The 57,119-nt window shown below is 73.0% G+C and carries 52 protein-coding genes (1 of these 52 cut by a window edge); 28 read left to right on the plus strand and 24 right to left on the minus strand.

Going from position 1 to position 57,119, the window contains the following annotated elements; translation table 11 throughout:
• Positions 1-17 precede the first annotated feature (17 nt).
• From Sru02f_RS27500 to Sru02f_RS27560, 13 genes are all read left to right on the plus strand, one after another.
• Positions 18-1,331 carry a hypothetical protein gene (locus tag Sru02f_RS27500; protein ID WP_109029677.1) on the plus strand — a complete coding sequence of 438 codons (1,314 nt, stop codon included), beginning with the start codon at positions 18-20 and terminating at the stop codon, positions 1,329-1,331.
• Positions 1,332-1,408: 77 nt separating this feature from the next.
• Positions 1,409-1,981, plus strand: a complete 573-nt coding sequence (locus Sru02f_RS27505) for a GNAT family N-acetyltransferase (protein ID WP_109029678.1) — start codon at positions 1,409-1,411, stop codon at positions 1,979-1,981.
• A 149-nt stretch (positions 1,982-2,130) separates the two neighbouring features.
• On the plus strand, positions 2,131-2,214 hold the full coding sequence (locus tag Sru02f_RS27510; protein ID WP_309475039.1) for a putative leader peptide: 84 nt from the start codon (positions 2,131-2,133) through the stop codon (positions 2,212-2,214).
• Positions 2,215-2,364: 150 nt separating this feature from the next.
• On the plus strand, positions 2,365-4,062 hold the full coding sequence (locus Sru02f_RS27515) for a nitrite/sulfite reductase (protein WP_109029679.1): 1,698 nt from the start codon (positions 2,365-2,367) through the stop codon (positions 4,060-4,062).
• Entirely contained in the window at positions 4,059-4,238 is a 180-nt protein-coding gene (locus tag Sru02f_RS27520) for a hypothetical protein (RefSeq protein WP_109029680.1), read from the plus strand. Before Sru02f_RS27515 ends, Sru02f_RS27520 begins: the two co-directional genes overlap by 4 nt.
• Positions 4,235-4,945, plus strand: coding sequence for a phosphoadenylyl-sulfate reductase (locus Sru02f_RS27525; protein ID WP_109029681.1), 711 nt, complete (start codon positions 4,235-4,237; stop codon positions 4,943-4,945). The genes Sru02f_RS27520 and Sru02f_RS27525 overlap by 4 nt, the downstream gene beginning before the upstream one ends.
• Position 4,946: 1 nt before the next feature.
• The gene (cysC, locus tag Sru02f_RS27530) at positions 4,947-5,573 is read left to right on the plus strand and encodes an adenylyl-sulfate kinase (RefSeq protein ID WP_203696570.1); all 627 of its coding nucleotides are present in this window, start codon (positions 4,947-4,949) and stop codon (positions 5,571-5,573) included.
• On the plus strand, positions 5,570-6,508 hold the full coding sequence (gene cysD / locus Sru02f_RS27535) for a sulfate adenylyltransferase subunit CysD (RefSeq protein ID WP_109029683.1): 939 nt from the start codon (positions 5,570-5,572) through the stop codon (positions 6,506-6,508). The genes cysC and cysD overlap by 4 nt, the downstream gene beginning before the upstream one ends.
• A gap of 2 nt (positions 6,509-6,510) precedes the next feature.
• Positions 6,511-7,866, plus strand: a complete 1,356-nt coding sequence (locus tag Sru02f_RS27540) for a sulfate adenylyltransferase subunit 1 (RefSeq protein ID WP_109029684.1) — start codon at positions 6,511-6,513, stop codon at positions 7,864-7,866.
• A 233-nt stretch (positions 7,867-8,099) separates the two neighbouring features.
• Positions 8,100-9,203: an aliphatic sulfonate ABC transporter substrate-binding protein gene (locus Sru02f_RS27545; RefSeq protein ID WP_109029686.1), complete on the plus strand. Its 1,104-nt coding sequence runs from the start codon at positions 8,100-8,102 to the stop codon at positions 9,201-9,203.
• 33 nt (positions 9,204-9,236) lie between these two features.
• Positions 9,237-10,031 (plus strand): ABC transporter ATP-binding protein, encoded by a 795-nt coding sequence (locus tag Sru02f_RS27550; RefSeq protein WP_109029687.1) that lies wholly within the window; start codon positions 9,237-9,239, stop codon positions 10,029-10,031.
• On the plus strand, positions 10,018-10,929 hold the full coding sequence (locus tag Sru02f_RS27555) for an ABC transporter permease (RefSeq protein ID WP_109029688.1): 912 nt from the start codon (positions 10,018-10,020) through the stop codon (positions 10,927-10,929). Before Sru02f_RS27550 ends, Sru02f_RS27555 begins: the two co-directional genes overlap by 14 nt.
• A gap of 8 nt (positions 10,930-10,937) precedes the next feature.
• On the plus strand, positions 10,938-11,684 hold the full coding sequence (locus Sru02f_RS27560) for a sirohydrochlorin chelatase (protein WP_109029689.1): 747 nt from the start codon (positions 10,938-10,940) through the stop codon (positions 11,682-11,684).
• Positions 11,685-11,697: 13 nt separating this feature from the next.
• On the opposite strand, the gene Sru02f_RS27565 is transcribed toward Sru02f_RS27560, so the two are convergent.
• On the minus strand, positions 11,698-12,246 hold the full coding sequence (locus Sru02f_RS27565; protein WP_109029690.1) for a DUF1697 domain-containing protein: 549 nt from the start codon (positions 12,244-12,246) through the stop codon (positions 11,698-11,700).
• A gap of 374 nt (positions 12,247-12,620) precedes the next feature.
• Between Sru02f_RS27565 and Sru02f_RS27570 the strand changes: the two genes are divergently transcribed.
• On the plus strand, positions 12,621-14,891 hold the full coding sequence (locus Sru02f_RS27570) for an MMPL family transporter (RefSeq protein WP_109029691.1): 2,271 nt from the start codon (positions 12,621-12,623) through the stop codon (positions 14,889-14,891).
• Positions 14,892-14,970: 79 nt separating this feature from the next.
• Here the strand turns inward: Sru02f_RS27570 and Sru02f_RS27575 are convergent, their stop codons facing one another.
• The 5 genes from Sru02f_RS27575 to Sru02f_RS27595 form a co-directional block, all read right to left on the minus strand.
• Positions 14,971-16,227, minus strand: a complete 1,257-nt coding sequence (locus Sru02f_RS27575) for a glycosyltransferase (protein WP_109029692.1) — start codon at positions 16,225-16,227, stop codon at positions 14,971-14,973.
• The gene (gene erm(O), locus Sru02f_RS27580) at positions 16,224-17,006 is read right to left on the minus strand and encodes a 23S rRNA (adenine(2058)-N(6))-methyltransferase Erm(O) (RefSeq protein WP_109029693.1); all 783 of its coding nucleotides are present in this window, start codon (positions 17,004-17,006) and stop codon (positions 16,224-16,226) included. The genes Sru02f_RS27575 and erm(O) overlap by 4 nt, the downstream gene beginning before the upstream one ends.
• A gap of 343 nt (positions 17,007-17,349) precedes the next feature.
• Entirely contained in the window at positions 17,350-18,642 is a 1,293-nt protein-coding gene (locus Sru02f_RS27585; RefSeq protein ID WP_109029694.1) for an ABC transporter substrate-binding protein, read from the minus strand.
• Entirely contained in the window at positions 18,642-19,475 is an 834-nt protein-coding gene (locus tag Sru02f_RS27590; RefSeq protein ID WP_109029695.1) for a carbohydrate ABC transporter permease, read from the minus strand. The genes Sru02f_RS27585 and Sru02f_RS27590 overlap by 1 nt, the downstream gene beginning before the upstream one ends.
• The gene (locus Sru02f_RS27595; protein WP_109029696.1) at positions 19,472-20,419 is read right to left on the minus strand and encodes a carbohydrate ABC transporter permease; all 948 of its coding nucleotides are present in this window, start codon (positions 20,417-20,419) and stop codon (positions 19,472-19,474) included. Before Sru02f_RS27595 ends, Sru02f_RS27590 begins: the two co-directional genes overlap by 4 nt.
• A 161-nt stretch (positions 20,420-20,580) precedes the next feature.
• Between Sru02f_RS27595 and Sru02f_RS27600 the strand changes: the two genes are divergently transcribed.
• On the plus strand, positions 20,581-21,447 hold the full coding sequence (locus tag Sru02f_RS27600; protein WP_109029697.1) for a phosphotransferase enzyme family protein: 867 nt from the start codon (positions 20,581-20,583) through the stop codon (positions 21,445-21,447).
• A 37-nt stretch (positions 21,448-21,484) separates the two neighbouring features.
• Here Sru02f_RS27600 and Sru02f_RS27605 read toward each other — a convergent pair whose 3' ends face one another.
• The gene (locus Sru02f_RS27605; RefSeq protein ID WP_109029698.1) at positions 21,485-22,219 is read right to left on the minus strand and encodes a 3'-5' exonuclease; all 735 of its coding nucleotides are present in this window, start codon (positions 22,217-22,219) and stop codon (positions 21,485-21,487) included.
• A gap of 114 nt (positions 22,220-22,333) precedes the next feature.
• A complete protein-coding gene (locus Sru02f_RS27610) occupies positions 22,334-23,581 on the minus strand; it encodes an SAV2148 family HEPN domain-containing protein (protein ID WP_109029699.1) in 1,248 nt (415 codons plus the stop codon).
• A gap of 365 nt (positions 23,582-23,946) precedes the next feature.
• On the opposite strand from Sru02f_RS27610, the gene glgX reads away from it, so the two are divergent.
• Positions 23,947-26,055: a glycogen debranching protein GlgX gene (glgX, locus tag Sru02f_RS27615; RefSeq protein ID WP_109029998.1), complete on the plus strand. Its 2,109-nt coding sequence runs from the start codon at positions 23,947-23,949 to the stop codon at positions 26,053-26,055.
• A gap of 69 nt (positions 26,056-26,124) precedes the next feature.
• Positions 26,125-28,545, plus strand: a complete 2,421-nt coding sequence (gene treY / locus Sru02f_RS27620; protein WP_109029700.1) for a malto-oligosyltrehalose synthase — start codon at positions 26,125-26,127, stop codon at positions 28,543-28,545.
• Positions 28,546-28,551: 6 nt separating this feature from the next.
• On the opposite strand, the gene Sru02f_RS27625 is transcribed toward treY, so the two are convergent.
• Positions 28,552-29,877 carry a M14 family zinc carboxypeptidase gene (locus Sru02f_RS27625; protein WP_109029701.1) on the minus strand — a complete coding sequence of 442 codons (1,326 nt, stop codon included), beginning with the start codon at positions 29,875-29,877 and terminating at the stop codon, positions 28,552-28,554.
• A 217-nt stretch (positions 29,878-30,094) separates the two neighbouring features.
• Positions 30,095-30,646, minus strand: a complete 552-nt coding sequence (locus Sru02f_RS27630) for a DUF1707 and FHA domain-containing protein (protein WP_093457227.1) — start codon at positions 30,644-30,646, stop codon at positions 30,095-30,097.
• A 177-nt stretch (positions 30,647-30,823) separates the two neighbouring features.
• Between Sru02f_RS27630 and treZ the strand changes: the two genes are divergently transcribed.
• The gene (gene treZ / locus Sru02f_RS27635) at positions 30,824-32,569 is read left to right on the plus strand and encodes a malto-oligosyltrehalose trehalohydrolase (protein ID WP_109029702.1); all 1,746 of its coding nucleotides are present in this window, start codon (positions 30,824-30,826) and stop codon (positions 32,567-32,569) included.
• Positions 32,570-32,587: 18 nt separating this feature from the next.
• Here the strand turns inward: treZ and Sru02f_RS27640 are convergent, their stop codons facing one another.
• Positions 32,588-33,532: an aminoglycoside phosphotransferase family protein gene (locus Sru02f_RS27640; protein ID WP_109029703.1), complete on the minus strand. Its 945-nt coding sequence runs from the start codon at positions 33,530-33,532 to the stop codon at positions 32,588-32,590.
• A 56-nt stretch (positions 33,533-33,588) separates the two neighbouring features.
• Positions 33,589-34,719, minus strand: coding sequence for an aminopeptidase P family protein (locus Sru02f_RS27645; protein WP_109029704.1), 1,131 nt, complete (start codon positions 34,717-34,719; stop codon positions 33,589-33,591).
• Between the two features lie 184 nt (positions 34,720-34,903).
• Here Sru02f_RS27645 and Sru02f_RS27650 point away from each other — a divergent pair, with 184 nt between their 5' ends.
• Positions 34,904-35,659 carry a metallophosphoesterase gene (locus Sru02f_RS27650; RefSeq protein ID WP_174855001.1) on the plus strand — a complete coding sequence of 252 codons (756 nt, stop codon included), beginning with the start codon at positions 34,904-34,906 and terminating at the stop codon, positions 35,657-35,659.
• Between the two features lie 24 nt (positions 35,660-35,683).
• Here Sru02f_RS27650 and Sru02f_RS27655 read toward each other — a convergent pair whose 3' ends face one another.
• The 4 genes from Sru02f_RS27655 to cprB all read right to left on the minus strand — a co-directional run bounded on the left by Sru02f_RS27655 (position 35,684) and on the right by cprB (position 40,977).
• The gene (locus Sru02f_RS27655) at positions 35,684-36,322 is read right to left on the minus strand and encodes a PDZ domain-containing protein (RefSeq protein WP_167469322.1); all 639 of its coding nucleotides are present in this window, start codon (positions 36,320-36,322) and stop codon (positions 35,684-35,686) included.
• 75 nt (positions 36,323-36,397) lie between these two features.
• The gene (cyc2, locus tag Sru02f_RS27660; RefSeq protein ID WP_109029707.1) at positions 36,398-38,578 is read right to left on the minus strand and encodes a germacradienol/geosmin synthase Cyc2; all 2,181 of its coding nucleotides are present in this window, start codon (positions 38,576-38,578) and stop codon (positions 36,398-36,400) included.
• Between the two features lie 127 nt (positions 38,579-38,705).
• A complete protein-coding gene (locus tag Sru02f_RS27665; protein ID WP_109029708.1) occupies positions 38,706-39,923 on the minus strand; it encodes a damage-control phosphatase ARMT1 family protein in 1,218 nt (405 codons plus the stop codon).
• 406 nt (positions 39,924-40,329) lie between these two features.
• Positions 40,330-40,977, minus strand: a complete 648-nt coding sequence (cprB, locus tag Sru02f_RS27670; RefSeq protein WP_109029709.1) for a transcriptional regulator CprB — start codon at positions 40,975-40,977, stop codon at positions 40,330-40,332.
• Between the two features lie 355 nt (positions 40,978-41,332).
• Here cprB and Sru02f_RS27675 point away from each other — a divergent pair, with 355 nt between their 5' ends.
• The 5 genes from Sru02f_RS27675 to Sru02f_RS27695 all read left to right on the plus strand — a co-directional run bounded on the left by Sru02f_RS27675 (position 41,333) and on the right by Sru02f_RS27695 (position 46,469).
• A complete protein-coding gene (locus tag Sru02f_RS27675) occupies positions 41,333-42,346 on the plus strand; it encodes a substrate-binding domain-containing protein (RefSeq protein WP_109029710.1) in 1,014 nt (337 codons plus the stop codon).
• A gap of 68 nt (positions 42,347-42,414) precedes the next feature.
• Positions 42,415-44,919, plus strand: a complete 2,505-nt coding sequence (locus Sru02f_RS27680; protein ID WP_373103589.1) for a sensor histidine kinase — start codon at positions 42,415-42,417, stop codon at positions 44,917-44,919.
• 171 nt (positions 44,920-45,090) lie between these two features.
• Complete coding sequence (locus tag Sru02f_RS27685; protein ID WP_003972853.1) at positions 45,091-45,510, plus strand: roadblock/LC7 domain-containing protein; 420 nt, start codon at positions 45,091-45,093, stop codon at positions 45,508-45,510.
• A 1-nt stretch (position 45,511) separates the two neighbouring features.
• Positions 45,512-45,871, plus strand: coding sequence for a DUF742 domain-containing protein (locus Sru02f_RS27690; RefSeq protein WP_109029712.1), 360 nt, complete (start codon positions 45,512-45,514; stop codon positions 45,869-45,871).
• Positions 45,858-46,469: a GTP-binding protein gene (locus tag Sru02f_RS27695; RefSeq protein ID WP_016327591.1), complete on the plus strand. Its 612-nt coding sequence runs from the start codon at positions 45,858-45,860 to the stop codon at positions 46,467-46,469. Before Sru02f_RS27690 ends, Sru02f_RS27695 begins: the two co-directional genes overlap by 14 nt.
• Positions 46,470-46,509: 40 nt before the next feature.
• On the opposite strand, the gene Sru02f_RS27700 is transcribed toward Sru02f_RS27695, so the two are convergent.
• The 8 genes from Sru02f_RS27700 to Sru02f_RS27735 form a co-directional block, all read right to left on the minus strand.
• Positions 46,510-47,472 carry an ABC transporter substrate-binding protein gene (locus Sru02f_RS27700; protein ID WP_109029713.1) on the minus strand — a complete coding sequence of 321 codons (963 nt, stop codon included), beginning with the start codon at positions 47,470-47,472 and terminating at the stop codon, positions 46,510-46,512.
• Between the two features lie 73 nt (positions 47,473-47,545).
• Positions 47,546-48,211 carry an ABC transporter permease gene (locus tag Sru02f_RS27705; protein ID WP_109029714.1) on the minus strand — a complete coding sequence of 222 codons (666 nt, stop codon included), beginning with the start codon at positions 48,209-48,211 and terminating at the stop codon, positions 47,546-47,548.
• A complete protein-coding gene (locus Sru02f_RS27710) occupies positions 48,208-48,939 on the minus strand; it encodes an ABC transporter permease (RefSeq protein ID WP_109029715.1) in 732 nt (243 codons plus the stop codon). The genes Sru02f_RS27705 and Sru02f_RS27710 overlap by 4 nt, the downstream gene beginning before the upstream one ends.
• A complete protein-coding gene (locus Sru02f_RS27715; RefSeq protein WP_244941743.1) occupies positions 48,936-50,105 on the minus strand; it encodes an ABC transporter ATP-binding protein in 1,170 nt (389 codons plus the stop codon). Before Sru02f_RS27715 ends, Sru02f_RS27710 begins: the two co-directional genes overlap by 4 nt.
• A 245-nt stretch (positions 50,106-50,350) precedes the next feature.
• Positions 50,351-50,758 carry a peptide-methionine (R)-S-oxide reductase MsrB gene (gene msrB, locus Sru02f_RS27720; RefSeq protein WP_003972860.1) on the minus strand — a complete coding sequence of 136 codons (408 nt, stop codon included), beginning with the start codon at positions 50,756-50,758 and terminating at the stop codon, positions 50,351-50,353.
• 13 nt (positions 50,759-50,771) lie between these two features.
• Positions 50,772-52,160 carry a UDP-N-acetylmuramate--L-alanine ligase gene (gene murC, locus Sru02f_RS27725; protein ID WP_109029717.1) on the minus strand — a complete coding sequence of 463 codons (1,389 nt, stop codon included), beginning with the start codon at positions 52,158-52,160 and terminating at the stop codon, positions 50,772-50,774.
• Between the two features lie 73 nt (positions 52,161-52,233).
• On the minus strand, positions 52,234-52,707 hold the full coding sequence (locus Sru02f_RS27730; RefSeq protein WP_174855002.1) for an indole-3-glycerol phosphate synthase: 474 nt from the start codon (positions 52,705-52,707) through the stop codon (positions 52,234-52,236).
• Positions 52,708-52,923: 216 nt separating this feature from the next.
• The gene (locus Sru02f_RS27735) at positions 52,924-53,721 is read right to left on the minus strand and encodes a pyrimidine reductase family protein (protein WP_109029719.1); all 798 of its coding nucleotides are present in this window, start codon (positions 53,719-53,721) and stop codon (positions 52,924-52,926) included.
• Positions 53,722-54,068: 347 nt separating this feature from the next.
• Here Sru02f_RS27735 and zapE point away from each other — a divergent pair, with 347 nt between their 5' ends.
• From zapE to Sru02f_RS27755, 4 genes are all read left to right on the plus strand, one after another.
• The gene (gene zapE, locus Sru02f_RS27740; protein WP_167469323.1) at positions 54,069-55,181 is read left to right on the plus strand and encodes a cell division protein ZapE; all 1,113 of its coding nucleotides are present in this window, start codon (positions 54,069-54,071) and stop codon (positions 55,179-55,181) included.
• Between the two features lie 189 nt (positions 55,182-55,370).
• Complete coding sequence (locus tag Sru02f_RS27745; protein WP_109029721.1) at positions 55,371-55,772, plus strand: hypothetical protein; 402 nt, start codon at positions 55,371-55,373, stop codon at positions 55,770-55,772.
• Positions 55,773-55,850: 78 nt separating this feature from the next.
• Positions 55,851-56,432: a carbonic anhydrase gene (locus Sru02f_RS27750; RefSeq protein ID WP_109029722.1), complete on the plus strand. Its 582-nt coding sequence runs from the start codon at positions 55,851-55,853 to the stop codon at positions 56,430-56,432.
• A gap of 8 nt (positions 56,433-56,440) precedes the next feature.
• Positions 56,441-57,119 carry the start of a SulP family inorganic anion transporter gene (locus Sru02f_RS27755; RefSeq protein ID WP_109029723.1) on the plus strand. Its footprint extends 812 nt past the window's final position, so only the first 679 of its 1,491 coding nucleotides appear in the window; it begins with the start codon at positions 56,441-56,443; the stop codon falls past the right edge of the window.

Here is a 57,119-nt window from a genome sequence, read left to right on the forward strand (position 1 = left end):
GTGCCCGTGGAGGTTCGATGAAGCAGCGCGGCAGACACCGCCGGCGCAGACGGGGCAGGGCGCTGCGCGCCGCCCTGACCGGCGCCGCCCTCGCGCTGACCGGTGCGGCGACGCTGATCAGCGCCTCGCAGGCCACGGTCGCCGACGACCCCGGCGCCCTCAAGCCCCTCACCTCCGCCGCCGAGACCGACGCGCTGCGCCTGACCGAGCACCGGGTGCCGACGGCCTGGCTCGACCGGCTCTCCGCCGCGATGGGCGACCCGGTGGGCGTCGACACCGTCCTCGAGTCCGCCGACCACACCCTGCGCGACGCCGCCGACTGCACGGCCGGGGAGCGCGAGGCACTGCCGGTCTCCCCCGCCGCCACCCGCGCCTACTGCTGGGACGAGACCGACACCGACGGCTGGCGCCCCGGCGCGGTCACCACCTCCGGGGACGCCGACGAGGACGGCCGCTGGGGCGCCCACCGCGTCGTCCTCTCCGCCTGGTCCCGCGACGACGGCACACCCCAGGGCGGCCTCGCCCGGGTCTCCTTCGTCGACGCCGACGACCCCGGCCGGCTCGGCTACACCTCGGCGCTGCTCGCCGTCCCGGTCGACGGCGGCCACGACTACCGGGGGCTCGCCTCGCCCGTCACCGGCATGGTCTGGTACCAGGACAAGCTGCTGGTCACCTCCGCCGCCGGAGACCGCGAGGCGCTGTACGTGTACGACGTGGAGCGGGTCCAGCGGGCCACCACCGCGGCGGACGCCGTCGGGCGGGTGCCCGGCGGCTGGGCGGCGGGCGGCCACCGGTACGTACTGCCCGCCATCGCCTCCTACCGGCTGCCCGACACCGACGGCGCGGCCCGCCCCGGCGCGATCTCCCTGGACCGCGGCACCAGCCCCGACAGCCTGGTGGCCACGGAGCACGTGGCCGCGGACGGCGACCGGCCCACCCGGCTGTGGCGCTACGCGCTGCGCACGGCCACGGATCCCGACCGCACCGGACTGCCCGCCACGGACCCCTCCGGCCATGTGGACGCGGTCGAGGCGTACGAGACGGGGGCGGCCGAGGTCGGGGGCGTGCTGTCGCACCGGCCGCCCGGCGCGACCCGGCCCGACTGGTACCTGGGACGCGCGGCCGGCGGGCAGGACGGGCGCGGGACGCTGTGGCGCCAGGACACGGAGGGCGCCCGGGCCGCGGAGTGCGGCGCGGACCGATCGCAGCAGTGCTGGAGCGGACCGGCGGGCTCGATGTCGTACTGGGAGCGGACCGGCGAGGTCTGGTCCCAGTCGGGCCGCATGCTGTTCGCGCTGCCGCTGACGTCGATCGAGGACGCGCTCGACTGAGGTGCCGTCGCGGGCGCCACCCGGTCGCACGGAGCGGGGATCGACAGATCCGCGGAGCGGATGATTCCCTGACCGGCATGACCAACATCGCCGTGACCACGTGGTCCCTGGAGCAGACGGCGCCCACCGATCTGCTGCCGGCCGCCGCACCGGAGGGGGACGTCCGGATCGTCCGCGCCGAGGTGCCCTCCCCCGAGTTCAGCCGTTTCCTGTACGCCTCGGTCGGCGGCGACATCCGCTGGACGGACCGGCTCGGCTGGAGCCACGCGCGGTGGCGGGAGCACCTGGAGCGGCCGGGCGTGGAGACCTGGGTCGCCTACGACCGCGGCACGCCCGCCGGATACGTGGAGCTGACGGCCGGCGACGACGGGGTCGTGGAGATCGAGTACTTCGGCCTGATCGAGGCCTTCCGCGGCCGGCGCATCGGCGGCCACCTCCTCTCGTACGGCACCGCCCGCGCCTGGGACCTGGCGGAGCGCTGGCCGGGGCTGGCCACCACCAAGCGGGTGTGGCTGCACACGTGCAGCAAGGACGGCGAGTACGCCATGGACAACTACCAGCGCCGCGGCTTCCGGCTGTTCGACACCAAGGTGGAGGAGGAGGCGGACGTGGCCACTCCCGGACCGTGGCCCGGGGCCTTCCCCACCTGACCTGCGCCGACACGTCTGTTTTCGGCCGTCCGGCCGAGCGCCCACCGCAGGTGTGATCCATGACACCCTTGTCTCGCTCCACGAGACAAGGGTGTCCACATTTTGGATTAAGCTGGACCAGTCACAGATCGCCGTGCCACGCTTCCGTCATGCCTGGAACTGGAATTGCCTTGGTGAGTCGGCGGCACGTCGACCTCGGCCGCATGTCCAGCGCCATCTGTCCGGGCCGCTGAGAGCACCCTCCAGCACCTCCGGATTCCCCGCATTCATCTCGCTCCCGCGCAATGACGCGCACGCGTGTCTCACGTACGCCCACGTAGTGCCATGCGCCATGCGCGCAGGTCAGAGCCGCATTTCGCCTGTCACCAAAGGACGTGTCACCCATGGCCGCCACCCCGCCCGACTCCGCTGCCGCGACCCCGCGCCGCAAGGTGAGCCGTCACCGCGGCGAGGGCCAGTGGGCGGCCGGACACTTCACCCCGCTCAACGGCGCCGAGCAGTTCAAGAAGGACGACGACGGTCTCAATGTGCGGACACGCATTGAGACGATCTACTCCAAGCGGGGCTTCGACTCGATCGACCCCAACGACCTGCGCGGACGCTTCCGCTGGTGGGGCCTGTACACCCAGCGCCGTCCCGGGATCGACGGCGGCCGCACCGGTCTGCTGGAGCCGGAGGAGCTCGAGGACGAGTACTTCATGATGCGCGTCCGCATCACCGGCGGGCGGCTCACCACCGAGCAGCTGCGGACCATCGGCGAGCTGTCCGAGACCTACGCCCGCGGCACCGCCGACATCACCGACCGGCAGAACATCCAGTTCCACTGGGTCCGCATCGAGGACGTGCCCAGCATCTGGGAGCGGCTGGAGGCCGTCGGCCTGTCCACCACCGAGGCGTGCGGCGACTGCCCGCGCGGCATGCTCGGCTCCCCGGTGGCCGGCGTCGCCGAGGACGAGATCATCGACGGCACGGCCGCCCTGGACGAGATCGCCCGCCGCTACCTCGGCGACCCGCGCTTCTCCAACCTGCCGCGCAAGTACAAGACGGCGGTCAGCGGCTCCCCGCTGCTCGACGTCGCCCACGAGATCAACGACATCTCCTTCGTCGGCGTGGTCCACCCCGAGCACGGCCCGGGCTTCGACCTGTGGGTCGGCGGCGGCCTGTCCACCAACCCCAAGTTCGGTGTACGGCTGGGCGCCTGGGTGCCCGAGTCCGAGGTCCCGGACGTGTGGGAGGGCGTCACCTCCATCTTCCGCGACCACGGCTACCGGCGGCTGCGCAACCGCGCCCGCCTGAAGTTCCTGGTCGCCGACTGGGGCCCGGAGAAGTTCCGCCAGGTGCTCGAGGACGACTACCTGGGCCGCAGGCTGATCGACGGCCCGGCGCCCGAGATGCCCGCGCAGCAGTGGCGCGACCACATCGGCGTGCATCGCCAGAAGGACGGCCGCTTCTACGTCGGCTTCGCCCCGCGCGTGGGGCGCATGGACGGCTCGGTGCTCACCAAGGTCGCCGAGCTGGCCGAGAACCACGGTTCGGGCCGGGTGTCCACCACCGTCGAGCAGAAGATGATCGTCCTCGACGTGCCCGGCGACCGGGTCGACTCCCTCGTGGAGTCCCTGGAGGCGCTCGACCTGCGGGTCAAGCCCTCGCCGTTCCGGCGCGGCACGATGGCCTGCACCGGCATCGAGTTCTGCAAGCTCGCCATCGTCGAGACCAAGGAGCGCGGCAGCGACCTGATGGACGAGCTGGAGCGCCGGATGCCGGACTTCGACGAGCCGCTCACCATCAACATCAACGGCTGCCCGAACGCCTGCGCCCGCATCCAGACCGCGGACATCGGCCTCAAGGGCCAGCTGATGACCGACTCCGAGGGCCGGCAGGTCGGCGGCTACCAGGTGCACCTGGGCGGCGCCCTCGGCCTGGAGCCGAGCTTCGGCCGCAAGGTGCGCGGCCTGAAGGTGACCTCCGACGAACTGCCGGACTACATCGAGCGCGTCCTCACCCGCTTCCAGGCCGAGCGCGAGGACGGCGAGCGCTTCGCCGCCTGGGCGGCCCGGGCCTCCGAGGAGGCCCTGTCGTGAGCGAGCGCGCCGCGCCCTTCTACTGCCCCTACTGCGGCGACGAGGACCTGCGTCCGGGCGAGCAGGGCCACGGCGCCTGGGAATGCGGGGCGTGCAACCGCGCATTCCAGCTGAAGTTCCTCGGGCTGCTCGCCCGGGGTCTTCGGTCCGACTCCACGGGAGGGGAACCGACATGACGGCGGTTCAGGAAGAACGCACGACCGACGACCTCAGGGCGCTCGCCGAGCGGGCGGGCCGTGAGCTGGAGGACGCCACCGCGCTGGAGATCCTCCAGTGGGCGGCGAAGACGTTCGGCAGCCGCTTCTGCGTGACCTCCTCCATGGAGGACGCCGTCGTCGCCCACCTCGCCTCCCGCGCCCTGCCCGGCGTGGACGTGGTGTTCCTCGACACCGGCTACCACTTCCCGGAGACCATCGGCACCCGCGACGCGGTCGAGGCCGTGATGGACGTGAACGTCATCACGCTCACCCCGCGCCAGAGCGTCGCCGAGCAGGACGCCGAGTACGGGCCGAGGCTGCACGACCGCGACCCCGACCTGTGCTGCGCGCTGCGCAAGGTGAAGCCGCTGGAGGAGGGGCTGGCCGGCTACCAGGCCTGGGCGACCGGGCTGCGCCGCGACGAGTCGGAGACGCGGGCGAACACGCCGGTCGTCGGCTGGGACGAGAAGCGGGGCAAGGTGAAGATCTCGCCCATCGCCAAGTGGTCACAGGAAGATGTGCAAACGTACGTCACCGAGCACGGCGTCCTCACGAACCCGCTGCTGATGGACGGCTATGCCTCCGTGGGCTGCGCGCCCTGCACCCGTCGTGTGCTGGAGGGCGAGGACGCCCGCGCCGGGCGCTGGGCGGGCCGCTCGAAGACCGAGTGCGGACTGCACGGCTGACATGACGACGACCACCGGACCGACCACCACGGGACCGACGACCACCACGGGACCGGCCACCGCCGGACCATCGATATCCAGGGAGAACCACGTGACGACCGGAGCCACCGTCTGGCTCACGGGGCTGCCCAGCGCCGGCAAGACCACCATCGCCCGCGAGCTGGCCGACCGCCTCCGTGAGGAGGGCCGGCCCGTCGAACTGCTCGACGGCGACGAGATCCGCGAGTTCCTCTCCGCGGGCCTCGGCTTCGACCGCGCGGACCGGCACACCAACGTGCAGCGCATCGGCTTCGTCGCCGAACTGCTCGCCCGCAACGGCGTCACGGCCCTGGTCCCGGTGATCGCGCCCTACGCGGACAGCCGCGACGCGGTGCGCGAGCGGCACGGGGCGAACGGCACGGCGTACGTCGAGGTGCACGTGGCCACGCCCGTCGAGGTGTGCTCGGTGCGCGACGTGAAGGGCCTGTACGCCAAGCAGGCCGCGGGCGAGCTGACGGGGCTCACCGGGGTGGACGACCCGTACGAGGAGCCCGTAAAGCCCGACCTGCGCATCGAGTCGCAGGACCAGACCGTGCAGGAGTCCGCCGCGGCGGTCCACGCGCTGCTCACCGAAAGGGGACTGGCATGACGACGACCGCCGAAGCGGCGCGGGAGGGTACGGCGGGCCCGTACGCCCTCTCCCACCTCGACGCCCTCGAGTCGGAGGCCGTGCACATCTTCCGCGAGGTGGCGGGCGAGTTCGAGCGGCCGGTGATCCTCTTCTCCGGCGGCAAGGACTCGATCCTGATGCTGCACCTGGCGCTGAAGGCGTTCGCCCCGGCGGCCGTGCCGTTCTCCCTGCTGCACGTGGACACCGGGCACAACTTCCCCGAGGTCCTGGAGTACCGCGACCGCACGGTGGAGAAGCACGGACTGCGGCTGCACGTCGCCTCCGTGCAGGACTACATCGACCGCGGGGTGCTCAGGGAGCGCCCGGACGGCACCCGCAACCCCCTCCAGACGCTGCCGCTGACCGAGAAGATCCAGGCGGAGAAGTTCGACGCGGTCTTCGGCGGCGGGCGGCGCGACGAGGAGAAGGCCCGCGCCAAGGAGCGGGTGTTCTCGCTGCGCGACGAGTTCTCCCAGTGGGACCCGCGCCGCCAGCGCCCCGAGCTGTGGAACCTGTACAACGGCCGGCACGCCCCGGGCGAGCACGTCCGCGTCTTCCCGCTCTCCAACTGGACCGAGCTGGACGTGTGGCAGTACATCGCCCGCGAGGGCATCGAGCTGCCGCAGATCTACTACGCCCACGAGCGTGAGGTCTTCGCCCGCTCCGGCATGTGGCTGACGGCCGGTGAGTGGGGCGGCCCGAAGGACGGCGAGACGACCGAGAAGCGGCGGGTCCGCTACCGCACCGTCGGCGACATGTCCTGCACCGGCGCCGTCGACTCGGACGCCGACAGCATCGAGAAGGTCATCGCCGAGATCGCCGTCACCCGGCTCACCGAACGCGGCGCCACCCGCGCCGACGACAAGATGTCCGAGGCCGCGATGGAAGACCGCAAGCGCGAGGGGTACTTCTAGACATGACCAGCACCACTGAACCCGTCGAGCCGCTGTCGGTCTGGCAGCTGTCGGAGACGACCCTGCTGCGGTTCGCCACCGCGGGCTCGGTCGACGACGGCAAGTCCACGCTGGTCGGCCGTCTGCTGCACGACTCCAAGTCGGTCCTCACCGACCAGCTGGAGGCGGTCGAGCGCGCCTCCGCGAGCCGCGGCCAGGACGCCCCGGACCTCGCGCTGCTCACCGACGGCCTCAGGGCCGAGCGCGAGCAGGGCATCACCATCGACGTGGCCTACCGCTACTTCGCCACCCCGCGCCGCCGGTTCATCCTGGCCGACACCCCCGGGCACGTGCAGTACACGCGGAACATGGTCACCGGCGCCTCCACGGCCGAGCTGACGGTGATCCTGGTCGACGCCCGCAACGGCGTCGTCGAGCAGACCCGCCGGCACGCCGCGATCGCCGCCCTGCTGCGCGTCCCGCACGTCGTCCTGGCCGTCAACAAGATGGACCTGGTCGACTACCAGGAGTCCGTGTTCGCGGCCATCGCCGAGGAGTTCACGGCGTACGCCACCGAGCTGGGCGTCCCGGAGGTCACCGCGATCCCCATCTCGGCCCTGGAGGGCGACAACGTGGTGGAGGCGTCGGCGGTCATGGACTGGTACGGCGGCCCGACGGTGCTGGAACACCTGGAGACCGTCCCGGTCAGCCACGACCTGGCGCACTGCCACGCCCGGCTGCCGGTGCAGTACGTGATCCGGCCGCAGACCGCCGAGCACCCCGACTACCGCGGCTACGCGGGGCAGATCGCCGCCGGCACCTTCCGGGTGGGCGACGAGGTCACCGTGCTGCCCTCGGGCCGCACCTCGAAGGTGTCCGCCATCGACGTGCTCGGCGAGCCGGTCGACGCCGCCTGGACGCCGCAGTCGGTGACGCTGCTCCTGGAGGACGACATCGACGTCTCGCGCGGCGACCTGATCGTGCCCAGCGAGGACGCGCCGGCCACCAGCCAGGACGTCGAGGCCACCGTCTGCCACGTCGCCGACGCGCCGCTCACCGTGGGCCACCGGGTACTGCTCAAGCACGGCACCCGCACGGTCAAGGCGATCGTCAAGGACATCCCGGCCCGGCTCACGCTGGACGACCTGTCGCTGCACCCGCACCCCGGGCAGCTCGTCGCCAACGACATCGGCCGCGTGAAGGTCCGCACCGCCGAGCCGCTGCCCGCCGACTCCTACGCCGACTCGCGGCGCACCGGATCGTTCATCCTGATCGACCCCAGCGACGGCACCACGCTCACCGCCGGCATGGTCGGCGAGTCCTTCGCCGCGCCGGAGCCGGTCAAGGACGCGGCCGACGACGACGGGTGGGACTTCTGAGCATGTCCTCCCCCGACTTCTACTCCACGTTCGCCAAGGAGGGCGGCCGCGTCGGCAGCGGCTTCCTCGGCAGCGGGCAGGGCGGAGTGGCGCGATGTGCGCGGTGACGTACGCGCACCGCTCGCGCGCCCTCACCCCCCACAGCCGAAGACCTGCCGACCTCCCGGCCACGACCTGAGACCTCGGACCAACCGACAGGCGTGCGTGCCGGACCAACGAGAGGAACACCTCCCGTGCCTGCCACCACCGCCCTGCGCCGCACGCTGGCGGTCATAGCCGCCCTTCCCCTCCTGACGCTGGCCGCCTGCGGCTACGGCTCCCAGGCGAAGGACGACGACACCGCCAAGGTCGCCGAGGGCGCCGAGAAGATCGACGGTCTCGACTCCGTCCGGATCGGCTACTTCGGCAACATCACCCACGCCACCCCGCTGGTCGCCAACCAGAAGGGCTTCTTCCAGAAGGCGCTGGGCGCCACCGAGGCCAAGTACGCGGTCTTCAACGCGGGCCCGTCCGAGATCGAGGCGCTGAACTCGGGCTCCATCGACATCGGCTGGATCGGCCCCTCGCCGTCGATCAACGGCTACGCCAAGTCCGGCGGCAAGAACCTGCGCATCATCGGCGGGTCGGCCTCGGGCGGCGTGAAGCTCGTGGTCAACCCGGACAAGATCAAGTCCCTGGACGACGTCAAGGGCAAGCGCATCGCCACCCCGCAGCTGGGCAACACGCAGGACGTGGCGTTCCTCAACTGGATAGCCGAGCAGGGCTGGAAGGTCGACGCCCAGAGCGGCAAGGGCGACGTGACGGTCGTCCGCAGTGACAACAAGGTCACCCCGGACGCCTACAAGTCGGGTTCCCTGGACGGCGCCTGGGTGCCCGAGCCCACCGCGTCCAAGCTGGTGGCCGAGGGCGGCAAGGTGCTCCTCGACGAGTCGACGCTGTGGCCGGACGAGAAGTTCGTGATCACGAACATCATCGTGTCGCAGAAGTTCCTCAAGGAGCACCCGAAGGCCGTGGAGGCGGTGCTCGAGGCGTCGGTCGACACCAACGAGTGGATCACGGCCAACCCGGACGAGGCGAAGACCGCGGCCAACGCCCAGCTGGAGAAGGACTCCGGCAAGGCACTCCCGGCGGACGTGCTGGACCCGGCCTGGGAGTCGATCAAGCTCACCGACGACCCGCTGGCGTCCACCCTCGACGCCCAGGCGCAGCACGCCGTCAAGGCCGGTCTGCTGGACAAGCCCGACCTGAACGGCATCTACGACCTGACGCCGCTGAACAAGGTCCTCAAGGCCAAGGGCAAGCCCGCGGTCGACGACGCCGGGCTCGGCGTCGAGTAAAGCCCGGATCCGACCACCCAGGAGGTGACGACCATGGCCACGACCACGACCCTCGCCAAGGCCGAAGACGGCACCGAGCCGGCCGCGTACGCCGCCCGGATCGAGCACGTCTCGAAGTCCTTCGCGGGCCCCGCCGGGCAGCAGCTCGTCCTGGACGACATCACCCTCGATGTCGCGCCCGGCGAGTTCGTCACCCTCCTGGGAGCCTCCGGCTGCGGCAAGTCCACGCTGCTGAACCTGGTGGCGGGCCTGGACCGGCCCAGCGCGGGCGGCATCAGCACGGACGGGCGGCCGGCCCTGATGTTCCAGGAGCACGCCCTGTTCCCGTGGCTGACCGCGGGCAAGAACATCGAACTCGCCCTCCGGCTGCGGGGCGTGCCCAAGTCCGAGCGCCGCGACAAGGCGGAGGAGCTGCTCGAACTCGTCCGTCTGAAGGGCGCGTACGGCAAGCGGGTGCACGAGCTGTCCGGCGGTATGCGCCAGCGGGTCGCGATGGCCCGGGCGCTGGCCCAGGAGAGCAAGCTGCTGCTGATGGACGAGCCGTTCGCGGCGCTGGACGCCATCACGCGGGACGTGCTGCACGACGAGCTGACCCGCATCTGGCGCGAGACGCAGGTGTCCGTGCTGTTCGTGACGCACAACGTCCGCGAGGCCGTGCGGCTGGCCGAGCGGGTGGTGCTGCTGTCCTCCCGTCCCGGGCGCATCGCGCGCGAGTGGACGGTCGGCATCCCGCAGCCGCGCCGCATCGAGGACACCGCCGTGGCGGAGCTGTCCGTCGAGATCACCGAAGAACTGCGTGGGGAGATCCGCCGACATGGCCAGCACTGACACGACGCGTCCCGCCGGGAGCGCGGCCGCGAAGGACGGCGGCGACCTCGCCGGTCTGGAGGCGGGCCTGGACGCACTGGAGTCGGTGCAGCAGGGGCGCACGCCGTGGCGGCAGACCTTCGTCGAGAAGATCCTGCCGCCCACCGTCGCGGTCCTGCTGGTCCTTGCCGTGTGGCAGGCACTGGTCTCGTTCAAGATCGTCGACGACCCGACCAAGCTGCCTGCCCCCTCGGACGTGTGGGACGTGCTCCACCAGGCCTGGCTCCAGGGCGAACTGCTCGGCTACATCTGGACCAGCGTCTCGCGCGGACTGCTCGGCTTCTGCTTCGCACTGGTCATCGGCACTCCGCTGGGGCTGCTGGTGGCGCGGGTGAAGTTCGTGCGGGCGGCGATCGGCCCGATCCTGTCCGGCCTCCAGTCGCTGCCGTCGGTGGCCTGGGTGCCGCCGGCCGTGATCTGGCTGGGCCTGAACAACTCGATGATGTACGCCGTCATCCTGCTCGGCGCGGTGCCCTCCATCGCCAACGGCCTGGTGTCCGGCGTCGACCAGGTCTCCCCGATCTTCCTGCGGGCGGGGCGCACGCTGGGCGCGACGGGGCTGAAGGGCACCTGGCACATCGTGCTGCCGGCCGCGCTCCCCGGCTACGTCGCCGGCCTCAAGCAGGGCTGGGCGTTCTCCTGGCGCTCGCTGATGGCCGCCGAGATCATCGCCTCCTTCCCCGACCTGGGCGTCGGCCTCGGGCAGTTGCTGGAGAACGGCCGCAACGCCAGCGACATGGCCATGGTCTTCGAGGCCATCCTGCTCATCCTGGTCGTCGGCATCGCCATCGACCTGCTGATCTTCAGCCCGCTGGAGCGCTGGGTGCTGCGCAGCCGCGGTCTGCTGGTGAAGGGCTGAGGCACAATATGTCCGCACCGGGCCGCCCCGTACTCCTGGTCGTCGCCCACGGCAGCCGCGACCCGCGGCACGCCGCGACCGTGCACGCCCTGGTCCGCCGGGTGCGGGCGCTGCGTCCGGACGTCCGGGTGGAGACCGGCTTCCTGGACTTCAACGTCCCCTCCGTGCCGGGCGTCCTGGAGTCCCTGGAGACGGAGGGCGTGCGGGACGTGGTGGCCCTGCCGCTGCTGCTGACCCGCGCCTTCCACGCCAAGGCGGACATCCCCGCGGTCCTGGCGGCGGCGCCGCCGCGCCTGAGGATCCGGCAGGCCGAGGTGCTCGGTCCCTCGCCGATGCTGCTGTCGGCACTGGAGCGGCGGCTGTACGAGGCGGGTCTCACGCCCGCCGACAAGTCCTCGACCGGGGTCGTGCTGGCCTCGGCGGGGTCCTCCGACCCGGAGGCGATCGCAGTGATCGCTGAAATCGCGCGGGAGTGGCGGCACACCGGTTGGTGCGCCGTGCGGCCTGCGTTCGCCTCCGCATCCCTTCCGCGCACCGAGGACGCGGTACGGCAGTTGCGCGAGCTGGGCTGTGCGCGCGTCGCCGTCGCCCCGTACGTCCTGGCGCCGGGCTTCCTGCCGGACCGCATCGCGCGCGGCGCGGCCGGGGCGGACGTGCTGGCGGACGTCCTGGGCCCCGCACCTGAGGTGGCGCGGGTCCTGCTGGAGCGGTACGACGCGGCGCGGGTGCCGGTGGCGCTGGCGGTCGGGGCCTGAGGGCACGGGCCCCTCAGGCGCCCGTCAGCTCCACGAGTTTGGTGACCGTGTTCCAGTTGCGGCTGGTGGCGATCAGCCCCTTGTTGACGCGGGGTTTGGCGAGGGCCTCGGCGAGCTTGGAGCGGCCCAGGCCGTCCGGTGCGTAGAGGTACAGGGCGCGGTCGCCGAGGCGGAACTCCTCGGGACGGAAGGCCGGTGCGTCGATCGCCGCGAAGCGGTCCGCGTCGACGGGCGCGGAGAAGTACGTGACGTGCAGTTGCCTGCCCTCCAGTTCGGCGGCCGGGAAGGGGCACGCCTCGACCACCGACCTCAGGTAGGCGTGGTCGCGCACGATCACGTCCACCGGGAAGCCGAACCGCTTCCCGATCGCTTCCGCCAGCTCCGCGGCCAGCGAGTCCTCGTCGCCGTGCGCGGCGGCGAAGACGGCCTGTCCGCTCTGCAGATGGGTGCGTACGGCGTCGTGGCCGAGGGAGGTCAGCAGCGCGCGCAGGTCGGCCATCGGGACCTTCCGGCTGCCGCCCACGTTGATCCCGCGCAGCAGCGCCGCGTACATCGTCGTCATCCGCACACCATAGAACGGCCGTCGTGCCCCGTGGGGGTGGGCACGACGGCCTGGTCCGCGCCGGGCGGACGTGCGCGCCACTCTCGCCGATGCGGTGTGCGGGGTACAACCACTACACACCCCTGTGACTTAATCAACAACTCTTCCAAAAGGTGCCGGCACACCACCGCACCCTGATCAACGCCCCTGGGACCGCCCGGTAGATGTAAGGGGCCGGGATCCTCCTCAGCGGTGAGGGCGGCGGTACGGAGGGATGAGACGGCGCCGCCGCACGTCACCGAAGAGCACGACGCGACGGCCTTACGCGGCCCATACCTTCGAAACGCAAGGTGGCGGCAGGGGGCCGGCACCGCTCATGAGGGGGCAGGCCGGTCATGCGGAACCGAGAGACACGGGTGCGGGGCATAGCCGCCCGGGCGGGCGGCTGGAGTGCCCGGCACCGATGGGCCGCCGTCGGGATCTGGGTGCTGTTCGTCGTCCTGGCGACGGGGCTCGGTTCGGCGGCCGGCCGGGTCGACGTCAAGGACAGCGACCAGATGGGCGGCGAGACGCACACCGCCGCCCGGATCGTCGAGGACGCCGGGATCGACGAGCCGGCCGGTGAGACGGTCCTGATCCAGGCGAAGTCGGGTGACGTGAAGGCCACGGACGCCGAGTTCCGGGCCGCGGTCGACGCGGTCGTCACGGCGGTGGAGGGGACCGGGGAGGTCACCGGGGTCACCTCGCCGTACGACGCGAAGACGATCTCGGAGGACGGCCGCAGCGCGCTGGTGCAGTTCGACATGCGCGGCGAGGCGGACACCGCGGGCGAGCGGGTCGAGCCGGTGCTGAAGGCGGTCGAGGGGGTCCAGAAGGAGCACGAGTCGCTGCGGATCGAGGAGATCGGCGGCGCCAGCATGATGAAGACGTTCGACGACGCGTTCGGCGACGACTTCAAGAAGGCCGAGTACTCGGCGGTGCCGGTGGCGCTGGGCATCCTGCTCGTCGCCTTCGGCGCGCTGGTGGCGGCGCTGGTCCCGGTGGCGCTGGCGATCACCGCGATCATCGCGACGATGGGTCTGATGGGCCTGGTCAGCCACCTCCAGCCGATGAGCGAGACCGCCAACTCCGTGATGCTGCTGGTCGGTCTGGCCGTCGGCGTCGACTACTGCCTGTTCTACCTGCGCCGCGAGCGCGAGGAGCGGGCCGCCGGACGGGACGCGCGGACGGCGCTCCGGATCGCCGCCGCCACCAGTGGCCGGGCGATCGTCGTCTCCGGTGTCACGGTGTGCGTGGCGATGGCGGGCATGCTGTTCACCGGCATCGCCGAGTTCGAGGCGATGGGCCTGGCCTCGCTGATGGTGGTCGCGGTGGCCATGGTCGGCTCGGTGACGGTGCTGCCGGCGCTGCTGTCCCTGCTGGGCGAGCGGGTGGAGAAGGGCCGCGTGCCGTTCCTGCGCCGGCGCCGGCCGAGCGGCTCCGCGAGTGAGGGCAGCCGGTTCTGGACGGCCGTACTCAAGCGCGTACTGGCCAAGCCCCTGCTCGCCGCCGTGGTCGCCGTCGGCGCGCTGCTGGCGGTCGCCGCGCCCGCCCTGGGCATGAAGACGCAGAACCTCACGCTGGACCAGGAGTTCGGCGACTCGCTGCCCATCGTGCAGACGTACAACCGGGTCAACGAGGCGTTCCCCGGCGGGTCCGACCCGGCCGAGGTGGTGGTGAAGGCCGACGACATCAACGCACCCGAGGTGCGGGCCGCGCTCGCCGACTTCCGGGAGCGGGCGATCAGTTCGGGGGCCTCGCGCGGTCCCGTGGACATCACCGTGCACGACCGGCAGAACGTCGCGCTGGTGTACGTCCCGCTGGTCGGCGGCTCCGACCAGGACAAGGCGGGCGAGAGCCTGGACAAGCTGCGCGACGACGTACGGCCGGCGACGCTGGGCAAGGTCGACGGCGTCGAGGCGCCGATCACCGGTCAGGTGGCCGGCAACAAGGACTTCAACGACCAGCTCGTCGGATCGGTCCTGCCGGTCTTCGCCTTCGTCGTGGTCTTCGCCTTCCTGCTGATGCTGCTGTCCTTCCGCTCGCTGACGGTCGCGCTCACCTCGATCGTGCTCAACCTGCTGTCGGTGGGCGCGGCGTACGGCATCCTGGTCGCCGTCTTCCAGCACGGCTGGGGCGCCTCGCTGGTGGGCGCCGAGGGCGTGGGCGCCATCATCACGTGGCTGCCGCTGTTCCTCTTCGTGATCCTGTTCGGCCTGTCGATGGACTACCACGTGTTCGTGGTCTCCCGGATCCGCGAGGCGCGGCTGCGCGGGCGCTCCACCCGGGACGCGATCCAGCACGGCGTGGTCACCACGGCGGGGGTCGTCACCAGCGCCGCCGTCATCATGGTCGCGGTGTTCGCCATCTTCGGCACGCTGTCCATGCAGTCGATGAAGCAGATGGGCGTGGGCCTGGCGGCGGCGGTGCTGATCGACGCGACGATCATCCGGGGCGTCCTGCTGCCGGCCGTGATGTCGCTGCTCGGCGAGCGCAACTGGTACCTGCCGAAGTGGCTGCACCGGCTGCCCGACCTGACCCACGACGAGTCGCCCGAGGCGATCGCGTCGCCGGAGCGGGACGGCGAGGGCGAGCGCGGGGAGCGGGGCGAACGGGTCGGGGTCTGACCGGCACGCCGTCGCACCACGGCCGCGGGGCCCGTCGGTTCCGGGGGAACCGACGGGCCCCGCGCTGTGTTGCGCCGGATCAGCCGCGCGCGGCGGCCAGTTCGGCCTCGATGAGGTCGGCGGCCCGCCGGGTGCCGCCCTCCTGGGCCATCTGCGCCTGGATCTCCTTCAGCCGCCCCGCCGCCTCCGGGTCGTCGACCAGGGCGAGGGCGGCGGTGCGCAGCGCCTCGGCGGTGGCCTCCTCGGTGGCGAGGGTACGGGCGACGCCGAGGCCCTGGAGCATGTCGGCGTTGCCGAACTGGTCCGCGGCCTGCGGTACGGCGATCATCGGCGTGGCGGTGGCCAGGCCCTCCTGGCTGCCGCCCGCGCCCGCGTGGGTGACGAACAGGTCGGCCTGCTGGAGGATCGCCAACTGCGGTACCCACGTGCGGACTTCCACGTTGTCCGGTACGTCGCCCAGCTCGGCCGGGTCGACGTGCCGGCCGACCTGGAGCACGGTGTGCCAGCCGGGCAGCTCGCCGAAGGCCCGGACGCACTCCCGGTAGAAGGCGGGCTGCTTGGTGAAGGCCGAACCGAGGGAGACCAGGACGACCTTCTCCGCGCCCTCGGGACGGGTCCAGTCGCCCTCGCCGGTGCGGTCCCCCTGGCAGGCGCCGACGAAGGTGTACGCCTTCTCGTCCACCCGGTCGGCGTTGGGCTGGAGCGCCTTGGGGATCAGCACCAGGGAGCGGTCGGGGCGGCCGACGAAGGGGTCGGGGTGGTCGGTGATCCCGTTCTCCTCCAGCCAGGCGTGGAAGCGGGCGTAGTACGCCTGTCCGCGCTCGGTCTTCAGCGGCTCCTCCCACATCGGCTCACCGACCTCCTGCTCGTACCCCTCCCAGGCGACCATGCAGGGCGACAGGGAGATCACGGGCACGTCCCAGCGGCGGCCGAGGACGCGGGCGGTGTAGGAGGCGATGTCGTGCAGGATCAGGTCCGGCTCGTCCCCCTCGTACGCCTGGGCGAGCTGCGGGAGCGCCTGGATCGCGTCGTCCAGGAAGGGCTCCACGTTGTCCAGCAGGGTGCTCCCCCACGCCTCCGGGTCGGCGTCGGGGCCGGGCAGCGTGCTGTTCCAGAGCCTGGGTTCGGCGCCCGCCTCCGCGACCTTGTCCGCGAGCAGGGGCGGGATCGCGTAGGTCACCCGGTGTCCCCGCGCGACGAGCTCGCGGATGACCTCCAGGCTGGGGTTCACGTGGCCGTGGGCGGCGATGGAGAACATGGCGATGTGCGCGGGGCGAGTGGTCATGCGCCGACCGTACGCGAGACGAGACGTCTCGTGCAACTGCTTTCGTTTCACGCCGTCAGCTCCTCGTGCAGCCGCAGCCACCGTTCGGGGGCGACCTCGCCGACGAGGACACCGGGATCGAGCCGTGCGGCCCGGAACGCCGCGTCCACCCGGCGCCGCGGGTGGGCACGGCGCAGGGACGCGTGCAGTGAGCCGCCGACGCCCGAGAAGCCCAGCTCGACCAGGTCCGCCCAGGTACGGCGGGCGGCGGCGCCGGTGAGCAGCGGGGCGGGGCGGCGCTGGATGCGCAGGATGCCGGCGTCGACGCGCGGCGCCGGGCGGAAGCGGTGACGGCCCACCCGGCCCACCAGCCGCCAGTCGTGGTACGGCCAGGTCAGGACCGTGAGCAGGGTCCAGCGGCCGTAGTCGCCGGTGCGCTTGCGGGCGTACTCGAGCTGGGTGAGGAGGGTGGCATCGGTGAGGCGGGGCGCGGTCAGGCACCAGTCGACGATGTCGGCGGTGCGCGAGAAGGGCACGTTCCCGGCGACCGAGAAGGGTGTGCGCGGGGGCCGGGCGGCGAGGAAGTCACCGGCGACGACGTGGACGTGCGGGGTGTCGGCGAAACGGGTGCGGAGCCCGGGGACGAGCCGGGGGTCGATCTCGTAGGCGTGCAGTTCGCGGCTGCGGCGGGCGAGCGGCTCGGTGAGGGCGCCGTTGCCCGCGCCCACTTCGAGCAGCAGGTGCGGGCGCCGTCGGTCGGGGGCGGCGAGGCGCGCGACGTGTTCGGCGGTGGCGCGGTCGGCGAGGAAGTTCTGCGAGAGCGTGCGGGCACGCTGGGTGGGGCGGGCCATGGCCTGCGGTCCTTGTCTTCCGTGACAGGAGGGGGAAACGGGCAGCCGAAGGCCCTGACCGGAAGACGAAGGCAGAAGGGAATGCGGAGGCTCAGCCCCGCCGCACGCGGGTCGGACGCGTGGTACGCGTCGGGCGCGTCAGCGGCGGGGGGACCCCGGGCCGGTCAGGGCTCCGGGGCCGCGACGCATCCTGATGGAGTACGTGCAGCCCCGGCCGAGACCGGAGTTGATGATCGCGTTGAAAGCTGCCACGGAGGCGACGCTAGGTGGACGGGTGCCCGCCGGGCAAACCGTTTTCGCGCGGTGGTCGCCGGCGCGTGGCCGTCACCGGCGCGCGGCGGCCTCAGCGCTGGTAGCGGGCGAGCACCAGGTTCCCGTCCTCCTCCAGCCTGTGACGCAGTTCGTCCATCCCGATCGCTCCGCTGTAGTACTCCTGGAGCGCCGGGGTCGCCACCTTGTCCTTCCACTCGGCGTAGCCCCGTACGGACTGCGCGGGCGCCGGGCGCAGATGGGCGGCGAGCGCGGTGCCGGTGGCCCAGCCGCGCTCGGCCGTGTGCAGGGCGGGGTCCTTCAGGGCCTGCTGCCCGGTGGGCAGCATCCAGTCGCCGAGCGCGAGGCGCACCATGTTGTCCGGCTGGAGGAGGAAGTCGACGAACGCGGCGGCCTCCTCCTTGTGCGGGCTGTCCTCGGCGACGGACAGGGTCTGCGGGCTGACCCCCTGGGCGAGCCCGTCGGCGCCGGCCGGGGCGGGCAGCACCTGCCAGTCGAAGCCCTCGGGTGCCTGCTGCTCGATCTGCTGGCGGTAGGAGAAGCCGAGCGGCACCATCGCGTACTTGCCCGCGAAGAAGCCGGGCAGGGTGTCGGACCCGCCGCTGCCCAGGGTGGTCGGCGAGGCGCTGTGGTCGGTGTCGACCTGGTCGTGGACGGTGCGCGGCACCACCTGGTCGCCCTCCTCGAAGCGGACGGTCACCTTGCCGTCGGCGCCCCGGTGGAAGAGCTTGCCGCCGGTGGACAGGGAGAGGTTGAGCGTGGCGGAGACGGGCTCCTTGAGCGGCCAGGCCACCCCGTACCTGCCGTCGCCGCTCAGCTCCTTCGTCACCTGCCGGAACTCCGCCCAGCTCCAGGGGTGTTCCGGCGTCGGGATCCGGACGCCGGACTCCTCGAGCAGGGTGGCGTTGGCGATCAGCACCCGCGGCTCCTGGAGGAACGGCACTCCGTAGACGCCGTCGCCGAAGGTGACCGTCTCCCAGCTGTGTTGCGGTATGTCCGACCTCAGCCGCGCGGGCAGCAGTTCGGTGAGGTCGGCGAGGTAGCCGCCGTAGGCGAAGTCGGCGAGGTCGTCGGAGGCGTCGTGGATGATGTCGGGCGCCTCGCCGCCCTCGAAGGAGGTGAGCAGTTGGTCGTGGACGCTGTCCCAGCTGCCCTGGACGTACTCGACGCGCACGTCCGGGTGGGTGGCGTTCCACTCCCTTACCAGTTCCTTGTTGGCCTTCACCGACTCGTCCTGCCAGGCCAGGGACTGGAAGCGCAGGGTGATCCGGCCGTCGTCCGCCCCGTCGCCGCCGTCCGAGCAGCCCGCGAGCAGCAGGACGGCACAGGCCAGCAGGGTGAGGATCCTCGTACGCGTCCGCGTCATCAGCTCTTCACCGCCCCGGCGAGCATGCCGCCCGTGATCCGCCGCTGGATGAGGGCGAAGACCACCAGCGAGGGCAGGGTGGCGAGGAAGGCGGCCGCGGCGAGCGGTCCGAGGTCGGCGACGCCCTCGGCGCCGAGGAAGTGGGTGAGGATCACGGGCAGGGTCTGTTTCTCCGGGGTCTTCAGCAGGACCAGTGCGAAGAAGAACTCGTTCCACGCGGTGATGAAGGCGAACAGGGCCGTGGCCACGATGCCGGGCGCGAGCAGCGGCGCGGTCACCGAGACCAGGGTCCGCAGCCGTCCGGCGCCGTCGACCGCGGCCGCCTCCTCCAGCTCCCGCGGCACGGCGCGGACGTATCCGGTGAGCATCCACAGCGCGAACGGCAGCGACCACACGACGTACACCATCACGAGCCCGGGCACGGAGTTGATCAGGCCGAGGTTCTTCAGGACCAGGAACAGCGGGATGATCAGCAGGACGAAGGGGAAGGCCTGGCTGACCACGACCCACCCGGTGGCCGCCTTGGCGAGCCGGCCGCGGCGGCGGGCCATGACGTACGCCATCGGGGTCGCGATCAGCACCGCGATCACGGCGGCGCCGAGCGCGGCGAGCAGGGAGTTGAGCCCGGCCCGGAGCAGCGGCTGCTCGTCGAAGGCCTGCCGGAAGTTGTCGAGGGTGGGGTCCTCGGGGATCCAGGTGGGGTGCAGACTCGCCAGCTCGCGCGGCGGCTTGAAGGCGATGGAGATCAGCCAGAGGAACGGGAAGGCCAGGAAGACCAGGTAGGCGAGCAGCGCCGCGTACTGGCCCGTACGGGCCGCGGTCGAGGTCCTCACGCCTCGTCACCCCCCTTGGCCTCGCCCCGGAGCCGGCCGACGAGGAAGACCGCCAGCAGGATCGAGATCACGGCGACCATCACGCAGCCCATGGCCGCCGCGTAGCCGAACTGGCCGTAGCGGAAGGCCTCTTCGTAGGCGAAGAGCATGGGCAGCCGGGTGCGGCCGCCGGGACCGCCGTTGGTCAGCACGTAGACCAGGGCGAAGGAGTTGAAGTTCCAGATGAGGTTGAGCGCGGTGATGGCGAGCGCGACGGGCCTGAGGGCGGGCCAGGTGACCGTGCGGAAGCGGCGCCAGGCTCCCGCGCCGTCCACCGCGGCCGCCTCGTGCAGCTCGCGCGGGGTGTTCTGGAGTCCGGCGAGCAGGGCGACCGTCGTCTGCGGCATGCCGGCCCAGACGCCGACGACGATGACGGCGGGCAGGGCGGTGCCGAGGCCGCTGAGCCAGTCGTGGCCGTTGCCGAGGCCGAGGTCGCGCAGGGTCTCGTTGAGGATGCCCGCGTCCGCGTTGTAGACCAGCCGCCACATGATGCCGACGACGACCTCGGGCATCGCCCAGGGGATGATCGCCAGCGCCCGGGCCAGCCAGCGCAGCCGGAGGTTCTGGTTGAGCAGCAGGGCGAGACCGAGGGCGAGCAGGAACTGCGGCACGGTCACCCCGACGGCCCACAGCAGGCCGATCCGGAACGACTCCCAGAAGAGGGTGTCGTGCAGCAGGTCCCGGAAGTTCAGGGCACCGATCCACTCGGTGGGCTCCGTGCGGCCCGACTGGGCGTCGGTGAACGCCAGCAGGACGCCGTACAGCAGCGGCCCGACGCTGAGGACCAGGATCGGGATCAGCGCGGGCAGCACCAGGAACCAGGCGCCGTGGTCCGGCGCGCCCCGCGGGGCGTCCGGGCCGGGCGCACGGCGCGCCGGTCGTCTCGGCTCGGTCACCAATGTCACGTAATCAACCCCTATGCGCGGCTCGGACGGGCCTGGTCATGGTCGTGAAGTGACCGCGTCCCGTCAAGGGCCCCCGACATGCTCCCACCTGTGCGAATGGGACACTGACCGGCGGACGGCGGGAACCGGCACGAACAGCATGAACACGGAGGCACGAGACGATGGACGAGGCACGGGCGCGGGAGGTGCTGGCCGCGGCGGAGGTGCTGCCCGGTCCGGCGTCGGAGGCGCGGCTGCTGGCCCTCGGCGAGAACGCGGTGTTCGGCGCGGGTGACCTGGCGGTCAAGGTGGGCCGCGACGCGGAACTCCTCGGGCGGGCGCGCCGGGAACTGGCCGTCGCCCTCTGGCTGGAGGAGGCGGGCGTCCCGGCGGTGCGGGCGGCGGAGCCGACGGCGCTGTTCGTCGACGGGCACCCGGTGACGGTGTGGCGGCGGCTGCCCGAACCGGTGCGGCCCACCGAGCCCCGGGACGTGGCCGCGCTGCTCCGGCTCGTCCACGAGCTGCCCCTCCCCTCCTCCTTCGAGCTGCCGCCCCGCGAGCTGCTGGGCGGTGTGGAACGCTGGCTGCGCCTGGCGGGCGACGTGATCGACCCCGCGGACGCCGCGTATCTGCGCGGGCGCCGGGACGGCTTCGCGTCGGCGGCCGCGGCCCTCACCCCCCACCTGACGCCGGGTCCGATCCACGGGGACGCGCTGCCCCGCAATGTGCACGTCGGTCCCGACGGGCCGGTCCTGATCGACCTGGAGACCTTCTCCGCCGACCTGCGCGAGCACGACCTCGTGGTGATGGCGCTGAGCCGGGACCGCTACGGGCTGCCCGCCGAGGCGTACGACGCCTTCACCGCGACCTACGGCTGGGACGTGCGCGAGTGGGACGGGTGCGCGGTGCTGCGCGGCGCCCGGGAGACCGCGAGCTGCGCGTGGGTGGCCCAGCACGCCCCGAGCAACCCCAAGGCGCTGGCCGAGTTCGAGCGCAGGGTGGCGTCGCTGCGCGACGAGGACCCCGAGGTGCGCTGGTACCCCTTCTGACCCGGGGGTGTGCCGGGCCGGGCGGTGACGGGCCGGGTCAGACCCGCTCGTCGGCCGGCTCGCCGGCCAACTCGCGCAGCGGCCAGGTCCCGTCGACGACGGCCGTGGCGTCGCCCTTGCGGCGCAGGAAGCTCTGGAAGTCCGCCGCCCACTCGGCGTACCACTCGATCTGGCGGCGGTGCAGGTCCGCCGGGCCGAGGGCCGCGACCTTGGGGTGGCGGCCGGCTATCGCGCAGGCGAGCCGGGCCGCCGCGAGGGCGTCGGCCGTGGCGTCGTGGGCGGCGTCGAGCCGGACTCCGTACTCCCGGCAGACCGCTTCCAGGTTGCGCTTGCCCCTGCGGTAGCGGTCGACGGAGCGGTCGATCGTGTACGGGTCGATGACCGGTGCGGGGTCCAGACCGCCCAGCCGCTCGCGCAGGGACGGCAGCGCGTGGCGCCGCAGTTCGGCGGAGAGCAGGGTGAGGTCGAAGGCCGCGTTGTAGGCGACGACCGGGACGCCCGCCTTCCAGTGGTCCACCAGGACCGTGGCGATGGCGTCCGCGACCTGGTCGGCGGGCCGGCCCTCGCGGGCCGCGCGTTCGTTGCTGATGCCGTGCACCGCGACCGCGTCCGCCGGGATCTCCACTCCGGGGTCGGCCAGCCACTCCCGCCGGCCGAGCGGCTCCGAGCCCCTGACCTCGATCACGGCTCCCGTGACGATGCGCGCCTCGCGCGGGTCGGTGCCCGTCGTCTCCAGGTCGAAGCCGATCAGCAGCTCCCGGTGCCAGCCCATGGGCGGTCCCCCTTCTTGGTGGTGCGTTCCCCCAGTGGTCTCCACCCTCGCACGGGCCACTGACAATCAGAGGATCGCATTCCGCTTATCCCCGCACCGCCCCCGGGCCCGCCTTCACGACACCGGCCTCGAATCCGCCCACATCAGCTCGAATTCCTCACGGTAGGTGGGGAAAAGTCCGACCTCGTCGACGCGGTCCGACTTCACGACCTTTCCCCCGTTCCGCCCGTTGCGCAGGACCAGGACCGGCGCCTCCATGCCCCGGGTGCGGCGCAGGTAGGACTGCACCACCGCGATGCCGTCGGCGCCGTCGCCGTCGACGAGGTAGGCCGTGAAGCGGGGCGTCTCGTCGAAGACCTGGATCTCGAAGGCGCCCGGGTCCCGCAGCCGGGCCCGCACCCGGCGCATGTGCAGGATGTTCATCTCCACGGCGCGGCTCAGCTCGCCCCGCTTGATGCCCAGTTCGCGCTCGCGGCGCTTGATCGCGCTGGAGGCCGGGTTCAGGAAGAGCAGCCGCACCCGCCCGCCGCCCTCGGCCATCCGCAGCAGCCGGCGGCCGGAGAAGTTCTGCACGAGCAGGTTGAGGCCGATACCGAGGGCGTCCACGCGGCGGGCGCTGCCGAACAGGTCCTCGGCCGGGAACTGGCGCAGCAGCCGCACCCGGTCCGAGTGCACGGCGACCACGTCGGCGTAGCGGTCCCCGACCAGGTCCTCCACGGCGTCCACCGGGAGCCGGCGCGCGGACGGCACGTCGCTGCCCGCGCCGAGCACCTCGAGGAGCCGGGCCGAAGCCCGCTCGGCCTGGTTCAGGACCGCCTCGGACAGGGCCCGGTTGCGGGAGACGACGTTGCGGGTGACCTCCAGCTCGTCCAGGGCGAGTTCGACGTCGCGGCGCTCGTCCACGTAGGGCTCGAAGCAGGGCCAGTGCTGCACCATCAGCTCGCGCAGCTGGGGCAGCGTGAGGAAGCTGAGGACGTTGTCGTCGGCCGGGTCCAGCAGGTAGCCCTTGCGGCGGCTGACCTCGCGGACCGCGACGGCGCGCTGCACCCACTCCTGGCCGGCGGGCCCGGCGGCGGCGACCACCCAGTCGTCGCCGTGGACCGGTTCGTAGACCGGCCGCAGGACGGCGGCCACGACCGCGCGCAGCCGCTGCTCGACCAGGTTCAGCCAGATGTAGGCCCGGCCCGCCCGCTGCGCACGCGTGCGCACCTCGTGCCAGGACCCGGCGTCCCAGTCCAGTTCCGGACCGATCGCGCCCGCGTTCATCGGCCGCGCCAGGGACACCGCGCCGGGCGGGACGTCCGTGGAGTTCCCCTGGTGACCGTCGTCACCAGGAGGCAGCTCCAGCCCTCCCGAGCCCACCCGAGTACCGCCTTCCGCTCCCCCGGACACTGCCGGGGACACCCCGTCCCAACGATCAAGGAAGGGTACTCCGGTAGCGGTCCGCGGTGCAGCCCGATGGACGGGCCGGTTTTGCCAACTTGCTTGATCCCCGGCGGTGTTCCGGCCGCGCTCACACCGGGGAGTGAGCGGATTCATAGCGGTGACGTGGGAGGGGTACGACGCAGGGGGCCGGGCACCTGCCCGGGGCCCGGCCGGAGCAGAACGCCGGAGGGTGGGTAGGAGGACGTACGTGCTAGGTGGTCGCCTCACTTTCGGGGAGACTTCCGGGGGACTCGGAGCCAAGGCGTCCGCACCGGCGCCCCACACCTGAAAGAGTCGTGTTCATGCAGGTCTGGCCTGGAGAGGCGTATCCACTGGGTGCCACGTACGACGGCGCCGGCACCAACTTCGCGGTCTTCACGGAGGCCGCCGACCGAGTAGAGCTGTGTCTGCTGCACGACGACGGTTCGGAGACGGCGGTCGAGCTGCGGGAGAGCGATGCATTCGTGCGGCACGCGTACGTGCCGGGCGTGATGCCGGGGCAGCGGTACGGCTACCGCGTGCACGGCCCGTACGCCCCGGAGCGCGGACTGCGCTGCAACAGCGCCAAGCTGCTCCTCGATCCGTACGCGCGTGCGATCAGCGGGGAGGTCCAGTGGGGCGAGGAGGTGTACGGCTACCACTTCGGAGCACCCGAACGGCGCAACGACCTCGACTCGGCCCCGCACACGATGACGTCGGTCGTGGTCAACCCCTACTTCGACTGGGGCGACGACCGGCGCCCCCGGACGGAGTACCACCACACGGTGATCTACGAGGCCCATGTGAAGGGCCTGACCATGCGCCACCCGGGCCTGCCCGAGGAGCTGCGCGGCACCTACGCGGCCCTCGCGCACCCGGCGCTCATCGAGCACCTCACGGGGCTCGGGGTGACCGCGCTGGAGCTGATGCCGGTCCATCAGTTCGTCAACGACCACCGGCTGGTGGACATGGGCCTCAACAACTACTGGGGCTACAACACGGTCGGGTTCTTCGCCCCGCACAACGCCTACGCCTCCTGGGGCGACCGCGGCCAGCAGGTGCTGGAGTTCAAGTCCGCGGTCAAGGCGCTGCACGAGGCGGGGATCGAGGTGATCCTGGACGTCGTCTACAACCACACCGCCGAGGGCAACCACCTGGGCCCGACGCTGTCCTTCAAGGGCCTCGACAACCCCTCGTACTACCGGCTCGCCGACGATCCCCGCTACTACATGGACACCACGGGGACCGGGAACTCGCTGCTCATGCGGTCCCCGCACGTACTCCAGATGATCATGGACTCGCTGCGGTACTGGGTCACCGAGATGCACGTGGACGGGTTCCGTTTCGACCTCGCGGCCACCCTGGCCAGGCAGTTCCACGAGGTGGACCGGCTGTCGTCGTTCTTCGACCTGGTGCAGCAGGACCCCGTGGTCTCGCAGGTGAAGCTGATCGCCGAGCCGTGGGACGTGGGCGAGGGCGGCTACCAGGTGGGCAACTTCCCGCCGCTGTGGACCGAGTGGAACGGCAAGTACCGGGACACGGTGCGGGACCTGTGGCGCGGCGAACCGCGCACGCTGGCGGAGTTCGCGTCCCGGCTGACCGGTTCCTCCGACCTCTACCAGGACGACGGGCGCCGCCCGCTGGCCTCGATCAACTTCGTGACCTGCCACGACGGCTTCACCCTGCACGACATGGTGGCCTACAACGACAAGCACAACCACGCCAACGGCGAGGACAACCGGGACGGCGAGAGCCACAACCGTTCCTGGAACTGCGGTGCCGAGGGCGACACCGACGATCCGGCGGTGCTGGAGCTGCGGGCGCGGCAGATGCGCAACTTCATCGCCACGCTGCTGCTCTCCCAGGGCGTCCCGATGCTCAGCCACGGCGACGAGTTCGCCCGCACCCAGCGGGGCAACAACAACGCCTACTGCCAGGACAACGAGCTGGCGTGGGTGGCGTGGCCCGAGGACGGCCACGACCTCCTGGAGTTCACCCGCGCGATGGTCTGGCTGCGCAAGGACCACCCGGTCCTCCGCAGGCGCCGCTTCTTCCACGGGCGCCCGGTGCAGGGCACCCACGACGAGCTGTCGGACATCGCCTGGTTCACGCCGGAGGGCGCGGAGATGGCCCAGCGGGACTGGAACTCGGCACGGGCCTCCGCGCTCACGGTCTTCCTGAACGGCAACGCGATCTCCGAGCCGGGCCCCCGCGGGGAACGCATCGCCGACGACTCGTTCCTGCTGATGTTCAACGCCGCGCCGAGGCCGCTGGACTTCGTGGTGCCGGTCGACCACGGCCGGCAGTGGGAGGTGGTCGTCGACACCGCCCTGACGGCCGGGATGCCCGCGGGCACGGGCCCGAAGGTGCAGGCCGGGGACCGGCTGACCCTGCTGGACCGGAGCCTGACGGTGCTGCAGCGGCCGGTGTAGGGGGTCTCGCCCTGCACCCGTGCGGGGGACGGTGACAGGAATGGCGGCGGGGCGGGTACGTAGGGTTCCATGACACCTGAGCGCCCCGGCCCCGCCTCCCCCGCCTCCGTCCCCTCGGCGACCTACCGGCTCCAGCTGCAGCCGTCCTTCCCGTTCAAGGCCGCGGCGGCGGCCGTGCCGTATCTGGCCTCGCTCGGCGTGTCGCACCTGCACCTGTCGCCCGTCCTCGAAGCGGTCCCGGGCTCGCAGCACGGCTACGACGTCGTCGACCACGCGCGCGTGCGCGCCGAACTGGGCGGTGAGGAGGGACTGCGGGCGCTGTCGCGCACCGCGCGGGAGCACGGCCTGGGCCTGGTGGTGGACATCGTGCCCAACCACATGGCGATGTCGCCGCGCCACAACCACGCTCTGTGGGAGGTGCTGCGCGAGGGGCCCCGGTCGCCCTGCGCGCGGTGGTTCGACATCGACTGGCAGGCGCAGGACGGCCGGCTGCTGCTGCCGGTGCTCGGCGCCCCGCTCGGCGAGGTGCTGGACGACCTCCGGGTCGACGGCGACGTGCTGCGCTACCACGAGCACGCCTTCCCGCTGCGGGACGGCACCGCGGACCTGCCGCTGCCCCGGCTGCTGGACGCGCAGTGGTACCGCCCGGTGTGGTGGCGGCTGGCCCGCACCGAGCTGAACTACCGCCGCTTCTTCAGCATCTCGGAGCTGATCGGCGTGCGCGTAGAGGACCCGGAGGTGTTCGAGGCGACGCACGGCACCGTCCTGCGGCTGCTGCACGAGGGCGTGATCGACGGACTGCGCGTCGACCATCCCGACGGCCTCGCCGACCCCGACGCGTACCTGGAACGGCTGCACCGGGCGAGCGGCGGCCGGTGGACGGTGGTGGAGAAGATCCTCGCGGACGGGGAGCGGCTGCCCGCCGCCTGGCCCGTCGCGGGCACGACCGGCTACGACGCCCTGCGGCACGTCGACGGACTGTTCACGGACCCCACCGGGTACGGGCAACTGCTCGACGGGTACCGCCGGTTCGCCGCGCCGCAGGCGGACCTGGGCGGGGACTGGGCGGCGACGGTGCGGCGCGCGGCGTACGAGGTGCTCACGCACGAGCTGGCCACCGAGCTGGACCGGCTGACCCGGGTGGCGCACCGCCTGTGCGCCGCCGCGCCGGACCCGGCGCTGCGCGACCGGGCGCCCTGGGCGTTGCGCACGGCGCTGGTGGAGCTGCTGGTCCGGCTGGAGGTGTACCGGCCGTACACCTCGGTGGACGCGGCGACGGTCGTCACCGAGGAGGCGGCGGCCGGGGCGCGGCTCGCCTTCACGGTGCCCGAGGAGGCCGGCGCGGTGGACGTGGTACGGGGCCTGGTGCTGGGGCGGTACGGGGACGGACCGGACCACGTGGAGTTCCGGACGCGGTTCGCGCAGACCGCGTCGGCGCTGCGCGCCAAGTCCGTCGAGGACACGGCCTTCTACCGCTACGTGCCGCTGCTGTCGGCGACCGAGGTGGGCGGGGACCCGGGCCGTCCGGCCGTGTCGCCGCAGGAGTTCCACGCCTACTGCGCGCGCGTGCAGCGCGACTGGCCCGCCACGGGCACGGTCGTGTCGACCCACGACACCAAGCGCAGCGCCGACGTCCGGGCCGCGCTGGCGGTGCTCACCCAGTGCCCCGCGCGGTGGGCGGACGTCCTGACCGAGGTCGCCGGGGCCGCCGCAGGCACGGACGAGGGCCCGCCGGACGGGCAGGTGGCGTGGGCGGCCTGGCAGACGGTGTTCGGTCTGGGCCCGGCGGACCCGGAACGGATGCGGGAGGCGCTGCTGAAGCACGTGCGCGAGGCGGGGACGCACACCGGCTGGACGGAGCGGGACCCCTCCTACGAGGAGGCGGTGGCCCGGTTCGTGGCGGCGGGGCCGGGCGGCGCGCCGGGCGCGCGGGTGACCGCCCTGCGCGAGGCGCTCGCGCCGCACGTCCGGGCCAACGTCCTCGGCACGGCGCTGGTCCATCTGACGATGCCGGGTGTACCGGACCTCTACCAGGGCACCGAGCACGAGTACCTGGCCCTGGTGGACCCGGACAACCGCCGCGCGGTGGACTTCCCCGCGGCCGGGGACGAGGGCTGGGCCGGGGGCCCCGGGGCGAAGGCGGCGGTGACGCGGGCGGCGCTGGCGCTGCGGGCCCGGCGGCCCGGCGTCTTCGGCGACTCGGGAACGTACGAGCCGCTGTCCGCCGAGGGCCCGGCGGCGGCACACTGCGTGGCGTTCGCCAGGTCCGGCCGGACCGTGACCGCCGTGACCCGGCTGTCGCTGCGGCTGGCGAAGGCGGGCGGCTGGCGCGGCACGACGCTGCCGCTGCCGCCCGGCAGATGGGCCGACGCGCTGGCGCCCGGGCGGGAGTTCGCGGGCCACGCGCGCGTGGCGGACCTTTTCGCGGACACGCCGGTGGCGCTCCTGGAGCGGGTGGAGGAGGCGGGAACACGGGGGGACGGTGGCTGATCGCGGTCAGTCGCGGTGCATCGGCACCGCGGCCTCGGAACCCCGGCCGGGCTCGCCCGGGCGGGCGCCCGCGGCGGTACGCCGCCCGGCCAGTTCGAAGGCGGCGAGCACGACCCGGGTCTGGTACTCCACCTGGCGCCCGACCGGTATCCAGTGCGCCCCGCAGCCGTCGCGGTAGTCGGCGCAGCCCTCGTCGACGAGCCGGTCCAGCTCGGACAGGACGCCCGCCGGATCGCCCCCGGTACGGGTGACCAACTGGTGCAGCAGCCCCGCGGTACGCAGCGACAGGCGACGTCCGGCCAGCCGCAGTGCCACGAGGTGGGAGGTGTTCATCGGCGGCAGTGAGCGGTCGGTCCGGTCGTCGGTGTCGGGGTCCCACTCGTCGGCGAGCCGGGGGCAGACCAGCAGGTAGTCGTCGACCGGTGCGAGCAGGTGCGCCGCCTCCGGCACGGCGGCGAGGTGGGGCCTGAGCCGGGCGAGGACGCGGCGCAGCCGGCGGGTGTCGTGGCGCAGGGTGCGGCTCACGGTGCGCAGGACGCCGTCGCGGTCGACGGGGGGCGAGTCGTCCGCCACGGCCGCCACGCCCCACATGGGGGCCTCTACGACCGCGGTGACGGTGCCGTGGCGCCGCGGGTGGCACCAGGTCGAGTCGACGGCCGCCTCGGTGATGGCGGCGGTCAGGTCGCCGCGGCGGGGCGGCGGGATGCGGTAGACGGCGGGTCCGAGGTCCGGCCAGTACAGGGTGTCGTAGGCGCCGAGTTCACGGGGTATGCCGAGCCGGGCCGCGGTGTGGGAGATGCGCTGGGCGAGGCCGGGCAGCTCGTGGGTCAGCTCGACGAAGCCGCCGCCGACGTCCACGCCGTGCAGGGAGCACTGCAGGAAGGGCCGCAGTTCGTCCTGGAGCGCGAGCAGGGTGCGGGTTTCGGGCAGCGTGGCGCGGTCCGGGCCGTCGGGCAGCCACTCGGGCTGCTCCAGGAAGCCGGGCCGGAAGAAGTTCCGGGCATAGCGGCCGAGGGTGTAGGGGCCGGTGAGCCAGCCCTCGTTGCGGCGCAGGCCGTCGGGGTCGACGCAGAGCAGCAGGTTCCAGGTGGCGTCGGCGCCCTCGGTGAGCCGGGGGTCGGCCACGGCCCGCTCGGCCAGCCGCAGGGCGGTGGCGCCGCCCACGGGCTCGTTCGCGTGCGGGCCGCCGACGACGAGGACCTGGCGGCTGCCGTGGCCGACGGAGAGCAGCAGCAGCGGGCTGCCCGCGCGGGACGTGCCGACACGCCGCAGCCGGGCGCGCCGGGGGTACCGGGCGACGAGTGCGGCGGCCCGGGCGCCCAGCTCGTCCACGGTCGGGTAGCGCAGGAGGGGCGGCAGGGCACACCTCCACGAAGCGGGCCGTCGATTCACCTGGTGTGCGCGGTGTACGCACAGTCAGTCACGACTCGCGGGGTACGTCAACACCACGGAAAGCAAAGCGGTTTCGGCCACGGAGACGGTCACGACTCCGAGTGAAGCGGGGGCCATGGATCCACCCGGAGGGCAGCCTCCGGGCCGCCGGGCCGCGTCAGTTCGCCGCCAGGCGGAAGGACATCCCGCCGAAGCCGATCTGATCGCCCTCGCGGACGACGGCCGCGCCGATGACCCGCCGCCCGTTGACCGTGGTGCCGTTGGTGGAGCCCAGGTCGCGCAGGACCCACATGCCGCCCTGACGGCTGAGTTCCGCGTGCACCCGGGAGACCGTCTCGTGGCTCAGCCGCAGCCCGCTGGCCGGATCGCGCCCTATGCGCAGCGGATGTCCGGCGCCGGGATGGGGCAGCAGCAGCTTGGGCAGCCGCTCGGCCCGCCACGCCCGGCCGAGTCGTACACCGAATCCGGACACCGCCTCGACGGTGCCGAACACCAGCCGGGACAGCCGGTTCTCGGTGGGCAGGTCGGCGGTGAGCACGGCCAGCTCCTCCAGGCGGCGGGCGGCGAGCGCCAGCTCCATCCGGCGGATGAACGTGTCGTGCGACAGGCGCCCCATGGCGACGCCGTCCCGGAGCACGCTCAGCGCCTTGTCGCGCTCCGCGTCGGACAACCGCGCGGGGTACGTGGGGAACTCGAAGGACGACGTCACGCAGCTGATTGTCGGTCAGCGGAGCCGGAGTGTCCAGAAAACGGGAAAACGGCGACCGCCCCGCGCGCGAAGGTCACGACACCCACCGCGAGCGAGGGCAATCCTCAGCGGAATGATCCCCTCGTGCTGGAACATGGACGCGCTACATCACGGTGAGCAGACGAAGGGGAACCGTCCGTGCAGTTCGAGGTGTGGGCACCACAGGCCGGCCGAGTGACGTTGCGGTGCGACGGCGCCACGCGCGCGCTGGAGCGCGATCCGGAGCGGCCGGGGTGGTGGTGCGGTGAGGCCCGGGCGCGGGACGGTTCGCGGTACGGCTTCGCGGTGGACGACGGTCCGGTGCTGCCGGACCCCCGCTCGCGCCGCCAGCCGGACGGTCCCGACGGGCTCAGCGCGGTGGTCGACCACGGGCGGTACGCGTGGCGCACTCCGTGGGCCGGACGCCCGCTGCCCGGCGGCGTCCTGTACGAGCTGCACGTGGGGACGTACACGCCCGAGGGGACGCTCGACGCCGCCGCGGAGCGCCTCGGACACCTGGCCGGGCTTGGCGTCACGCACGTCGAGCTGATGCCGCTGTGTCCCTTCCCCGGGCGGCACGGCTGGGGCTACGAGGGGGTCTCGCTGTGGGCGGTGCACGAGCCGTACGGCGGGCCCGAGGCGCTGAAACGGTTCGTCGACCGGGCGCACGACCTCGGGCTCGGCGTGGTCCTGGACGTGGTGCACAACCACCTGGGCCCCTCCGGCAACCACCTGCCCGCCTTCGGCCCGTACTTCACCGACACCCACCACACGCCCTGGGGCGTCGCGGTGAACCTGGACGCGCCCGGCTCGGACGAGGTGCGGGCGTATCTGGTGGACAGCGCGCTGGCGTGGCTGCGGGACTACCGGCTCGACGGGCTGCGCCTGGACGCGGTGCACGCCCTGGCCGACACCCGCGCGTGCCACTTCCTGGAGCAGTTGTCGACCGCCGTGGACGGCCTGGCGGGCGACCTGGAGCGGCCGCTCTTCCTGATCGCCGAGTCCGACCTGAACGACCCGCGGATCATCACCCCGCGCGCGGAGGGCGGCCTGGGTGTGCACGCGCAGTGGAACGACGACTTCCACCACGCGCTGCACGCCGCGCTGACCGGGGAGTCGCAGGGCTACTACACCGACTTCGCGCGCGATCCGCTGGCGGCGCTCGCCAAGACCCTGACCCGGGGCTACTTCCACGACGGCACCTACTCCAGTTTCCGGGGCCGTTCGCACGGCCGTGCGCTGGACCGCGGCCGGGTCGCCGCGCACCGGCTGACCGGCTACAGCCAGACCCACGACCAGGTCGGCAACCGCGCCCAGGGCGACCGTCTGGCCTCCCTGGTCTCCCCCGGCCTCGCCGCCTGCGCGGCCACCCTGACCCTGACCGCGCCGTTCACGCCGATGCTGTTCATGGGCGAGGAGTGGGCGGCGGGGACCCCGTGGCAGTTCTTCACCGACCACACCGACCCGCAGCTCGGGGAGGCGGTACGGCAGGGCAGACGGCGGGAGTTCGCCGCGCACGGCTGGCGGGAGGAAGACGTGCCCGACCCGCAGGACCCGGCGACGCGTGAGCGCTCCTGCCTCGACTGGTCGGAGCCGGAGCGCGAACCGCACGCGCGCGTACTTGACTGGTACCGGCGGCTGATCGCCCTGCGCGCCGAGCAGCCCGACCTGACCGACCCGGACCTGGCCGACACCAGGGTGGCCTACGACGGCACCGGCCGCTGGCTCGCCTTCCGGCGCGGCGACATCCGGGTGGCCGTCAACCTGGGCACCGAACCGGCGGCGATCCCGCTGGGCAACCGGCCAGCCCGGGTGCTCGCGGCATGGGAACCGGTCGAGGGGCCGGGCGCGAACGGGATACTGCGGGTGCCGGGCGAGTCGAGCGTGGTGCTGGTCCAGCAGTGAGCAGGGGGTTCGAGGGGCTCAGGCGGTGTCCTCCCGGCCGTCGTCGCGCAGCTCGGTCACGCGTTCCAGCAGGATCGGTTCCCAGGCGCGTCGCAGCCGGGTCCTGAGCAGCGGCACGGCCGCGGGCAGCGGCCCGCCGCGGTGGCCGTCGAGTGCCTCCGCGAGGTGGACCACCGCGTCGCAGCGGGCCAGCCACAGGCCGCGCAGGCAGGGCCGGGCGCCGTAGCCGGCGAGGGTGGCCGCGCGGACGGCGGCCGGTGAGCCCACGGAGAGGGCGAGCCCGGCGATGTCCTCGGCCGGGTCGCCGAGGACCGCGTCGCTCCAGCCGAGGACGCCGCGCACCCGGCCGTCGGCGCTGACCACGAGGTGCCCGCCGGTCAGCCCGTGATGGACCAGAACCGCCGCGCCCGGCTGGACGCCGAGCTGGGCCGCCGCCTCCCGGGTGAGCCGCTCCGGCCGCGCGGTGTCGAACTCGTCGGCGGCCGCGAGGCGACGGGCGGCACGCTCGGCGGACTGGCGCAGGGCCTCCAGGGAGCGCGGGGCCGCCCGCGGCACGCCGAGCGTCTCGGCCTGCCGTACCGGCACCTCGCGCAGGCCGGTGAGCAGCGCCGCGAGGTCCGCCTCGCCCAGGGCGGACACGTCGTGGTCCTCGCCCGACCCGCCGGCCACCTTGGCGTCCAGGGTGTAGGCGAGTCCCGGCGCCCACTCCCCGTGCGCCACGCTGGTCGGCAGCGCGACCGGCAGGTACGGCCGGACCAGTTCGCGCAGGCGCAGTTCGCGGCGGCCGCGCACCGCGGTCTCCCGGTCGGGGGCCAGCCGCAGTACGTGCCGGGTGCCCACCCACCAGGTGTCGGGTGCGACGCCTTCGGCGACCGGCCGGACGTCGGGTTCCGTGCTCCCGCCCAGCAGGGAGCGGACCAGTCGGCGGACGATGTCCGCGGTGGGTGTCGGTGCCTGGGTCATGTCGCGCCGTCGTCCTGAAGGGTCTGCCGGGGCGTTCGGGGTCGGTCCGTCACCGGTCACTCGACGACGACCATCTCCCGGGTGGTGTCGTTGAGCCGCCTGCCGCCGTCCTCGGTGACGGTGACGATGTCCTCGATGCGTACCCCGAACCGGCCGGGCAGATAGACGCCGGGCTCGACGGAGAAGCACATGCCGGGCACCAGGGGCTGCTCCTCGCCCTCGATCATGTACGGCGGTTCGTGCGTGGTGACGCCGATGCCGTGCCCGGTGCGGTGGATGAAGTACTCGCCGTACCCGGCGTCGGCGATGACCGCGCGGGCGGCCCGGTCGACGTCCTGGCAGGCGGCGCCGGGGCGCACGGCGCGGAAGCCGGCCTCCTGCGCCTCGCGGACCAGGTCGTGCACCCGGCGCTCCTCGTCGGTGGGTGCGCCCACGTGGACGGTGCGGGAGGTGTCCGAGCCGTAGCCGTCCTTGAGGCCGCCGAAGTCGAGGACGACCATGTCGCCGTCCTCGATGACGCGGTCGCCGACCTCGTGGTGCGGGTTGGCGCCGTTGGGGCCCGAGGCGACGATGGTGAAGTCGACCTGGGAGTGCCCGAACCGGCGCAGCAGGTCGGCCAGGTCGGCCGCGACCTCGGACTCCCGGCGCCCGCCGAACCGGACCCGCCGGATCTCCTCGAAGGCGGCGTCCGCGGCCGCGCCCGCCGCCGCCAGCAGTTCCAGCTCCGCCGCGTCCTTGACGGCGCGGAGCATCGGCAGTGCCTCGGTGAGGGAGGCGTACGACGTGTCGGGCAGGGTCCGCTGGAGGGCCAGCAGATGCATCGCCCAGGCGTTGTCGCTGATGCCGAGGCGTCCGGAGCCGGCGAGGAGGGCGGCGGTGGCCGCGTAGGGGTCCTTGCCGTCGGTCCAGTCGCGCAGGGTCAGGGCGGGGGCGCCGGCCGCCTTCGCCGCGTCGGGGGCCTCGAGCGTCGGGACGACGAGCACGGGGTCGCGGTCCGGGGCGAGGACGAGCAGGGTGAGCCGTTCGGTGTCCGCCGTGGGCGCGTAGCCGGTGAGCCACACCAGGTCCGGGCCCGGGGCCACCAGCAGCCCGGCGAGGCCCGCGTCGGCGGCCGCACGCGAGGCGCGCTCCATACGGGCCCGGTAGTCGTCGGCGGTGAAGGAAGCGGCGGGACTGCTGCCGGTCATCCGGACCTCCCGGGGCGGAAGAGTGGGCGGAGGGGTGAAAGGACCACGGGCAGCATCCTGCCCGCAGGACGGGGGCGACGCGAGCCGATTGGCATTGATCGACCCCCGTGACTAATGGTTGTATGCCACTCAAGCATTAGCATCGGGGGCGTCGCGGTCCGGGCGCCCGGAGGAGGCCGACACCGTGCTCGTACTCGCGCACATCAGCGATCTGCACCTGGACGGAACCCCGCGGGCGACGGAGCGCGCCGAGCGGGTGCGCGACCGGCTGTGGCGGCTGCCGGGGCGGCTGGACGCGCTGCTGGTCACCGGGGACATCGCGGACCACGGCACGGAGGCGGAGTACGAGGAGGCCGCCCGCGTCCTGGGTCTGCGGGACGGCTCCGCGCCGTTCCCCGTGCTCACCTGCCCGGGCAACCACGACAGCCGCGCGCCCTACCGCAAGGCGCTGCTCGGCCGCCCCGCCGCCGACGGCCCGGTCAACGAGGTGCACCTCTTCGACGGCGGCGCGGTCCTGATGTGCGACTCCAGCATCCCGGGCGACGACGAGGGGGAGCTGGACGGGGAGACGTACGACTGGATCGAGGCCTCGCTCGACGGTCTCGACGACGGCCTTCCGGCCCTGCTCGCCTTCCACCACCCGCCCACGCCCGTGCACCACCCCCTGCCCGACTCCTACCGACTGCGTCACCCCGAGCGCCTGGCCGCGCTGCTGGAGCGCAGGCCCGGGATCGCCGGGCTGATCACGGGTCACGCGCACTCGCCCGCGGCCACCGTGTTCGCCGGGCGGCCGCTGGTGGTGGGGCCCGGGGTGACATGGACGCTGCGGCTTCCCTGGGAGGGCGAGCAGGTCGCGGACCGGGACGCGCCGGTCGGGCTCGCCTTCCACGTGCTGGACGACGCCGGACGGCTCACGAGCCACTTCCGCACCGTCGCGTGACGGCAGCCTCGTGCGGCGGCACCGTCATGTGACGACGCCCGGTACGGCCGTCAGCTGCTGGTAGCCGCCGCTGCGGTGGCGCACGGTGAGCTTGACCTCCTTGCCGGGCCTGGCGCGGGCCACGGCGTGCGCCAGGTCGGCCGCCGAGTCGACGCGGGTCGTGCCGACGGCGAGCAGGACGTCGCCCCGCACCAGGCCCGCCGTGTACCCGGGGCCCGGCACGTGGACGCCCACGACCCGGGCCCCGGGCTTCTCGTCGTCCACGGCCTCCACCCCGAGGGTCGCGCCGGCCGGTGCCGGGGAGGGGGACCGGCCGGCGGACGGACCGGCCGACGGGTGCGCGGGGTCACCCCGGGTGCCCGTCACCGTCCCCGTGGCTCCCTCTCCTCCCGCTCCCGCTCCCGCGGCCCCGCCCGGACCCTGCGCCGCGGCCCGCTGCTGCAGTTCGGCGAGCTTGCTCATGCCGATCACCGTGGCGCCCACCGTGCCGAGTCCCACGCCCGCGAGGAGCAGGACGGCCGCGGCGAGCACACCGAGCAGCACGGTGGTGAGCCGCCGACGGCGCCGACGGCCGGCGTGGGCACGCGGGGCACCGTCGGGGTCGGTGCCGGGCCCCGGCTCCCGGCCGGGCATCGGCTTGGGACGCAACGCTGTCTGTTCCATGGATCGCCTCCGGCAGGTGCTCTACCCGGCGCACCGGCGCGTGACGAGCCACGAAAGAGTGAGACTGAACGTCCGTCAGCGCGTCAGGACGGGACTGCTCCTCGGCACGGGCGGTGCCGGGATCCGGTCCGGCAGGAAGCCGTGGGTGCGTCCCGCCAGGTACTCGGCCTTGTAACGGGGGACGTTCCGGTGCCAGTTGAGGATGCCGGCCATCCAGTTCTGCAGGTCGGTGACGTAGCCGCGCATGACGGTCCGCGCCTCTTCGGAGAGCTGGAAGTCGTCGTAGACGACGGGGAGTTCGTGCGCGACGACGTGCTCGAACTGGCGCATGCGCTGGTTCATCAGGTCCTGCACGACGCCCAGCGCGGCCGGGTAGTCGACGCCGAAGAAGTTCTGCACGACGAGGACCGCGTTGTGGATCTCGCCCTCGTACTCGATCTCCTTCTGGTAGGAGAAGACGTCGTTGAGCAGGCACGCGTAGTCGATCGCCGCGTTCTCCAGGGAGCGGACGGGGCCGCTGCGGTAGACCTCGGGCGGCACCGCCGGGCCGTGTCCGGCACGGCACAGGCCCAGGGTGAGGTCGGAGCCGAAGGTGGCGCGCCGCATCTCCAGGTAGTCCACGGGATCGGGGACACGGTTCTGGATCTGGTTGGACAGCTCCCACACCCAGGCCTCGGTCATGTCGTCGACGGCCTTCTTCAGCGGGCGCCGCTCCTCGGGCGTCATACCGGCCGTCGTACGCACCCACAGGTCGATCAGGGAGCGTTCCATGGCGTTGCCGGGCGGCGGGACCGGCTCGCCGTCGAGCGGCATGCAGTCCGACAGGCGGGCGGTGGTCAGCCGGGCGGCGACGAGGTCCCGGCGGTGGCCGTAGACCAGCGGGTAGTAGTCGTCGCCGTACGTTCCGAAGGCCAGCCAGCCGGAGGCGAGGTCGAGCTGGTCCTGGGTGGCGTCCGGGTCGAGTCCGGCGGCGCACAGCGGGAGGTCGCAGCTCTCCAGCTTGTCCTCGTCCCAGACGCCCTCGCCGAGGATGCCCATGCTCCGGCACCACTCGGACAGGTGCCGCCGGGCACCCTCGAGGGCGGGGCTCAGCTCCAGCGGGTAGGGCATGCGGATGTCGGGGATGACGGACGGGCCGACCTTCTGGAAGGGCACGTGCGTGTACGAGCGGGCCCGGCGGGCGACGGCCTCGGCGAGCAGTGCGCCGACGTCCGCGGCGGAGGTGCCGGGCCCGGTCAGCGCCTGCCAGCCGGCCAGGGGCCGGTCTCCCTTGTTCATGTAGCGGCTGGAACGCATGTGCCACTCGTGGCCGCCGGACTGCCAGTCCTGGAGGCCCTTCGTGTACGCGCCGACGGCGGCGACCTCCGGCGGGGTCAGGCCGTTCTCCAGGGCGACGGCGGGCACCTCGGTGAACGCGGTGTGCTCGAACTGGTGCAGCCGCGAGGTGAGGACGTCGTTGACCAGCTCGGCGGCCTCCTGGGTGGTGCAGCCGAAGAAGGTCTCCAGCACCAGCACCCCGTTGCTCAGCTCGCCCTCGTCCTCGACCTCGCGCTGGTAGGAGAAGAGGTCGTTGCGCAGGTGCACGGCGTCGGAGAACGTCTCCATCAGCACCCTGAGCGGCCTGGTCCCGGCGACGGCGGCGGGCACCTCGGCGGTCGCGTACTCCACGAGCCCCGCCGACCACGGGGCACCGCCGACCTTGCGGCGCATCTCGATGTACTCGACGGGGTTGGCGACCCGCCCCTCGTTGATGTTGGACAGCTCCCACATGGACTCGTTGAGGAGGTGCTCGGTGGCGACGGCGAAGCGGCGGCGCCAGTCGGCCGACATCGCGGGCACCGTGCGGGTCCACAGGTCGGCGAGGCCGGCCTCGACCGGGTTCCGCGGCTCGGGCATCCCGGCGGCGTCGTCGAGCGGCATGAACAGCGGGAGCCGGTCCAGGTGGGCCTTGCCGGCCAGGCGGTCCTGGCTGCGTTTGTACTTCTCCAGGAAGTGGTCGTCGAAGAAGAAGACCCACACGTACCAGTCGGTGATGAGGGAGAGCGCCGGCCCGTCGCAGTCGGGGTGGGTGTAGGCGCAGAGCAGGCCGTAGTCGTGGGCTTCGAGGTCGGACTGCTCCCAGACCCCGGAGCCCTCCAGCATGCCCATCTCGCGCGCCCACGTCGTCGAGTGGGCGCGGGCCTCGTCGAGATGCGGGTTGAGCCGCGCGGGATGCGGCAGGTAGAAGTGCGGGAGTTGGAAGGGCTGTTGCGTCATGGCCCGGCCCTACCCAGGGCCTTTCGACCGCATCCGCCGGGCCGCACATGATCACACCATCGCGTGAATCAGCCCGGAATGCGGGAACTTCTCCCGCCGTTCTCCCTCGGCTCCCCGCCGCTCCTTCTCAGCGCCTGACCTGGATCAGGGCGTGCGTGCCGCTCGTCCGCCAGCGCCGCTCGCCGCTCGCCTCCAACGCGGCCTCGGTCTTCGCGTCGAGCCCGGTGACCACGTCGGACTTCAGGGTGCGCAGCGCCGCGACCGGGCCGGGGAAGTACGCGGTGACCCGCGCGAAGGAGGTGGTCGGCGGCCACCACCGGTCGCCCACCAGGCGCCGGTAGTTCAGGTCGCCCTTGAGGACGGTGACGGTGGCCGCGGCGAAGTCCTCGCGCAGGTCGTCGGGCATGTCCGCGTACGGCAGCGGGGCGCAGGAGAAGGGGTGGGCCCTGACGGTGACGCGGCCGTCGGTCAGCGCGGTCCAGAGCCGCTCGCCGTGGGCCGCGGCCGCGCCGCCCGCCGCGACCAGCCGCCGCAGGGCGTCGAGCACGTCGGTGGGCGTGGCGTCGGAGACGTAGTACGGGTACGGCTTGACGTGCAGGACGGCCCGGTCGACGCGGCCCTCGGCGAGGAGGTGCGAGACGAGGAGCAGGTCGGGGACGAGTTCGCGGCCCGCGTTGTCGGCGACCAGGCACAGCGTGGCCGGACCCCGCCCCGTGGGGCCCGTCCCCGGGGCGGGGAGCAGGGACCAGAGGGTGTCGCTGTCGTCGGCGACGAGTGCCTCCACCGCGCCCTCGGTGCCGGCGCCCCGGTCGGAGAGGCGGAAGCCCAGGTCGGCGCGGTTGCCCCACAGCGAGCCGTGCAGCAGTGCGCGGGTCCGCTCCTCGGTGGACGACTCGTCGAGACGGTCGAGCGCGGCGAGTTCCTCGTCCGTCTCCGGCGCGTCGAGTTCGGCCAGCTTGGCGGGCCGGAACGGGTCGACGCCCTGCCAGGCGCCGGGGCCGAAGTAGCCGACGGCGTCGAGGAGCCTGCGGTAGAAGTGGCTCTCGGCCCACAGCCAGGGCACGTCGTACCAGGAGCGGCCGGCGTACGCGTCCATGCCCCACCGCGCCCAGCGGTCCCGGTCGCGGCCGGTGGGGTCGGCGTCGGCGGGCAGCGGCTCGACCACGCCGTCGGCGCAGCTCGCGAGCAACGCGTCGAGCGCGCGGAGCCGTTCGGGGCCGAAGGGGAAGGCGTCCCGCACCTGCCGCACGATGGCAGGGTGCCGCTCGGCGAGCACGCCGTGCGGGAAGGAGCCGGGCTCGTCGCCGAGGATGACGGGGGCGGTCACGGACGGGGTGTCGGGCATGCGCGTCACCGTACCGGTCGGACCGCGCGCGACCCCGGTTCCGGACGGTCGGCCCGGGCACGACCCCGTGCCGGGCGGTCGGCCCGGGCACGACCCCGTGCCGGGCGGTCGGACGCAGCGCGTCCCCATTCCGGGCGGCCGACCCGGGCACGACCCCATTCCCGCCGATCGACCAGGCACGACCCCGTGCCGGGCAGTCGAACGGAGCACGACCCCATGCCGGACGGTCGACCCGGGCACGACCCCATTCCCGCCGATCGACCGGGCACGACCCCGTGCCGGGCAGTCGAACGGAGCACGACCCCATGCCGGGCGATCGGCCCGGGCACGACCCCATTCCGGGCGGTCGGCCCGGGCGCGACCCCATTCCCGCCGGTCGGCCCGGGCGCCACCCCGTGCCGGGCGGTCAGGCCGTGCCCGTCTCCTGTTCCAGGCGGGCCGCGAGGGTGACGTAGCGGGCGCGGCGGGTCACCGGGACCATGCCCCGGATCAGGATGTACCACATCTCCGCGAGGCGGCGGGGCTCGCGCCCGGCCGGTTCGAGGGTGCCGCCCACGACGCGGGTGCCGACGACGGAGCAGACGAGGGTGTGGGCGACGGAGTCGACGTCGATGTCCCGGTGCACGTCCGACTGCCGCACCGCGTTCAGCAGCCGGGACGTGGCGATCTCCCGCCACTCGGCGAAGGGGTGCGGCAGGGGCGGCCGTACCGGTACGCCCGCGGTGGCCAGCCGCAGCCCGGCCCGCAGCACCGGCCCCTGTACGCAGAGCCGGGCCATGCCGAAAGTGAGGCGCATCAGCGCCTCCAGCGAGGAGTAGCCGCGCCCGTCCAGGTCCTTCGCCAGCCGGCGGGAGGTGCGGGACTGTATCTCCAGGATGGCGTGCGCGAGGTCTTCCTTCGCCGCGAAGTGGAAGTACAGGGCGCCCTTGGTGACCCCGGCGTGGGCGACTATCTCGCTCAGGGTCGTCGACTCGTAGCCGCGGCGGTCGAAGAGGTCGGCCGCCGCACCGATGATCGTCGCGCGGGTCTGCTCGGCGCGTAGCTGCCTCGCCATCGGCTGGACTCTCCCGGGCTGGAACTCAACAGGCCGTGCCGCCTGTCTTTACCCCCGGCACACGATAACCCACCGGCTAACTGTCCGTCAGATCAGCTTCCCGGCGCCCCGATCACCCACGGACACCGCCGGGCATACCGCGCGGCATTCCGCTTCGGCCCGCTTTCGCCACCCCCGTTCATCACGATGCGGCACCGACAACTCAGAGCAGTTCGCTGGTCACTTGACTACCAGCGGTCACACACGGTTTGCTCCGGCCAGGCGAGTTTCACCCGGTTGGCGCACTGACCCGCGGCTCCGGGCCGTCCCGCCCCGTTCCTCCTGCTCGGCCGCACAGCGAGGTGCCCCCGCCCCCATGAGTACAGCTCCCCCGCCCACCCACTCCCCCGGTCCCGCCCGCGCCGCGGTCCTCACCGCGGCCGTCTGCCTGCTGGTGGCCGGCTGCTCCGCCCTCGGCGGGGACGAGGACGGCTCGACGGCGGACGCCGCGGGCGGGTCCGGCGGCGACCGGATGAAGATCGTCATGGTCACCCACGGCGGTGAGGGCGACGCCTTCTGGGACCGGGTGCGCAAGGGCGCCGAGGCGGCGGCCGCCAAGGACGGCGTCGACCTGACCTACGCCGGGGACGCCGACACCGCCGACCAGGCCGACCTGGTGCGGGACGCCATCCGTGACAAGGCCGACGGCATCGCCGTGACCCTGGCCAAACCGCAGGCGATGAAGGCGCCGGTCGCCGAGGCGAAGGCGGCCGGGATCCCGGTGGTCGGCCTCAACTCCGGCATCGACGCCTGGCGGTCCACCGGGCTCCTGGGCTACTTCGGGCAGGACGAGAGCGTCGCGGGCCGGGCCGTCGGCGACAAGCTGGACGACCTCAGGGCGAAGCACGCCCTGTGCGTCATCCACGAGCGCGGCAACGTCGCCCTGGAGGCCCGCTGCGCCGGTGTGAAGAAGACCTTCGGCGGCGAGACCGAGATGCTCTACGTCGAGGGCACCGACATGAAGGCGGTCGGCGCGGCCGTCACGGCGCGCCTGCGGCAGGACCCCAGCATCGACGAAGTCGTCATGAACGGCGCCGCGTTCGCCCTCACCGCGGTCGAGGCGGTCGACGCGGCGGGCAGCGACGCCCACGTCGCCACCTTCGACCTCGACGACGACCTGGTGGCCGCCGTCAAACGCGGGGACGTCCAGTTCGCCGTGGACCAGCAGCCGTATCTGCAGGGTTATCTCGCGGTGGACGCGCTCTGGCTCTACCGCACCAACGGCAACGTCAGCGGGGGCGGCGTGGCCCCCGTGCTGACCGGCCCCGCGTTCGTGACCCGGACCAACGCCGACTCGGTCGCCGAGTTCGCCGCGGGCGGCACCCGGTGACCGGGCCCCGCGGCCGCCGGCACCTCCGCACCCCCGCCACCCCGCCCCACTGATCGCCTAGGACGACGATGCCTGCACGGAAGTCACGGAAGAAGGGTGCCCGGCGCCGCCTCGGCTCCATACGTCTCTCCCTGATCCTCCTGGCCCTGGTCCCCGGCGTCACCCTCGCGGCCGTGTGGGGCGTCACGACGATCCAGATGTTCTCGGAGGGCCTGCGGCTGCGCGCGCAGACGGAGCTGAGCCGCGACACCGGCGCCATGGGCACCGAGGCCGCCCTGGCCCTGCAGCGGGAGCGCAGTCTGTCGGCCGCCTGGCTGGCCGCACCGGACGGCGACCGGGAGGCACTGGACGCACAGCGGAAGAAGACGGACGAGGCGGTCGCGCAGCTGGTCGGCCAGTCCGACGCGATCGAGAGTGCTCCCGCCCGCGTCTCGGACCGGTTGTACTCGGTACTCGGCTCGGTGGGCAGCCTGGAGTACTACCGCAACCAGGTGGACGACCCCAGCGACATCACCGCCGAGCAGGCACTCGACCAGTACACCGCGATCGTCGACGACCAGATCCACGCCTTCCAGGAGCTGTCCCAGGTCGACGACGGCGACCTCACCTCGCAGGCCGGTCCGCTGGTCGCCCTCGAACACGCCGCCGAGCTGGCCTCCCAGGAGGACGCCCAGCTCACCCTGGCCTGGCCGGCCGGCCGGATGGACGAGGAGCAGTGGTCCCGGTTCGCCCAGCTGGTGCACACCCGCCGCTGGCTCGTGCAGGACCAGATCCTCCCCTCGCTGACCGGCAGCGCGAAGACCCAGACCGAGCGCATCCTCGCGAGTTCCGAGTGGAAGTCCATGCAGGACGTCGAGGACCAGGTGCTCGAGGCCCGTTCCGGGGGCGGGGACGACCGGATCGACCTGCCGGACGCACGACAGCGCTGGATCACCGCCTTCGACGAGATCCGCACCCAGTACGGTCAGCTCATCCGGCAGCAGACGGACGGGCTGCTCGACCGCAGTGCGGAGGAGGCGCGCGGGCTGCTGATCACGGCCGCCTCCCTCAGCGCGGGCGGCCTGATCGCCCTGCTGCTCTGCATCGTGATGTCCTGGCGCATCACCCGCTCGCTCTCCCGGCGGCTGCGCGGACTGCGGCTGGCCACCCTGAGCCTGGCCGAGGAACGGCTGCCCGACGTGGTGGCCCGCCTCGAGCGCGGCGAGACGGTCGACGTGGAGTCCGCGACGCCCCCGCTGGACTACGGACGGGACGAACTCGGCCAGGTCGCGCAGGCGTTCAACGCGGCGCAGCGCACCGCCGTGCACACCGCCGTCGAACTCGCCGACACCCGGCGCGGCTTCCAGAAGGTCATCCTGGGCATCGCGCGGCAGAGCCAGAACCTCGTCAACATGCAGCTCGGCAAGCTCGACGCGCTGGAGCGGGAGCACACGGACCCCGAGATCCTCAAGGGCCTGTACGAGCTGGACTCCACGGCCAGTCAGCTGCGGCGCTACGAGGAGAACCTCGTCATCATCAGCGGCGAGCAGCCCCGGCGCACCTGGCGCGAGCCCGTGTCGCTGGTCGACATCCTGCGCAGCGCCGTCGGCGAGGTCGCCGAGTACCAGCGGGTGGAGCTGCACGCCGACGAGGAGGTGGCCCTCGCCCCGCCCGCGGTGGCCGACGTGATCCACCTCCTGGCCGAGCTGATCGACAACGCGACCGCGTACTCCCCCGCGCCCAACCCGGTCGGCGTGCGGGCGGCGCTGGTGGCCAAGGGCCTGGCCGTCGAGATCGAGGACCGCGGGCTCGGCCTGTCGGAGGAGGACTACGCCTCTTTCAACGCCCAGTTGGCGGTGGCCCCGCAGTTCGACGTGGTGGCGCTCGCCGACGACCTGCGGCTCGGCATGTTCGTCGTGGCCCGCCTCGCGCACCGGCACGGCATCACCGTCACGCTGCGCCCCTCGCCGTACGGCGGGACCACGGCGATCGTGCTGATCCCGCACGACATCGTGGTGCGGGAGCCGGCCGGCGGGGCGGACGGCACCGGTGCCGCGGCGAACGGCGCGCGGGCCCCTGGGTCGCCGCGGCCACCGCGCGCGACTCGGCCGACCCGGCGGGCCCGGCCACCGGCACCGGCATCAGCACCGGCACCGGCGAGGCAGCCCCGGGCGCCGCGGCCGGACGGTCCGCCTCGGCGGGACGGTCCGCCTCGGCGGGACGGTCCGCCTCGGCGGGACGGTCCGCCACGGCCTCGGCAGCGGACGGGGACCCGGCCGGCGGCCCCCGGCCGGTGCGCCCCGTACGGTCGTCCCGGCCGGCGCCCGCGGGCCCGTCCGCAGCCGCGGCGGGTTCCCCGGCGGCTCCGGCGACTCCGCGCACGGCGCCTCCGACGGGCGCGGCGGACTGGCGCCGCTGCCCCGCCGGGTACCGCAGACCAGCCTCGCCGCCGAACTGCGCGACGAGGATCCGGGCGGCCGCCGGGACGGCTCGGACGACGCGGCCGGCGACGCCTACGCCGACTTCACGGCCGAGCGCGCCGCCTCGTCCCTCGCCGGTTTCCAGCGCGGCACGCTGCGGGCCCAGACCGATGACGACGCGGCCGAAGCAGCCGACCCGGACGAAACACACGAAGCAGCCGAAGCACACGAGGCGGACGAGGACGCCGGTCGCGCGGGCGACCGCGCCACCGAGGGGCACGCGCTGTCCTCCGCCGCCCACTCGACCCCGACCGCCGACCGCCGACCGCCCACGAAGGACACGCGATGACCCGACCCTCCCCCGCCACGCACACCGAGCTGGACCAGTTGCTCACCGGACTCGTGGAGCGGGTCGCCGACGTGAACCAGGCCGTGGTGCTCTCCGAGGACGGCCTGGTCGTCAGCAAGTCCACCGGGTTCCTGCGGGACGACGCCGAGCGGCTGGCGGCGACCGCGTCGGGCCTGATGAGCCTCAGCAAGGGCGTCAGCATGGACTTCCGGGGCGGCCCGGTGCGCCAGGCGCTCATCGAGATGGCCAACAGCTACCTGATACTCACCTCCGCGGGCCCCGGCGCGCACCTGGTCGTGCTCACCGGGCCGAACGCCGACGTCGGCGTGGTGGCGTACCAGATGAACATGCTGGTGAAGAAGATCGGCGAGCACCTGAGCGCGGCACCGCGGGCCACCGCCGGCCCCGGCGAGTGACGTGACCGGAGGCGACGCTGCGGGCCGGCTCGTACGGCCGTTCACCCTGACCGGCGGCCGGACCCGGCCCAGCCGCGCCGACTTCACCCTCATCACGACGGTGACCGCGATCGACCCGCAGCCCGCCCGGGCGGCGCGGCCACAGCCCGAGCACCTGCGGATCCTGCGGCTGTGCGCCGAGCCGATGGCCGTGGCGGAGCTCGCGGCCCGCCTCGACCTGCCGGTGAGCGTGGTCGTCATCCTGCTCTCGGACCTGCTGGAGGCCGGCCGCATCACCGCGCGGCCGCCGCACCCGGTCTCCCGCGCCACCGACGACCTGGACCTGCTGCAGAAAGTGAGGGACGGCCTTGGCCGGCTCTGAGCGCGTCGCCGAGACGCCCACGGCATCCGCACGCTCCACCGCGCCCGAGGCGGTGAAGATCCTGATCGCGGGCGGCTTCGGCGTCGGCAAGACCACCATGGTCGGGTCGGTCAGCGAGATCGCCCCGCTGCGCACCGAGGAACCGCTGACCGCGGCGGGCCTGGACGTCGACGACCTCGCCGGCATCGAGGAGAAGCGGGCCACGACGGTGGCGCTGGACTTCGGCCGGATCACCATCGGCCGGGACGTGGTGCTGTACCTGTTCGGTACGCCCGGCCAGCAGCGGTTCTGGTTCATGTGGAACGACCTGGCGATCGGGGCGCTCGGCGCGGTGGTCCTGGTCGACGTCCGCAGGCCCGAGTCGAGCTTCGCCGCGATCGACTTCTTCGAGCGGCGGGGCATTCCGTTCGTCGTCGCCGTGAACGGCTTCCACGGCCGGCACCCGTACCCGGCGGCGGAGATCCGCGAGGCCCTCGCGCTGCCGGAGCACGTGCAGGTGCTGCTGTGCGACGCGCGGGAGCGGACCTCCAGCCGGGACGTCCTCATCGCCCTGATCGACCAGCTGATCGACGCCGCGGCCGGGGCCGCGGCGTCCTAGCGGGTCGTAGCGGGCGTGACGAGGCGTCTCAGGGCGCCCGTCAGACGAGACCCGCGGACTTCAGCCACTCCTTGGCCACGTCCAGCGGGTCCTTCTTGTCCAGCTGGACCTGGGCGTCCAGGTCGAGGAGCGTCTCGGTGTCCAGCTTGGCGGAGACCGCGTTGAGCGTGGCCACGCCCTCCTCGTTCAGCCCATCCTTGGTGACCAGCGGGGTCACGTTGGCGTGGCCGAAGAGGTTCTCCGGGTCCTTCAGGACGACGAACTTCTCCTTGATGATGGTCGGGTCGGTGGTGAAGACGTCCGCCGCCTGCACGTCGTTCTTGGTCAGCGCCGACTGGGTCAGCGGGCCGCCCGCGTCGAGCGCCTTGAAGGACTTGAACTTCAGCCCGTACACCGACTCCAGGCCCTTGAGCCCCTGCTGCCGCGTCTGGAACTCGGGCGAGCCGCCGATCACCAGGTCCGGTGCGACGTCCTTGAGGTCGGCGAGGGTCGACTCGGCGGTGAGGCCGTGCTTCTTCGCGGTCTCGGCGTTGACGCTCACCGAGTCCTTGTTCTCGGCCGGTGACGACTCCAGCAGCGTCAGCTTCTTGTCGAGCTTGGCCTTCGCCGCCTCGTTCACCGCCTCGACGGACTTCTGCTGGGCCTTCGGGTCGAGGTAGGCGAGCAGCGAGCCGTTGTACTCCGGCAGCACCGTGACGGAGCCGTTCTTCATCATGCCGTAGGTCGTCTCCCGGCTGCCTATGTTGTGCTTGTAGGTGACCTTGAGGCCCTTGGCCTTGAGCGCCTCCCCGTAGATGTCGGCGAGCAGGGTGCTCTCGGCGAAGTTGTTCGAGCCGACGACGACGGTGCCGGCCTCCGCCTTGTCACCCGCGAGCGGGTTGTCGGAGGTGCCGTCGGAGTCGGAGGAACAGCCCGCGAGCAGCGCCGCCGCGGCGGTGAGCGCGACGGCCGCCGCGCCGGTGTGCCTGGTCCTGGACCTGCTGCTCTTCGCGGTGAAATTCATCCGTCGATCCAAACGATCCGCTTGCCGGTGAGTCAAGTACGGCCTGGTTACGGTTTCTCCGCGGTCCGGGCGCTCAACGCCTGCGCACCCCCGGCGAGACCGCGAACCGTCCCGCCGCCCAGAAGAGCGCGAGAGTGACCAGGGCCAGGACGGCCACCAGGGTGGCGCCGCCGACGACCTTCTCGTAGTCGCGCTGGTAGAGCCCGTCGATGATGTAGCGGCCGATGCCGCCGAGGCTGACGTAGGCGGCGATGGTCGCCGTCGACACGACCTGGATGGCGGCCGAGCGCAGCCCGCTGAGGACCAGCGGGAGGGCGACCGGGAGTTCGACCCGGAAGAGGATGGCCGACTCGTGCATGCCCATGCCCCGGGCGGCGTCCACCGGCGAGGGGTCGACGGAGCGGACCGCCTCGTAGGTGGTCACGAGGATGGGCGGGACCGCGAGCACGACGAGCGGGACCATCACGGGCAGCAGGCCGATGCCGACGACGACGGCGATCAGCACCAGCAGACCGAAGCTGGGCAGGGCGCGGGCGGCGGTGGCGACGAAGGCGACGGCGTTGCCGCCGCGTCCGGTGTGTCCGGTCAGCAGCCCGACGGGCAGCCCGACGGCGGCGGCGAGCCCGAGGGCCATCAGGGTGTACTGGACGTGTTCCAGCAGGCGCGTGGGGATGCCGTCGTAGCCGTGCCAGTGGGCGCTGTCGCTGAAGAAGGCGTTGACGAAGTCGAGGACGTTCACCGGGTCGCCGCCTCCTGCGGTTCGGGCAGCTCCTGCGGTTCGGGCCGCTCCTGCCGCACGGCGGCGTTGTCCCTGGCGCGCCGCCCCTTGCCGCGCGGCATCCACGGCGTCAGCAGGTTGCGGGCCAGGACGAGCAGCGCGTCGCACAGGACGGCCAGTACGGCGGTCGTCAGGACCGAGTTGACCGCCAGTTCGGGGCGGCCGTACTTCTGGGCGTCCGCGAGGAGGTTGCCGAGGGCACCCTGGTTGCCGATGAGGGCGCCGACGCTGACCAGGGAGATGCTCGCCGACACGGCGACCCGCAGCCCGGCGAGGATCGCGGGCACGGCGATCGGCAACTGCACCTGGACGTAGCGCCGTACGGGCCCGAAGCCCATGGCGGTGGACGCGGCCAGCGTCTCCTCGGGCACCGACCGAACGCCGTCGACGATCGCCGGGACGAGCACCACGAGGCTGTACACGGCCAGCGGGATCATCACGGTCAGTTCGGTCTGCCCGGTGTAGTCGATGAGGACCACGAAGACGGCCAGCGACGGGATGGCGTAGAAGACGGTGGTCACGCCGAGCACCGGCGGATACAGCCAGCGGAAGCGCACACAGAGCTGGGCGAGCGGCAGCGCGGCGAGCAGTCCGGCCAGGACCGGCAGCAGCGCCTCGCGCAGATGCAGGCCGATCAGGCCGAAGTAGGTGTTGTCGAGGTCGCTCGGTATGTCGAAGAAACCGTTCACGGGGCGACCTTGGTGACGTCGGCGGGCTCCTCGGCCCGCGCGTCGCCGGGGGCTCCCGCGCCGGGGTCCCCCGCGCCGTGCGCGGAGCGGATCGCCTCGCCGACGGTCTGCTGGGAGACGACGCCGGTCACCCGGCCGTCGGCGTCCACGGCGACGGCCCATCCGGTGGGCGAGAGCACGGCGCAGTCGAGGGCGGCCCGCAGCGAGTCGGTGCCGGGCACGAACGGCCGCCCGTGGGACAGCAGTCGCCCGGCCGCGAGGTCCCCGGCCGTCAGGTCGCCCGGCTCGGCCCAGCCCAGCGGCCGGTCGTCCGCGTCGGTCACCAGCAGGTGGGGGGCGCCCCCGGCGGCGGCGAGCTGTTCGGCGGTCGCGTCGGCGCGCACGACCGGGCCGCTGGTCAGCTCCAGGCCGGCGGACGGGAAGAAGGAGAGCCGCCGGATGCCGCGGTCGGCGCCGAGGAAGTCCTCGACGAAGTCGTCCGCGGGGTCGGACAGCAGCTCGGCGGGCGGTGCGAACTGGGCCAGCCGGCCGCCGGTGCGCATCACCGCGACCATGGTGCCCAGTTTGATGGCCTCGTCGATGTCGTGGGTGACGAAGACGATGGTCTTGCCCAGTTCGTCCTGGATGCGCAGGAGTTCGTCCTGGAGTCCCTTGCGGACCACGGGGTCGACGGCGGAGAACGGCTCGTCCATGAGCAGCACGGGCGGATCGGCGGCGAGTGCCCGGGCCACGCCGACGCGCTGCTGCTGACCGCCGGAGAGCTGGTACGGGTACCGCTTGGCGAGGGAGGCGTCGAGGCCCACCCGTTCCATCAGCTCCGCGGCCCGTTCGCGGGACTTCTGCCTGCCCCAGCCGATCATGCGGGGGACGGTGGCGATGTTGTCGAGGATCGTGCGGTGCTGGAAGAGCCCGGCGTTCTGGATGACGTATCCCATGGACCGGCGCAGTGTGGTGACGGGCTGCTGCTGGAGGTCCTCGCCGTCGAGCAGGATCGTGCCCTCGGTGGGCTCGACCATTCTGTTGATCATCCGCAGGGTCGTGGTCTTGCCGCAGCCCGAGGGCCCGACGAGGACCGTGATCGAGCGGTCGGGTATCTCCAGCGACAGCCGGTCGACCGCCACGGTGCCGTCCGGGTACCGCTTGGTGACTGAGTCCATCCGTATCAAAACGCCGAATACCCTTCGGGTCTGGCAGAAGCTGCCCGCTCCGGCCGCGGTCGGTGGGGCCGTCGCCGGTCGAGTGTAGACGGCTGGTCCGCGGGGCCCCCGTTGCTCCGGGGCGACTCCTTCCCGCTGCTCGGGCGTTCACACTCGGGCGTTCACACCGGAAACCCGCCCGACCGACCGACGGCGGCCGGGAGCGACGGTGTCCACCGTGCCGCTCCCGGCCGCCGTTCGGTTCACCGGCCGGTTCAGCCCGCCTTCGGCTCCAGCCGCAGCGAGATGCTGTTGATGCAGTACCGCTGGTCGGTCGGGGTCGGGTAGCCCTCGCCCTTGAAGACGTGACCGAGGTGGGAACCGCAGCGGGCGCAGCGCACCTCGGTGCGGACCATCCCGTGGGAGCGGTCCTCGATCAGCTCGACCGCGTCGGTGTCCCTCGGGTCGTAGAAGGACGGCCAGCCGCAGTGCGACTCGAACTTGGTCGTGGAGGTGAACAGCTCCGCACCGCAGGCGCGGCAGGAGTAGACGCCCTCGGTCTTGGTGTCGGTGTACTCACCGGTGAAGGCCGGCTCGGTGGCGGCCTCGCGCAGCACGGCGTACTCGGCCGGGGCCAGCTCGGCCCGCCACTGCTCGTCCGGCTTCTCGACGTCGTACGACATGAGTCTCAGCCCCTTACTTCGACAGCTCGTCCAGGATGCGCGGTCCGAGGTCCGTCACGTCGCCCGCGCCCATGGTGAGAACGAGATCACCGGCCTTCGCCATTCCCGCGACCAGTGCGGGCGAGGCGTCCTTGTCGTGGACCGGTGTGACGTCGGCGCCGGCGGCGCGGGCGGCCTCGACGATCAGCTCGCTGGTGATGCCCGGGATCGGGTCCTCGCGGGCCGGGTAGATGTCGAGGACGACCGAGGCGTCCGCGAGGGCCAGCGCCTGGCCCATCTCCTTGCCCAGCTCCTGGGTGCGGGAGAAGAGGTGCGGCTGGAAGAGGACCAGGATGCGGGCGTCGCCCACCGCGGCGCGCATGGCCTCCAGGTCGGCGGTCATCTCGGTGGGGTGGTGCGCGTAGGAGTCGACGACCTGGACGCCGGCCGCCTCGCCCTTGAGCTGGAGGCGCCGCTTGACGCCCGTGTAGGCGGCCAGCGCGGGGGCCAGCGCGGCGGCGGGGACGCCGAGGGCGGCGCCCGCGGCGAGGGCGGCGACGGCGTTGTGGGCGTAGTGGCGGCCGGGGACGGAGACGGCGAAGGTCAGCTCGGCGCCGTCCAGGACGACGGTGACCTCGCTCTTGAGGCCCTGCGGGACGACGGACAGGATGCGCACGTCGGCGTCCTCGGACTCTCCGTACGTCACCGTCCGCACCCGGCCGGCCAGCCGTCGGGTCAGCTCCCGGGCGCCCTCGTGGTCGGCCGCGATCACCAGGGTGCCGCCGGGGACGATCTTGCCGGCGAAGGTCTCGAAGGACTCGTAGATCTCGTCCATCGAGGCGTAGTTGGCGTGGTGGTCCAGCTCGACGTTGAGGACGATGGCGACCTCGGGGGCGTACTTGTGGAAGCTGCGGTCGCTTTCGTCCGCCTCGGCGACGAAGATCTCGCCTTCGCCGTGCAGGGCGTTGGAGCCGGGGGCGTCCAGGTCGCCGCCGATCGCGTACGACGGGCCCAGGTCCAGCTCGGACAGGGAGACCGCCAGCATCGAGGTGGTGGTGGTCTTGCCGTGCGTGCCGGCGACCGCGATGGGGCGCAGGCCGTCCATCAGGGCGGCCAGGGCGTCGGAGCGGTGCACGACCGGGATGCCCAGCTCGGCGGCGCGGACCAGCTCCGGGTTGTCCTCGCGGATGGCCGAGGACACGACCACGCAGCTCGCATCGTCGGCGAGGTGCTCCGCCGCGTGCCCGATGTGCACGGTGGCGCCCAGCGCGCGCAGCGCGTCGGCGGTCGCGGACTCCTTGGCGTCGCTGCCCGCCACGGCGGCGCCGCGCTGGGCGAGGATCTTGGCGATGCCCGACATCCCGGCGCCGCCGATGCCGATGAAGTGCGGTCGGTCCATGGCGGTGGGAAGGCCGGGTGCCATGCGCTGTTCTCCCAGAGTGGTCCGTTGGTGATCCGTTGAGGCCGCGCCCCCTCGGCGGGGGCGCGGCACCAGCCTATGCCTTGCTGTGGGAGAAGAGTTTCAGGACCGGTACGCCGACCTTGTGCCGGGCCCGGGAGGCCCAGTCCCGGTGGAAGAACTCCTCCACGTAGTGGGGGTCGGTCAGGACGATCACCTCGTCGGCCCCGATCTCCATGACCAGGGCCTTCAGCTCGTCCAGCGGGTGGTCTTCGATCAGTCGCCCGTCGGCCTGCGCACCCGAGGCGCGCAGGGCGGTCAGGGACACCTCCAGGGCCCGCTCCCCGACGCCCTGCGCCTCCCGGCCCTCCGGGGTCTCCCCCTCGCGTACGGCGTCGTCCAGCTCGCCGAGCGCGACGTCGTCGATGGCGCGCAGCAGGCGGTCCGCCTGATCGCCGCGCGGCTGGAGCAGCACGTGGAAGCCGACCTGCTCGTCCCCGTGCAAGGTGGTGACGAACTCCACGTCGGCGGACGTCAGGGCCTTCTCGATCATCAAAACGCTTGTGAACACCAGGCGCCCCTTCTCCTTCGAGGGCCCGTGGGCCCACCCTCCGTAGGCCGTACCAGACCCTGCGGAAACCATCCTGCCCCGTGATCGCACGGGTACTGCCGGAATCAGTGTGCCCGGCGCGGACTAAACGGAACGGAAGATTCCGCCGATTCCCGGATGTGCGGTAACGACCGAACCCGTGTCCGGTCGCCGCCGTCCGTCCGGGCCGGAACGTGTCTAGTCGCGCCGGTACCGGCTGAAGAGGAAACCTTCCTCCTCCAGGAGGGACGCCAGTGCGAATCGCCGCGGCATCCCGACGGCCGGTCCGCCCGCGATCCGCTGCGCGTCCCCCGCGGTCAGCATCGGGGCGACGGTCAGGCACAGCTCGTCGAGCACACCGGCGGCGACGAACTGCCCCAGCAGCCGCGGACCGCCCTCGGTCAGCAGCCGGGTGTGCCCCAGCTCCGCGAGCGCCTCGAGCGCACGGGCCGGGTCCACGCCGACGCCGTCCCCCGCGATCACCACCCGGGCCCCGGCCCGCTCCGCGGCGGCGATCCGGTCGGGGGCCGCGGCGGCGCCGGTCAGGACCAGCGTGGGCACGACCGGGGAGGTGAACAGCGGCAGGGAGAAGTCCAGCTCCAGGCTCGCGCTGACCACCGCGATCACCGGCACGGGCGCCTGACCGGCCGCCCGCCGCGCCTCCGCGAAATCCGCCCGCGCGCGACCCGGGCGGTACCCCTCCTGCCGTACGGTCTCGGCGCCGGCGATCACCACGTCCGCCAGCGCCCGCAGGGTGCCGAAGACCCGCATGTCGGCCGCGCCGGAGATGGGCTGGGAGCGGCCGTCGTGCTGGGCGGCGCCGTCGAGGGTGGAGACCATGTTGGCCCGCAGCCACGTCCGCCGGTGCCCGTCCGGCTCGGGGTACGCGTAGGCGGCCGCCAGCTCGGCCAGGCTCCACTCCCGGTCGGTCTCGGAGCCGCCGCCCGGGCCGGCGGTCGGATCGGTCAGGGGGGACACGGGGAACAGGCGTCGCATGGGGTGCAGTGTTCCACGCACCCGCCACCCCAACCGTGCAGGCCGGAGGCCCTGCCCCCGCGCACCGCGCCCACGATGCCGAGCCCGTGCCGGGCCACGCGCGGGCGGCCGGGTTTCCACCCCCGGGCCGGGCGCACGACCGCAGCACCCCGCCGTACGGGCGCCCGGCACTCCGCCGTACGGGCGCCCGGCACCGCACCGGCACCCGGCACCGCACCCGCCCGCCTCGCCGCACCCCGCTCGCGCCACGCCCCGCCCCGCTCGCGCCGCCGGGTGGCTACGCCCCGCTCGTCCCGCCCGCCGGCCGACGCCGGGGGCCCTCCGCGCAGGCCCTACCATTGAGTACCGTGTCGTCCTCCTCTCCCACCTCCGTCCCCGCCCCGATAACCGGGACGGCTCCGGCCACGGTCTCCCTGTGCGCCCGCGAGCCCCGAGTCCCCGCGGACCGCCTGGTCGCCGAGATGGTGCCCCCGCCCCGTTTCGACTCCGTCCGCTTCGGCACGTACCTCCCGGACCCGAACCAGCCCAGCCAGAGCGAGGCCGTCCGGGTCCTCGAGGACTTCGCGGGCGGACTGGGCGAGGCGCCCGGCACGGGAGGCGGCAGGCGCGGCTTCTTCGGGCTGGGCCGCGGCAGGGCGCCGAAGACCCCGGCCGGACCCCGCGGCGTGTACCTCGACGGCGGTTACGGCGTCGGCAAGACCCACCTGCTGGCCTCCCTGTGGCACGCCACCCCCGCCGAGCCCTCCCGCAAGGCCTTCGGCACCTTCGTCGAGCTGACCAACCTCGTCGGCGCCCTCGGTTTCCAGCAGACCGTGCAGACCCTGTCCGGGCACCGTCTGCTGTGCATCGACGAGTTCGAGCTGGACGACCCGGGCGACACCGTCCTGGTCTCCAGCCTGCTCGCCCGGCTCGTGGAGGCCGGCGTGGCGCTCGCCGCCACCTCCAACACGCTGCCGGGCAAGCTCGGCGAGGGCCGGTTCGCGGCGGCCGACTTCCTGCGCGAGATCCAGGGACTGTCCGCCCACTTCCGCGCCCTGCGCATCGACGGCGAGGACTACCGCCACCGCGGTCTGCCCGAGGCCCCGGCGCCGTACTCCGACGAGCAGGTGACCTTGGCGGCACGGGCCACCGAGGGTGCCTCCCTGGACGACTTCGCCGCCCTCCTCGACCACCTCGCCCGCGTCCACCCCAGCCGCTACGGCGCCCTGACCGACGGCCTGACGGCGGTGTGCCTCACCGGGGTGCGCCCGGTGCCGGACCAGTCGACGGCGCTGCGGCTCGTGGTGCTCGCGGACCGGCTCTACGACCGCGAGGTGCCCGTCCTGGCCTCCGGGCTGCCCTTCGACCGGCTGTTCGGCGAGGAGATGCTGAAGGGCGGGTACCGCAAGAAGTACTTCCGGGCGATCTCCCGGCTCACCGCGCTGGCCCGGGACGCGGCGCGGCTGGTGGACACGCCCTGAGGAACGGTCGGTTCCCGCCAACCCAGCCGCCATTTTGAGGCTCTCTCCGGCACGTAACGCCCCGTTAACCCTGCAAAGCTCTTTGCAGGGTTAACGTGTTTCTTGACCACGCGTTGACCATGCTTTTGCCGGGCGTTGACCTGCCCCTCGGCATGTGCCGGCGGCAGGAACTGCCTGGGAGGGGGCCACGTGCACCGACGTACGGCGGCCCGCACCGTGGTCGCGGTCCTCGCCCCAGTCCTGTTCGCGCTCCAGTTCTTCGCTCCCTCCGGCTCCTTCGCATCCGCGTACACAAACGGTGACGCCGTGGCCCACGCCCGTCCCGGAACCATCCCCTCCGGCACGGTGCCGCACGACGAGACCGTCACCTGCCGCGAGGGCGGCCGCCCGGGGGAGCCGACCACCGCGCCGCGCGTCCGCGACCGCCACCGCACCACCGCCGCGCCGCAGTCCAGCACCCCTCGGCACCCACTGGCGCGGCAGTCCGCCCCGCAGGCGCCCGGCTCCGTCACCTCCGGCCGTGCCGCCGAGCACCCGCCCAGACCCGCGGCGGACCACACCCCCGCGGCACTCCAGGTCTTCCGCTGCTGACGGACCACCGGCACATCCCCCACCTCTGTCCCACCCGTCCGACGCGCCCCCACGGCGCGCCAGGAGGAAAACCGCATCATGCAACCCCTCATCGACAACGCCCGCACGTTCGGACAGCGCCCTGAGGAGTTCACCGGGCACGCCGAAGGCCAGTCGCCCGAAGTCCTGTTCATCACCTGCTCCGACTCCCGGGTCGTGCCCGCCCTGATCACCGGCGCCCGGCCCGGCCAGCTCTTCGAACTGCGCACCGCGGGCAACATCGTCCCGCCCTACGGAACCGGGCACCCCTCCGCCGAGGCGGCCACCGTCGAGTACGCGGTCCAGGTCCTCGGCGTCGGCGACATCGTGGTCTGCGGCCACTCGCACTGCGGCGCCGTCGGCGCGCTGGTGCGCGGCGACGACCTGACCGCCGTGCCCGCCGTGCGCGACTGGCTGGCGCACGCGGCGGACGACCCGGAGCCCTGCGATCCCGCCGATCCGACGGTCGCCGGGGCCGTGCAGCACCACGTACTGGCGCAACTGCTGCGCCTGCGCTCCTACCCCTGCGTCGAGCGGCGGCTGGCGGACGGCCGGCTGCGGCTGCACGGCTGGTACTACGAGGTCCACACCGGGCTCGTGCGCGCGCACCGCGCGGACACCGACGCGTTCGAGACCCTGTGAGCGCCGGCATGTCCCTCATAGCCGGTCAGAACCGGAGGTTCCCGCACTGGCGGCAGGACCTCACCGCGTCCCTCGTCGTGTTCCTGGTCGCGCTCCCGCTGTGCGTGGGCGTGGCCGTCGCCTCCGGCGTCCCGGCCGAACTCGGCCTGGTCACCGGCATCGTGGGCGGTCTGGTCACCGGGTTCCTGCCGGGCAGCAGCCTCCAGGTCTCCGGCCCGGCCGCCGGGCTGACCGTGCTGGTCTTCGGCGCGGTCGACCAGTACGGACTGCCCGCGCTCGGCGTGATCGTGCTCGCCACCGGGATCGTCCAGCTCGTGATGGGCGCCCTGAAGCTGGGGCGCTGGTTCCGGGCGATCTCCCTGTCGGTCGTCGAGGGCATGCTGGCCGGCATCGGCCTGGTGCTCATCGCCGGTCAGCTCTACTCGGCCGCCGGTCTCGAGGCGCCCGCCTCCGGCATCGACAAGCTCACCGGGCTGCCCGGGGCCGCCGCCGACGCGCTGGGCAGCACCGGGGCGCTGACCTCGCTCGCCCTGGGCGCGGGCACCGTCGCGGTGATGGTGCTGTGGAAGCGGCTGCCGAAGCGGGCGCGGACCGTGCCGGGGGCGCTGGCCGCGGTCGGTCTGGCCACCGCGGTCACGGCGGCGTTCGGACTGTCGGTCGCGACCGTCGAGGTGAGCGGCCTGCTGG

It is taken from the genome of Streptomyces rubrogriseus (assembly GCF_027947575.1).
GTDB lineage: Bacteria > Actinomycetota > Actinomycetes > Streptomycetales > Streptomycetaceae > Streptomyces > Streptomyces rubrogriseus.

Bases quoted from the DNA above. Each gene is read 5' to 3' on its own strand.
- Sru02f_RS27515 (WP_109029679.1), top strand. From the start codon at position 2,365: ATGGCCGCCACCCCGCCCGACTCCGCTGCCGCGACCCCGCGCCGCAAG.
- Sru02f_RS27540 (WP_109029684.1), top strand. From the start codon at position 6,511: ATGACCAGCACCACTGAACCCGTCGAGCCGCTGTCGGTCTGGCAGCTG.
- cysD (WP_109029683.1), top strand. From the start codon at position 5,570: ATGACGACGACCGCCGAAGCGGCGCGGGAGGGTACGGCGGGCCCGTAC.
- Sru02f_RS27675 (WP_109029710.1), top strand. From the start codon at position 41,333: ATGAGTACAGCTCCCCCGCCCACCCACTCCCCCGGTCCCGCCCGCGCC.
- Sru02f_RS27525 (WP_109029681.1), top strand. From the start codon at position 4,235: ATGACGGCGGTTCAGGAAGAACGCACGACCGACGACCTCAGGGCGCTC.
- Sru02f_RS27605 (WP_109029698.1), bottom strand. From the start codon at position 22,219: ATGGGCTGGCACCGGGAGCTGCTGATCGGCTTCGACCTGGAGACGACG.
- cprB (WP_109029709.1), bottom strand. From the start codon at position 40,977: ATGGCGAGGCAGCTACGCGCCGAGCAGACCCGCGCGACGATCATCGGT.
- Sru02f_RS27585 (WP_109029694.1), bottom strand. From the start codon at position 18,642: ATGACGCGGACGCGTACGAGGATCCTCACCCTGCTGGCCTGTGCCGTC.
- msrB (WP_003972860.1), bottom strand. From the start codon at position 50,758: ATGTCGTACGACGTCGAGAAGCCGGACGAGCAGTGGCGGGCCGAGCTG.
- Sru02f_RS27700 (WP_109029713.1), bottom strand. From the start codon at position 47,472: ATGAATTTCACCGCGAAGAGCAGCAGGTCCAGGACCAGGCACACCGGC.
- Sru02f_RS27570 (WP_109029691.1), top strand. From the start codon at position 12,621: ATGCGGAACCGAGAGACACGGGTGCGGGGCATAGCCGCCCGGGCGGGC.
- cyc2 (WP_109029707.1), bottom strand. From the start codon at position 38,578: ATGACGCAACAGCCCTTCCAACTCCCGCACTTCTACCTGCCGCATCCC.
- glgX (WP_109029998.1), top strand. From the start codon at position 23,947: ATGCAGGTCTGGCCTGGAGAGGCGTATCCACTGGGTGCCACGTACGAC.
- Sru02f_RS27505 (WP_109029678.1), top strand. From the start codon at position 1,409: ATGACCAACATCGCCGTGACCACGTGGTCCCTGGAGCAGACGGCGCCC.
- Sru02f_RS27750 (WP_109029722.1), top strand. From the start codon at position 55,851: ATGCAACCCCTCATCGACAACGCCCGCACGTTCGGACAGCGCCCTGAG.
- Sru02f_RS27600 (WP_109029697.1), top strand. From the start codon at position 20,581: ATGGACGAGGCACGGGCGCGGGAGGTGCTGGCCGCGGCGGAGGTGCTG.
- Sru02f_RS27680 (WP_373103589.1), top strand. From the start codon at position 42,415: ATGCCTGCACGGAAGTCACGGAAGAAGGGTGCCCGGCGCCGCCTCGGC.
- Sru02f_RS27565 (WP_109029690.1), bottom strand. From the start codon at position 12,246: ATGACGACGATGTACGCGGCGCTGCTGCGCGGGATCAACGTGGGCGGC.
- cysC (WP_203696570.1), top strand. From the start codon at position 4,947: ATGACGACGACCACCGGACCGACCACCACGGGACCGACGACCACCACG.
- Sru02f_RS27555 (WP_109029688.1), top strand. From the start codon at position 10,018: ATGGCCAGCACTGACACGACGCGTCCCGCCGGGAGCGCGGCCGCGAAG.
- Sru02f_RS27500 (WP_109029677.1), top strand. From the start codon at position 18: ATGAAGCAGCGCGGCAGACACCGCCGGCGCAGACGGGGCAGGGCGCTG.
- murC (WP_109029717.1), bottom strand. From the start codon at position 52,160: ATGGCACCCGGCCTTCCCACCGCCATGGACCGACCGCACTTCATCGGC.
- Sru02f_RS27665 (WP_109029708.1), bottom strand. From the start codon at position 39,923: ATGCCCGACACCCCGTCCGTGACCGCCCCCGTCATCCTCGGCGACGAG.
- Sru02f_RS27640 (WP_109029703.1), bottom strand. From the start codon at position 33,532: ATGACCCAGGCACCGACACCCACCGCGGACATCGTCCGCCGACTGGTC.
- Sru02f_RS27685 (WP_003972853.1), top strand. From the start codon at position 45,091: ATGACCCGACCCTCCCCCGCCACGCACACCGAGCTGGACCAGTTGCTC.
- treY (WP_109029700.1), top strand. From the start codon at position 26,125: ATGACACCTGAGCGCCCCGGCCCCGCCTCCCCCGCCTCCGTCCCCTCG.
- Sru02f_RS27645 (WP_109029704.1), bottom strand. From the start codon at position 34,719: ATGACCGGCAGCAGTCCCGCCGCTTCCTTCACCGCCGACGACTACCGG.
- Sru02f_RS27510 (WP_309475039.1), top strand. From the start codon at position 2,131: ATGCCTGGAACTGGAATTGCCTTGGTGAGTCGGCGGCACGTCGACCTC.
- Sru02f_RS27550 (WP_109029687.1), top strand. From the start codon at position 9,237: ATGGCCACGACCACGACCCTCGCCAAGGCCGAAGACGGCACCGAGCCG.
- Sru02f_RS27655 (WP_167469322.1), bottom strand. From the start codon at position 36,322: ATGGAACAGACAGCGTTGCGTCCCAAGCCGATGCCCGGCCGGGAGCCG.
- Sru02f_RS27735 (WP_109029719.1), bottom strand. From the start codon at position 53,721: ATGCGACGCCTGTTCCCCGTGTCCCCCCTGACCGATCCGACCGCCGGC.
- Sru02f_RS27560 (WP_109029689.1), top strand. From the start codon at position 10,938: ATGTCCGCACCGGGCCGCCCCGTACTCCTGGTCGTCGCCCACGGCAGC.